The organism is Micromonospora sp. NPDC050695 (assembly GCF_040654415.1).
Lineage (GTDB): Bacteria > Actinomycetota > Actinomycetes > Mycobacteriales > Micromonosporaceae > Micromonospora.
Genome location: NZ_JBFAHZ010000009.1, coordinates 112,742 through 158,997, shown reverse-complemented (window position 1 = coordinate 158,997; position 46,256 = coordinate 112,742). Strand labels below are relative to the sequence as shown.

Annotated in this window: 44 protein-coding genes, 4 tRNA genes and 1 pseudogene (1 of these 49 cut by a window edge); 22 read left to right on the top strand and 27 right to left on the bottom strand. The window is 71.6% G+C overall.

Features of this window, described 5'->3' with window-relative positions; translation table 11 throughout:
• Positions 1-2 precede the first annotated feature (2 nt).
• From AB0H52_RS09840 to AB0H52_RS09825, 4 genes are all read left to right on the top strand, one after another.
• A tRNA-Asp gene (locus AB0H52_RS09840) sits at positions 3-77 on the top strand.
• 41 nt (positions 78-118) lie between these two features.
• Positions 119-193, top strand: a tRNA-Asp gene (locus AB0H52_RS09835).
• A gap of 41 nt (positions 194-234) precedes the next feature.
• Positions 235-308, top strand: a tRNA-Asp gene (locus AB0H52_RS09830).
• A 99-nt stretch (positions 309-407) separates the two neighbouring features.
• Positions 408-481: transfer RNA gene (locus AB0H52_RS09825), tRNA-Phe, on the top strand.
• A gap of 111 nt (positions 482-592) precedes the next feature.
• Here the strand turns inward: AB0H52_RS09825 and AB0H52_RS09820 are convergent.
• From AB0H52_RS09820 to AB0H52_RS09800, 5 genes are all read right to left on the bottom strand, one after another.
• The gene (locus AB0H52_RS09820) at positions 593-1,894 is read right to left on the bottom strand and encodes a tyrosine-type recombinase/integrase (RefSeq protein WP_357946391.1); all 1,302 of its coding nucleotides are present in this window, start codon (positions 1,892-1,894) and stop codon (positions 593-595) included.
• 452 nt (positions 1,895-2,346) lie between these two features.
• Complete coding sequence (locus tag AB0H52_RS09815) at positions 2,347-2,685, bottom strand: helix-turn-helix domain-containing protein (RefSeq protein ID WP_357946387.1); 339 nt, start codon at positions 2,683-2,685, stop codon at positions 2,347-2,349.
• A 1,100-nt stretch (positions 2,686-3,785) separates the two neighbouring features.
• Positions 3,786-4,946, bottom strand: a complete 1,161-nt coding sequence (locus AB0H52_RS09810; protein WP_357946384.1) for an AAA family ATPase — start codon at positions 4,944-4,946, stop codon at positions 3,786-3,788.
• A gap of 291 nt (positions 4,947-5,237) precedes the next feature.
• Positions 5,238-5,576 (bottom strand): HNH endonuclease, encoded by a 339-nt coding sequence (locus AB0H52_RS09805; protein ID WP_357946381.1) that lies wholly within the window; start codon positions 5,574-5,576, stop codon positions 5,238-5,240.
• 23 nt (positions 5,577-5,599) lie between these two features.
• Positions 5,600-5,926, bottom strand: coding sequence for a hypothetical protein (locus tag AB0H52_RS09800; protein ID WP_357946378.1), 327 nt, complete (start codon positions 5,924-5,926; stop codon positions 5,600-5,602).
• Positions 5,927-6,079: 153 nt separating this feature from the next.
• On the opposite strand from AB0H52_RS09800, the gene AB0H52_RS09795 reads away from it, so the two are divergent.
• Together AB0H52_RS09795 and AB0H52_RS09790 are read left to right on the top strand one after the other, a co-directional pair.
• Entirely contained in the window at positions 6,080-6,277 is a 198-nt protein-coding gene (locus tag AB0H52_RS09795) for a hypothetical protein (RefSeq protein ID WP_203149933.1), read from the top strand.
• Between the two features lie 148 nt (positions 6,278-6,425).
• A complete protein-coding gene (locus AB0H52_RS09790) occupies positions 6,426-7,787 on the top strand; it encodes a hypothetical protein (protein ID WP_357946376.1) in 1,362 nt (453 codons plus the stop codon).
• Positions 7,788-8,220: 433 nt separating this feature from the next.
• Here the strand turns inward: AB0H52_RS09790 and AB0H52_RS09785 are convergent, their stop codons facing one another.
• Positions 8,221-9,174, bottom strand: a complete 954-nt coding sequence (locus tag AB0H52_RS09785; RefSeq protein WP_357946374.1) for a hypothetical protein — start codon at positions 9,172-9,174, stop codon at positions 8,221-8,223.
• 164 nt (positions 9,175-9,338) lie between these two features.
• Here AB0H52_RS09785 and AB0H52_RS09780 point away from each other — a divergent pair, with 164 nt between their 5' ends.
• Positions 9,339-9,866 (top strand): SRPBCC family protein, encoded by a 528-nt coding sequence (locus tag AB0H52_RS09780; RefSeq protein ID WP_151490623.1) that lies wholly within the window; start codon positions 9,339-9,341, stop codon positions 9,864-9,866.
• Positions 9,867-9,882: 16 nt separating this feature from the next.
• Here AB0H52_RS09780 and AB0H52_RS09775 read toward each other — a convergent pair whose 3' ends face one another.
• Both AB0H52_RS09775 and AB0H52_RS09770 read right to left on the bottom strand, forming a co-directional pair.
• Positions 9,883-10,590, bottom strand: a complete 708-nt coding sequence (locus tag AB0H52_RS09775; protein WP_151490624.1) for a DUF2786 domain-containing protein — start codon at positions 10,588-10,590, stop codon at positions 9,883-9,885.
• Between the two features lie 180 nt (positions 10,591-10,770).
• The gene (locus AB0H52_RS09770; protein ID WP_151490625.1) at positions 10,771-11,160 is read right to left on the bottom strand and encodes a hypothetical protein; all 390 of its coding nucleotides are present in this window, start codon (positions 11,158-11,160) and stop codon (positions 10,771-10,773) included.
• A 155-nt stretch (positions 11,161-11,315) separates the two neighbouring features.
• Between AB0H52_RS09770 and AB0H52_RS09765 the strand changes: the two genes are divergently transcribed.
• Positions 11,316-12,659, top strand: a complete 1,344-nt coding sequence (locus tag AB0H52_RS09765; protein ID WP_151490626.1) for an ABC transporter substrate-binding protein — start codon at positions 11,316-11,318, stop codon at positions 12,657-12,659.
• Positions 12,660-12,725: 66 nt separating this feature from the next.
• On the opposite strand, the gene AB0H52_RS09760 is transcribed toward AB0H52_RS09765, so the two are convergent.
• Together AB0H52_RS09760 and AB0H52_RS09755 are read right to left on the bottom strand one after the other, a co-directional pair.
• A complete protein-coding gene (locus AB0H52_RS09760; protein WP_151490627.1) occupies positions 12,726-13,469 on the bottom strand; it encodes an enoyl-CoA hydratase/isomerase family protein in 744 nt (247 codons plus the stop codon).
• The gene (locus AB0H52_RS09755) at positions 13,466-14,323 is read right to left on the bottom strand and encodes a 3-hydroxyacyl-CoA dehydrogenase family protein (protein WP_151490628.1); all 858 of its coding nucleotides are present in this window, start codon (positions 14,321-14,323) and stop codon (positions 13,466-13,468) included. The genes AB0H52_RS09760 and AB0H52_RS09755 overlap by 4 nt, the downstream gene beginning before the upstream one ends.
• 176 nt (positions 14,324-14,499) lie before the next feature.
• Between AB0H52_RS09755 and AB0H52_RS09750 the strand changes: the two genes are divergently transcribed.
• Positions 14,500-14,802 (top strand): hypothetical protein, encoded by a 303-nt coding sequence (locus tag AB0H52_RS09750; protein WP_151490629.1) that lies wholly within the window; start codon positions 14,500-14,502, stop codon positions 14,800-14,802.
• Positions 14,803-14,850: 48 nt separating this feature from the next.
• On the opposite strand, the gene AB0H52_RS09745 is transcribed toward AB0H52_RS09750, so the two are convergent.
• A complete protein-coding gene (locus tag AB0H52_RS09745) occupies positions 14,851-15,630 on the bottom strand; it encodes a class I SAM-dependent methyltransferase (RefSeq protein WP_151490630.1) in 780 nt (259 codons plus the stop codon).
• Positions 15,631-15,683: 53 nt separating this feature from the next.
• On the opposite strand from AB0H52_RS09745, the gene AB0H52_RS09740 reads away from it, so the two are divergent.
• Positions 15,684-16,073, top strand: coding sequence for a PPOX class F420-dependent oxidoreductase (locus AB0H52_RS09740; protein WP_151490631.1), 390 nt, complete (start codon positions 15,684-15,686; stop codon positions 16,071-16,073).
• Positions 16,074-16,138: 65 nt separating this feature from the next.
• Here the strand turns inward: AB0H52_RS09740 and AB0H52_RS09735 are convergent, their stop codons facing one another.
• Positions 16,139-16,348, bottom strand: coding sequence for a BldC family transcriptional regulator (locus tag AB0H52_RS09735; RefSeq protein ID WP_007073996.1), 210 nt, complete (start codon positions 16,346-16,348; stop codon positions 16,139-16,141).
• 250 nt (positions 16,349-16,598) lie between these two features.
• Positions 16,599-17,438 (bottom strand): hypothetical protein, encoded by an 840-nt coding sequence (locus tag AB0H52_RS09730; protein ID WP_151490632.1) that lies wholly within the window; start codon positions 17,436-17,438, stop codon positions 16,599-16,601.
• 193 nt (positions 17,439-17,631) lie between these two features.
• Between AB0H52_RS09730 and AB0H52_RS09725 the strand changes: the two genes are divergently transcribed.
• On the top strand, positions 17,632-18,714 hold the full coding sequence (locus AB0H52_RS09725) for a Glu/Leu/Phe/Val dehydrogenase (RefSeq protein ID WP_151490633.1): 1,083 nt from the start codon (positions 17,632-17,634) through the stop codon (positions 18,712-18,714).
• Between the two features lie 303 nt (positions 18,715-19,017).
• Entirely contained in the window at positions 19,018-19,233 is a 216-nt protein-coding gene (locus AB0H52_RS09720; protein ID WP_007454329.1) for a DUF3073 domain-containing protein, read from the top strand.
• Between the two features lie 143 nt (positions 19,234-19,376).
• On the opposite strand, the gene amcA is transcribed toward AB0H52_RS09720, so the two are convergent.
• From amcA to AB0H52_RS09695, 5 genes are all read right to left on the bottom strand, one after another.
• A complete protein-coding gene (gene amcA / locus AB0H52_RS09715; protein ID WP_357946365.1) occupies positions 19,377-19,613 on the bottom strand; it encodes a multiple cyclophane-containing RiPP AmcA in 237 nt (78 codons plus the stop codon).
• Positions 19,597-20,685 (bottom strand): cyclophane-forming radical SAM peptide maturase AmcB, encoded by a 1,089-nt coding sequence (gene amcB, locus AB0H52_RS09710; RefSeq protein ID WP_357946445.1) that lies wholly within the window; start codon positions 20,683-20,685, stop codon positions 19,597-19,599. The genes amcA and amcB overlap by 17 nt, the downstream gene beginning before the upstream one ends.
• A 130-nt stretch (positions 20,686-20,815) precedes the next feature.
• On the bottom strand, positions 20,816-21,970 hold the full coding sequence (gene purM, locus AB0H52_RS09705) for a phosphoribosylformylglycinamidine cyclo-ligase (protein ID WP_139586136.1): 1,155 nt from the start codon (positions 21,968-21,970) through the stop codon (positions 20,816-20,818).
• A 61-nt stretch (positions 21,971-22,031) separates the two neighbouring features.
• On the bottom strand, positions 22,032-23,570 hold the full coding sequence (gene purF, locus AB0H52_RS09700; RefSeq protein WP_151490636.1) for an amidophosphoribosyltransferase: 1,539 nt from the start codon (positions 23,568-23,570) through the stop codon (positions 22,032-22,034).
• Between the two features lie 169 nt (positions 23,571-23,739).
• Positions 23,740-24,093, bottom strand: coding sequence for a sterol carrier family protein (locus AB0H52_RS09695; RefSeq protein ID WP_225854573.1), 354 nt, complete (start codon positions 24,091-24,093; stop codon positions 23,740-23,742).
• 155 nt (positions 24,094-24,248) lie between these two features.
• Between AB0H52_RS09695 and AB0H52_RS09690 the strand changes: the two genes are divergently transcribed.
• Entirely contained in the window at positions 24,249-26,249 is a 2,001-nt protein-coding gene (locus AB0H52_RS09690) for a carboxypeptidase-like regulatory domain-containing protein (RefSeq protein WP_151490637.1), read from the top strand.
• Between the two features lie 173 nt (positions 26,250-26,422).
• Here the strand turns inward: AB0H52_RS09690 and AB0H52_RS09685 are convergent, their stop codons facing one another.
• The 4 genes from AB0H52_RS09685 to purS all read right to left on the bottom strand — a co-directional run bounded on the left by AB0H52_RS09685 (position 26,423) and on the right by purS (position 30,848).
• Positions 26,423-27,178, bottom strand: coding sequence for a 2-phosphosulfolactate phosphatase (locus tag AB0H52_RS09685; RefSeq protein ID WP_151490643.1), 756 nt, complete (start codon positions 27,176-27,178; stop codon positions 26,423-26,425).
• A 4-nt stretch (positions 27,179-27,182) separates the two neighbouring features.
• Positions 27,183-29,837: a phosphoribosylformylglycinamidine synthase subunit PurL gene (gene purL, locus AB0H52_RS09680; RefSeq protein ID WP_151490638.1), complete on the bottom strand. Its 2,655-nt coding sequence runs from the start codon at positions 29,835-29,837 to the stop codon at positions 27,183-27,185.
• 67 nt (positions 29,838-29,904) lie between these two features.
• Positions 29,905-30,588, bottom strand: a complete 684-nt coding sequence (gene purQ, locus AB0H52_RS09675; RefSeq protein WP_151490639.1) for a phosphoribosylformylglycinamidine synthase subunit PurQ — start codon at positions 30,586-30,588, stop codon at positions 29,905-29,907.
• A complete protein-coding gene (gene purS, locus AB0H52_RS09670; RefSeq protein WP_030332194.1) occupies positions 30,585-30,848 on the bottom strand; it encodes a phosphoribosylformylglycinamidine synthase subunit PurS in 264 nt (87 codons plus the stop codon). The genes purQ and purS overlap by 4 nt, the downstream gene beginning before the upstream one ends.
• A 358-nt stretch (positions 30,849-31,206) precedes the next feature.
• On the opposite strand from purS, the gene AB0H52_RS09665 reads away from it, so the two are divergent.
• Together AB0H52_RS09665 and AB0H52_RS09660 are read left to right on the top strand one after the other, a co-directional pair.
• Positions 31,207-31,890, top strand: a complete 684-nt coding sequence (locus tag AB0H52_RS09665; protein ID WP_151490640.1) for a DUF1986 domain-containing protein — start codon at positions 31,207-31,209, stop codon at positions 31,888-31,890.
• 24 nt (positions 31,891-31,914) lie between these two features.
• The gene (locus tag AB0H52_RS09660; protein WP_151490641.1) at positions 31,915-32,478 is read left to right on the top strand and encodes a YbjQ family protein; all 564 of its coding nucleotides are present in this window, start codon (positions 31,915-31,917) and stop codon (positions 32,476-32,478) included.
• Positions 32,479-32,573: 95 nt separating this feature from the next.
• Here AB0H52_RS09660 and purB read toward each other — a convergent pair whose 3' ends face one another.
• The 4 genes from purB to AB0H52_RS09640 all read right to left on the bottom strand — a co-directional run bounded on the left by purB (position 32,574) and on the right by AB0H52_RS09640 (position 38,916).
• Positions 32,574-33,998 carry an adenylosuccinate lyase gene (gene purB, locus AB0H52_RS09655; RefSeq protein WP_357946357.1) on the bottom strand — a complete coding sequence of 475 codons (1,425 nt, stop codon included), beginning with the start codon at positions 33,996-33,998 and terminating at the stop codon, positions 32,574-32,576.
• Positions 33,999-34,069: 71 nt separating this feature from the next.
• Positions 34,070-36,448 carry a hypothetical protein gene (locus tag AB0H52_RS09650; protein ID WP_357946354.1) on the bottom strand — a complete coding sequence of 793 codons (2,379 nt, stop codon included), beginning with the start codon at positions 36,446-36,448 and terminating at the stop codon, positions 34,070-34,072.
• A complete protein-coding gene (locus AB0H52_RS09645; RefSeq protein WP_151491489.1) occupies positions 36,441-37,478 on the bottom strand; it encodes a glycosyltransferase family 2 protein in 1,038 nt (345 codons plus the stop codon). The genes AB0H52_RS09650 and AB0H52_RS09645 overlap by 8 nt, the downstream gene beginning before the upstream one ends.
• A gap of 145 nt (positions 37,479-37,623) precedes the next feature.
• Positions 37,624-38,916, bottom strand: coding sequence for an acetyl-CoA C-acetyltransferase (locus AB0H52_RS09640; RefSeq protein WP_151491488.1), 1,293 nt, complete (start codon positions 38,914-38,916; stop codon positions 37,624-37,626).
• A gap of 55 nt (positions 38,917-38,971) precedes the next feature.
• Here AB0H52_RS09640 and AB0H52_RS09635 point away from each other — a divergent pair, with 55 nt between their 5' ends.
• From AB0H52_RS09635 to AB0H52_RS09605, 7 genes and pseudogenes are all read left to right on the top strand, one after another.
• Positions 38,972-40,324 carry a 3-oxoacyl-ACP reductase gene (locus AB0H52_RS09635; protein ID WP_151491487.1) on the top strand — a complete coding sequence of 451 codons (1,353 nt, stop codon included), beginning with the start codon at positions 38,972-38,974 and terminating at the stop codon, positions 40,322-40,324.
• A pseudogene (locus AB0H52_RS09630) lies at positions 40,324-41,272 on the top strand (MaoC/PaaZ C-terminal domain-containing protein). Before AB0H52_RS09635 ends, AB0H52_RS09630 begins: the two are co-directional and overlap by 1 nt.
• 74 nt (positions 41,273-41,346) lie before the next feature.
• Complete coding sequence (locus tag AB0H52_RS09625) at positions 41,347-42,099, top strand: NUDIX domain-containing protein (RefSeq protein ID WP_151491485.1); 753 nt, start codon at positions 41,347-41,349, stop codon at positions 42,097-42,099.
• Positions 42,096-43,067, top strand: a complete 972-nt coding sequence (locus tag AB0H52_RS09620; protein ID WP_151491484.1) for a serine/threonine protein kinase — start codon at positions 42,096-42,098, stop codon at positions 43,065-43,067. Before AB0H52_RS09625 ends, AB0H52_RS09620 begins: the two co-directional genes overlap by 4 nt.
• 9 nt (positions 43,068-43,076) lie before the next feature.
• On the top strand, positions 43,077-44,036 hold the full coding sequence (locus AB0H52_RS09615) for a hypothetical protein (RefSeq protein WP_151491483.1): 960 nt from the start codon (positions 43,077-43,079) through the stop codon (positions 44,034-44,036).
• Positions 44,033-45,292, top strand: a complete 1,260-nt coding sequence (locus tag AB0H52_RS09610) for an adenylosuccinate synthetase (protein ID WP_357946348.1) — start codon at positions 44,033-44,035, stop codon at positions 45,290-45,292. The genes AB0H52_RS09615 and AB0H52_RS09610 overlap by 4 nt, the downstream gene beginning before the upstream one ends.
• Positions 45,293-45,445: 153 nt before the next feature.
• Positions 45,446-46,066: a DedA family protein gene (locus tag AB0H52_RS09605; protein ID WP_151491481.1), complete on the top strand. Its 621-nt coding sequence runs from the start codon at positions 45,446-45,448 to the stop codon at positions 46,064-46,066.
• A 12-nt stretch (positions 46,067-46,078) separates the two neighbouring features.
• Here AB0H52_RS09605 and AB0H52_RS09600 read toward each other — a convergent pair whose 3' ends face one another.
• Positions 46,079-46,256: the 3' portion of a LuxR C-terminal-related transcriptional regulator gene (locus AB0H52_RS09600; RefSeq protein WP_225854656.1), read on the bottom strand. 101 nt of this gene lie beyond the right edge of the window; only the last 178 of its 279 coding nucleotides appear in the window; its start codon lies beyond the right edge, outside the window; it ends in the stop codon at positions 46,079-46,081.

The window sequence follows — 46,256 nt, the reverse complement described above, 5'->3', positions numbered from 1 at the left end:
TTGGTTCTGTGGAGCAGTTTGGAGTGCTCGCCGTCCTGTCAAGGCGGAGGTCGTGGGTTCAAGTCCCGCCGGAACCGCGGTACCGAGGCTGCGTGACGCGCAGTTTTTGCATTAGTTTGGTTCTGTGGAGCAGTTTGGAGTGCTCGCCGTCCTGTCAAGGCGGAGGTCGTGGGTTCAAGTCCCGCCGGAACCGCGGTACCGAGGCTGCGTGACACGCAGTTTTTGCATTAGCTAGGTCCTGTGGAGCAGTTGGAGTGCTCGCCGCCCTGTCAAGGCGGAGGTCGCGGGTTCAAGTCCCGTCAGGACCGCAGCGCTAACGCCGCGCCCCGCGCGGCGTTCTGCGTATCGGAGCGTGTGATCCTGTGAGCGGTTCATCCTGCTGATGGGTAGCATGAGCCGAGCGACACGGCCAGGTAGCTCAGTTGGTACGAGCGTCCGACTGAAAATCGGAAGGTCGGCGGTTCGACCCCGCCCCTGGCCACATAGCCTTTCGCCGGGCTACAAGGGCGGTGACCAGCCGAAACGCCGGTCACCGCCCTTCTTTGCGCACTAGGCAGATTGCGCACAGGCCGGGCGATTGCTCACCGATTGCTCACAGGTCCTTGCGATCGGGTCTGTGCTGCGTCAGAAGCTTCGACGCTTCCTTGACCTGCTCGGCGGCGATCTTCCGCATCAGATGGGCGTAGACCCGGCGGGTGATTTCCGGGGACGAGTGGCCAAGAATCATCTGCACGATCTCGATCGGCACGCCGCCGGCTAGCAGCAGCGAGCACGCGCCATGCCGGGTGTCGTGCAGCCGAACGACCGGCAGGCCACACGCGGCTACGTGCGTCTCGAAGGCGACCGTCACCCCGTCTGGACGCAGCGGCACCCCATCCGGCCGGCAAAATACGAGGTCGTGATCGTCGTAGTCCTTGCCGAAAAAGTCCCGCTCGACCTGCTGCGCCTGGCGGTGCCGAGCCAGCGCGCGCCGGGCGGGCGGCGCGAGAGGAACCCAGCGACGACCTTTCCGGGACTTCGGCATCTTGAACAGCCGGCCGACGTGCTCTGCGCCACAAACCGGGCAGGCGGCTTGCTCCGGCGTCACCTGCTTGCGGGTGACCGACACGATCGTCTGCCGCACCGTCAGCCCCGCGCCATCCTCGTCCAGGTCCGCCCACCGCAGGCCGCACAACTCGGCACGGCGCAGTCCGGCGTACGCGGCCAGTTCGTAGAGCGCGGACAGGCGATCGTCGTAGACGTGCTCCAAAAAACGCGCCGTTTCCTCGGGCTGCCACACGATCGGGTCATCGTCGGAGGCGAGCGACGGGATGGAGTCCATCCGCCCTACGGCGGGGTTCATCGCGATCAGCTCTCGGCGCTGGGCGGCGGACAGTGCGGCCCGGATAGTGCGGCGGTAGCCCTCGATCGTGGCCGGTGAGCGCCTCGCGATGCGCCGGCCAATGTTGCCTGCCGCACGCTCGCCGTCCAGCGGAGCCGCCAGGGCGGCAAGCACTCGCTCGATGTGCCGCCGCCGCAGCTCGCGCAGCAACACGCCGCCAAGCTCCGGCTTCCACGCGTCCCGAACGTGGCTGCGGTAGTTCGCGACCGTCTTGACGGCGCGCCCGGCGGCGGTCAGTTCGTCAAGCCACTGGTCGAGCCATGCGCCAAGCGTCGTGCCGCGATCGTCAAGCCAGGTGCCCGCATCCAACGAGGCCAGTTCTTTCGTCAGAGCGGCGTCAGCCGTATCCCGCGTTCGGTAGCCGGACCTCGTGATCTGCTTGCGCTTGCCGGTCGCCGGGTCGCGTCCAGCGTCAACAGTGAACGCCCATGAGCCGTGAGGCTTGCGGCAGCTCTTGGTGCGCTTGCCGTTGGCGTCGCGGCACTGGCAGCGCTTGAAGACGGAGCCTCGCACTGTGGATCTCCTTGTGTCGGTGACGGTGTGTTACCTGTGGCGCGGCCGGTGGTCGGCCGTGCTAGCAGGGGTTGCGGGGGTGGTGATTCGCGTTCTGGCGGGGTTTTCGGGTGTTGGTGCTGGTGGGCTGCTAGTTGCTAGACCGCTGGTGGTGTAGGCGTTCTGCTGCTAGCACATCTGCTAGCCCTAGCAGCGCGGGCTGCTAGCGATAGCAGCTCTGCTAGGTCGGGTTCCGTCGCCAGGTTCGGTGACAAAGCGTGTATCTGGCCGGAGGGTGGGACGGGCTATCTAGCGCTGCTGAACCCACCTCGGCGTGCCGCTGTGGAGGGGTTCAGTCGCTCTGGCCGGTGGTGCCTCTAGGCGATAGGTGGCAGGCCGGGGCGGGGTTGGGCCGCTAGCGGTGCCGCTAGGTCTAGCGGGTGGTGGCGCTAGACCTAGCGGCACGGCGGCGGTTACGCGCCGTTGCGGCGGCGCTGGTCGCGCTGCTCGCGGCGCTCGATCGCGGCTAGTTCCCGCTCGACGTCTTCGACGCTGGCGGTGGGCAGCTCGTCAAGCCAGCGGTGAAGCCGGCCGCGCGGGATGACCCACCGTCCGCCGAGCTTGAGCGCGGGAATCTCGCCGGAGCGAACGAGGGCGTAGGTGGAACCGAGCGAGAGCCGCAGGATCTCGGCGGTTTCGGCGACGGTGTAGACGGCGCTAACGACGGGCGCGGTGCGGCCGGTGGAGATGCCCCCCGCCTCGGTGCCGGTGGTCGGGATCGGTCGCTGTGGGAAGGGGATGACGGTGCTCACGTCGGTGTCCTCCGGGGTAGCGGTAGCGGCTGCTCGGGGTCGGTGAAGGGCTCTACGGCGGGTTTTCGGGGTTGAGGGGCGGGTGCCTCTACCCGCTACCTTTTGCTGTCTGTGCTGCTCAGACCGGTAGAGGCAGAGGTAGCGTTGCCGCTACCTGGTAGAGGCTGGCCGCTACATCGCGGCGGGGTCGCGGCGGGTGGCTAATGGTGGTCGTTGTCGGTCACGGCGGGCGGTAGCGGTTTGGGTAGAGCGCGCTCTACCTCGGCGCGGGTTGCTACCGGTCGCGGTCGCGGCCAGGCCGCGCGGCAGGGTGCCGTTCGTGGCCGGTTTCGGGTTGCGGTGGTGGTGGTCGCGACCCGCGACCTCGGGGTGTTGGTGCTGGCCGGGCCGGTCGCGGGGTGGGTCGCGTCGGCGCGACCGGTCGCGGGCGGTCCGCGACCCGGCGGAGTGACGGTTGCCGCCTGGCCGTGACGCAACGCCCGCGGTCGAGCTGGCGGCGTGGGTGACAACCGGGGTTGTCGCCAGGTGGGTTTCGTCGACGCCGTTTCGTCACGGTCGCGCCGGTCGGGGTGACGAAACCGCGTCGACGAACGGCGCTCGGGTAACGGATGCCTGCCGGCGGGGTTGCGTCACGCCCGCTGTGCGGCCCGGTGCCAGCCGTCTTCGGCCCGTCCGTCCCTAGTGGAGGGCCGGCAAGGAAGTTCGGCAGAAGGGCGTAGGGCGGGCCGCTGAGAGGGCCGTAGGCGCATGATCCGGCCCGGGTCGGGGTTAGGCCATGGGCGGATGCGTCTGTGTGGCTCTGAGCGGGCCGGTTCCCGGCGGCCTGGCCGCGTGGTGCGGCCGGCGCGGGTGGTGGTGGCGCTGACACGTTGACACTCCCTCGTGATCGGTGGTGTTGGTGCTGGTCATGGCCGGTGTCGCGCTGTCAGCGCCGGGTGTTGACAGGCGCTGACAGCGCTGACACCTGGCCACCCCTGGCGGGGTGACGGACTGTGACCGGATCGGCCAGTTGGAGCACCTGTCGGCGCAGTTGGCTCAGTTGGCTCAGCTTCCGTGAGGTGAGCTGACTGAGCCGACTGTGAGCCGACTGGCGCAGCCGGTCACGTTGCGTGAGCGGGGTTGAGTTGCCAGGTGGAGCTAGCGGGAAAGCCGGCGCGGCTGGTGGTGACCTTGGCGCGGCTACGGGCGCGTTTGAGGGTCGCCTCGGCGAAACCGGCGGCGCGGGCGGCCTTGAGCACGTCCTCCCGGGCCGCTTCGCCGCCCTGGCTGGTGAGGTATGCCTTCAGCCAGTCGGCGCAGTCGTCGCGCTCGGTGCGGTCCTCCACGGTGCCGCCCGCGCTGTCGCCGAGAATGTCGCCCACGGACCGGTCGGACTCCCCGGTGATGGTCAGCTTCCCGACGTAGGCGGGGCCTTCGTCGGTGGGAATCTCGACGGACTCCACGACGTACCGCAGTGACGGCAGGTCCAGGGGACCAAGGTTGTTCTTCGCCTGCGACATGACGCACGAGCCGTCTCCGGCGTCGTCGTCGCGAGCGATGGCGATCACGGCGCGAGCGACGGCGGAGAATGCCCGGGAGCCGGTAATCAGGTTGAGGGCGTCGGGGCTGGCGGACTTGTTGAAGTGCGCCAGGCCGACGACCGCGCACCCGGTGCGGTCGGCCATGTTCACCAGCGGTTCCAGGGCGGTGCGGAGGTCGCGGTCGCGGTGGGTGTCGATGCCGGCGTGGATGAGCGACAGCAGCGGGTCAGCGGCCAGCAAAGCGACGCCGAGACGGCTGATCTCCCGACCGAGCGCCGTGCAGTCACGGGGCAGGGTGAGCGAGTCGAAGCCGCCATCGTGCTGCACGTCGACCCGGTACACCATGTCCATGTCCGCGCCGGCCGCGAACAGACGCGGGCCGATGGTCTGCGACCACGAATCCTCCGTCGCGGCGTAGATAACCGGGCGCGGCGTGCCGTGGTGCCGGCCCGGCAGGATGCCTCGGGTGATCTGCGCGGTCAGCCACGCCAGCGTGAGGGACTTCCCAATGCCCTCACGGCCGGGAATGACGGTCAGCGCGCCGGAGGGAATGCGGTTGGTCCACGTCCAGGCGACGGGCCGCATGCGGATCTGTGAGGCCGGGGTCAGCAGGATCGTGCGGCCGTGCTCGGCGTTCCCGCCGGGCTCAACCTGACCCGTGCTGGCCGGTTCGTGCACCGGTTTACCATCCGCGCCGTGACCGGCGGTGATGCCGTCCAGACCCGCTGAGGCGGGGGGCATCTCCGGCTCAACCCGGCTGAAACACTTGGCAGCGGGATCAGGTCCGCCCGTGACAGCGCTGCGGGGTGTTTCAGCCGGTTGTGGTGGTCGTAGACCCGGGTCCGAAGATCGGCCCGGCCGGGTTGGTGGTGGTGGAGAGTCCGGCGTCAGCCGGTCCATTGGGCGCTTGTTCGTGGCGGTCACAGGGTGACTCCGTTCCGATGAAGTCTGAGGTGGGTTGGTGCTGGTCGGATCCGGCGCGGTCTGCTTGCCGGTTTGATCTGCGTGACGGAACCCGCCTGGCGGCATTCGTTACCGGCCAGTGGCGGCAACCGTGGTTGTCGTCGGGCGGCGCAGCTCGACGCGCGTCAGCCGGCCCGCGAGAGCGGCGATGGTGGTGACGAGGCGGCCCGCCGGTCGCAGCGGCGGCACCTGGCCGGCGTGGCGTAGGAACACCTGTGGGAGTTGGCCGGACTTGCGCTGGTTGCACGGCCGGCAGGCAAGGACGAGGTTCATCAGCGCCCACCCCGGCAGAAGGCTCTGTGGGATCAGGTGGTCGACCGTCGCGGTGATCAGGGCCGGGAACGGGTGCCCGCAGTAGAAGCACCCCGCGCCGTCCCGGTCGGCAAGCGCTCGCTTGATTGCCCGCATGCGGGTCGAGTTCGGCCGGGCCATCACGCGGCCACCGCGAACGCCGTCGACTGCTCCGGAGTGGCCGGCAGCACCCGATCCGCCAGCTCGATCAGCCCGGCCCGGTCGACCTCCACCACACCGTTGAGGCAGTTTTCGCACCGCCCGAAGCTGAACCCGTCGCACTGCGGGCACGGAGCCCACAACGACTTGGCGTGCACCGCGACGCACCGCGAGTTCTGGCACCACCGCGTCTCGCAGTACAGGCACACACCCGCACCGTTCAACCGCGACGGCCGGAACTGCACCGCCAGAGCCGTGAACGCACGGCTGTCCATCGTCCGGGCCGCCGGGATACCCTTGACCTGCATCTTCGTACTCCTTCGCTGGGAGAGCGGTTGATGTACTGGCCTCGGCGGGGTTGCCTCCCCGTCGGGGCCGCTTGCATGGGTCATACGGTAACCGGCTAGCCGGTAGCTGTCTAGCCGTATCTTCGGTAGCCGTCTAGCCGCTACACTCCCCGCATGACGGCACTTGAGGATCTTCAGAAGCTCGCTGACCGCGTTCGCAAAGCCACTCAAGCGCTCGACGCCTTGCGGCAAGAGCGAGACCAGCTCATCCGCGACGTGCGCCGCTCCACTGACCACACCGTTCCCGAGATCGCCGACGCGGCCGGCGTGTCGCAGGCGACCGTGAAGACGGTCATTCGCGGTGTTCGTTGATCTCGCTGCCATGTAACGAGGAAACCTCGCTTTGGCAGTGGTCAGCACCATGTGAAGACCCGTGTGAAGTGCGCTGACCCATGTGGGCGTATCCCGGTGTACCGCTCGGCCGGTACCGTCCGAGGTAGGCCCATGGGGAGGCGGACACGTGAACGAACCGAATGACGCTCTCGCGGCGCTCGTTGTCGAGGCAGGCTTTTCGTGGGCCGGACTGGCGAGGCGAGTTAACGATCTCGGCGCAATCGAGGGGCTGGCTCTGCGGTACGACTACACCGCCGTCAACCGCTGGGTAAAGCGCGGAGAGACGCCACGCTCGCCGGTTCCAACGCTGCTCGCACGGGCACTAGCGGAGCGCGTGGGTCGGCAGATTAGCCCATCTGACTTCGGCATGACTGAGGAAGAAACCCTGGCCGCGCGAGGGTTGGAGTACGGAGACGATCCACACGCAACAGTGGATACGATCATCGATCTCGGGAGAGCTGACGTGAAGCGCCGAAGCATCGTGAAAGCGCCGTTTGTGCTGGCCGCGCTGGGTGCACCTAGCCGAGACTGGCTCCTGGCCACGCTTGACGAGACGACAACCGAGCGCGGGCCGCGCCAGGTGGGCATGCGCCAGGTGGCCGGCATCCGGGAGATGTTCGCGCTCTTTCAGGACATGGACGTGATGCGCGGTGGTGGGCACGCCCGGTCCGCGCTGGTCGAGTACATGCAGAGCTACGTTCTGCCCTTGATCAAGCGGGAACACGAACCGGCCGTTCAGCGCGCGCTCTATGAAGCCGCAGCGGAGCAGTCGTACCTGGTGGGCTGGATGGCGTACGACGATGGCGAGCACGGGCTAGCCCAGCGGTACCTGATCCAGGCGCTACGCCTGGCGCAGGCGGCCGGCAGCGCTGCTCTTGGCGCGCACGTACTTGCCGGCATGTCCGATCAGGCAAACCTGCTCGGCCACCCGCGTGAGGCGTTGATGTTGGCTCGGGCCGGCCGCCGTGGACTTTCCGAGGGCGACTCGCCTGCCTGCCTCGCTGATCTTCACATCTTGGAGGGTCGCGCGCTTGCGGCCCTCGGCGAGGCCACCGCGACCGCTGCGTCAGTCGTAAGGGCAGAGCAGGTGTTCGGTCGCGTGAGCCACGATCAGGAGCCGGCGTGGGCGAAGTTCATCGACGCGCCGTACATCTTCGGCGAAGCAGCGCACTGCTTTCGCGACCTGGGTCAGCCCGACGAGCTTGAGCGCTTCGCCAACGAGTCCGCCGCTGGCGCTCGGCGGCAGGGGCGCGCTCGTCGAGGGGCGCTTAGCGAGGCGGCGCTTTCGGTCGCTGACCTTGACCGGGCCAACGTCGAGGCTGCCGCGTCGCGGGCGGCGCGGGTCGTGGACCTGGCCGCATCCGTCAACTCGTCGCGGGCCATCGAGACGGTGCGCGACCTGCAACGCCGCCTGAAGCCGTTTGGCAACCTGCACGAAGTGCAGCAGTTCAACTCGCGAGCCGGTGCGCTGCTTGGCCTGGCCGCGTAGAGCCAGCTCATTCTCTCCGATCGAGCGAGACGGGGAACGTCATGGGTTGGGGTGCGCTCACTGCACACCGATTGCTCACACAGGCGTTGACAACAGATGGTGGCCAGGGACAACAGGCGGCAAACACGAACGTCGCTGACCTGGACCGCGAGGCGTGCTCAGGCATTGAGCGATGTTGAACGGCAATCTTGCTCGCGCCCTGAAAATCGGAAGGTCGGCGGTTCGACCCCGCCCCTGGCCACATAGCCTTTCGCCGGGCTACAGGAACGCCGATCAGCGGAAACGCTGGTCGGCGTTCTGCTTTGTCCCTCCCGCACCTTTGTCCCTCCCGCACCGCAAGATCCACTCTGTTTCGGCGATAACGGGGCATCCGGGCACCGGGATACCGCGACACCACCGAAACCGAGTCGATCAGGGTGCCGGTGTCCGGGGGTCAGTGATCCCGGCGGCCCTGCTGGCGGTGCTGCGCCACGCCGCCCTGGATCGCCTCCCACACGCTGCGTCCGGCCTGCCACAGGGTCTCCCCCGCCTGCTCGGCGAGCTGCGCCGCCGCCTGCGCCCCACCGGGCACCCCGCTGCCCTGACCACCGCCGCCCTGACCACCGCCACCGCTGCCGGACCGACCCGTACCGGGCGCCGGTGTCCCGCCGGGCCGGTCGCGGGGTTCCCCGGTCGGCTGCCCCGCCGAACCCTCGCCACCACCACCCGCTCCGCCCGGCCGCCGGTCGGCACCCGGGCCCTCGGGTCGCCGTCCCTCGGGGCGCTGCTCCTCCGGACCACGACCCTCCGTGCGACCGGACCCTGGACCACGACCCTCCGTGCCACCGGACCCTGGTCGCGCCTGCTCGGCTGGGCCGGGGCCGCCGGCGCGTGGGCCGGGGCCACCGGCGGCCGGCGGCCCCGGTCGCCCGGGCGCCGGGCGGTCGGCGGGCGGACCCACCTGGTGGCCCAGTTCGTCGAGTACGGGGCGGGGGTGCCGCGCCGACGCGACGACCTCGGCGGTGCCGGCCAGCTGTTGCGCGCTGCGGTTCACGTCGTCGATGGCCGTGCCGGCCGACCGGGCGAGCGCTTCGATGATCTGCGGGTTGTTGTCGATCGTGTCGAGCGCCCGGCCGAGGACCGCGACCAACTGTTCCAACCGCACCCGCAGTTGCGCCTCGGCGTGCACCCCGCTGATGTCCAGCTCGACGCCGCTCAGATGCACCCGTACGCCGGCGTCGAGTTGGAGGAGGTTGGCCAACCGGGCCCGCAGGGACAGGTCGGCGTCCAGGCCGTCCACCGCCAGCCGGATGGAGTCGACCGAGACCCTTGGAATGTCGAGCAGGACGTCCGGGTCCGCCTCGCCGGCGTCCCGGTCCGGCTTCCGCTGCTGCGCGTTCTCGCTCATGCTCTCCCGCCCCGCCGGACACCCACCCGGTCGTCCGGGTCGTCCGGCGCGGTTACCCGCTTTCCGGCGGGCCATCCCGTCCGTAACGGTCCGGCGACCCACTGTCCGGAACCGGGCAGCTGGAAAGCTGCACACCGGGGCATCAGCCGGTATGGTCCGGGCCTATGGGACAGGGGATGACTGATCCGGCCGACATCCGGCAGGATACGGAGCGGTTCTCCTTACGGTGCAGCCTCCTCGTCCCGGGCACCGCCGAGCACGCGTTCGCCGTCTTCACCGACGAGCTGACCGACTGGTGGGTCACCGAGTACACCTGGTCCGGCCCGGAGGCGCTCGCCGAGTTGGGCATGGAGCCTCGGGCCGGCGGCATGCTCTACGAGGTCGGCCCGTACGGCTTCCGCGTCGACTGGGGCCGGGTGCTCACCTGGGATCCGCCTCGCCGGCTGGTCTTCGCCTGGCAGATCGGCCCGGACCGGGTGCCGATGCCGGATCCGGCCAGGGCGAGCGAGGTCGAGGTGCTGTTTCTTCCCGAGGGGTCCGAGCACACCAGGGTCGAGTTGGAGCACCGGCACTTCGACCGGCACGGTGAGGCCGCCGAGGGGTACCGCAAGGCGCTCACCGCTGGCTGGCACGAGCTGCTCAGCCGCTACCTCGCCACGGTGTCGCGCCGCCATCCCGGCACCGCCGCCTGACCGTTCCGTCCGGAGGTCAGCGGCCGAGCTGCCGGCCGGCAGCGGAGCCGCCGCCGAGGTTGTGACCACCCAGGTCGGCGCGGCTCCCGGCCTCCGCCCCGGAGCCGAACCCGGTGCCGGCCAGCCTGCGCGGCGGTGCCGTGCGCAGGCGCGGGTACTGCTCGGCGAGGCGCCGTTGCACCCGATCCGAGCGGTCGGCGAGCACCAGCGCCACCGACGGGGTGCCCGATTCGTTGACCGCGGCCGTCTCCGCCGCCCAGAGCCGGCCGCCGATGACCTCCGCGAAGCCGGCCAGCCAGGAGCGGCGGAAGGCGGCGGGATGGTCGTCGGCGGGCACCGGGGTGGCGGCCAGGCCGTGCGCCGCCTGCACGAGCAGCGAGGTGAAGAGCAGGTCGACGCGTTCCAGGTCGCTGGCGAAACCGAACAGGTGCAGCGTGAACCCGTTGCCCTGCCGGCGGCGTATGCAGCGGCAGCGCAGCGGCTCGGCGACCGCGGCGAGCAGCCCGACCTTGTCCCGGGCGTACGGGGCGACGACGTCCAGCACCCGGTCGCCGACCGGGTCGGTGGCCGGGTCGCGGGCGGCGAGCAGCGCCCGGTCCACCCCGTAGCGCGCGATCAGCTCGGCGGCCTTGGCGGTGAACGCGGCCGACTCGGCGGGTGTGCAGGCTGGATCCTCCGCCTGGGCGAGCAGCTTGCGCACCTTGCTGAGCATGGCTTCGGACATGCTTCAGAGCTATCACATGGGCCGGACGGGAAGGGTCCACGGCGCCATCAATCGGTCAATCTGATCATCACGATCAGCTCGTCCGTCCAATACGGACGGTCAACTGACCGTTTCCGGCGGCACGCATGTCATCCCCGGGCGCGGCGTCCGCCCCCAACGGACGCCGCGCCCGACGGCACGTCACCCCGCGCGGCTGCGCAGGGTCGCGATCGTCGAGCCGGCGAGCATGAGCAGACAGTCGGGCAGCAGCCCGTCGGCGACGGCCGCGCCGAACAGCGCCTCCCCGGTCGGTACGTCCCGGTTGGCGTACGCGCTGACGAAGCGGGCCACCCAGCGGGTGTCGTACTCCGCCTGGTCTATCCCCGGGAAGTCCAGCGCCGCCCCGGTGGTCGGCGGTGGGTCACCGACCATCGTCGCGGCCAGGCACCAGGCGACGCCGTACGCGCCGCTCAGGCCGGCGCGGTCGACGACCGCGTCGAACGCCCCCACCACCGCGTCCTGATCCCCGTTGAGCGCCGAGCGGAGCACGGCGGCCGCGTCGTCGAACGTCTGCTGTGGTAGGTCGGTCACGCAGCGCACAGTAGGAGGGCCGGTCAAGGCCATCGTCAATCGTCACTCTCCGTGCTCAACGCGAGCGACCTGCGCATCAGGCCACCTCCACGGTCCCGCAATCGGCCTCGGCACGCTAATGTGCGCAGCGGACCTTCGCCGGAGGAAGGACGACCATGCTCATATCACGCCGCTCGCGGATGGCCTCACTGGCCGCCTGCGCGACGATCCTGCTCGCCACAAGCGCTTGCGGGGATGACAAGGCCGAGGAGGGAAGCGCCCATCAGGTGCGCCTCTACGGCACGGACGGCAACATGCTCAACTCCTATCCAGCGGAGTTGAAGGAACGTGCCAACCTCGTCGACGGGATGAAGGGAACCACGCCCCTCACCCCTCTGCCGGAGGACTTCAAGAGCCGGCTACGGTCCATCAATCCGGCACTGACGGACTACCTGTACTCCGCCGAGACGTACGACGCGGTGGTGATCGGGGTGCTCGCCGCCCAGTTGGCCGGGAGCACCGACCCGGCGGCCATCGCCAAGCAGATCGTCGGCGTGACCAACAACGGTCAGCGCTGCGAGGACCCGGCGAGGTGCCTGGTGTTGGCCCGCAACGGGCAGGACATCGAGTACCGCAGCGTGTCGATGACCCGGGCGGGTTTCACCGAGAAGGGTGAGCCGGCCACCGCCAGCTACGCCACGCTGACCTTCGACGGGCAGCAGATCAACGACGGCAAGACCGAGTTCGTCGGGGCCGGCAACGAGTCGGCGGCGAGCACCAAGACGCCGCCAAAGCCGAAGAAGGCGCGTCCGGGCGGTGACCCGGACCAGAAGCCGCTGATCCTGGGTGGCCTGCTGCCGAAGACCGGTGACCTGGCGCTCGCCTACCCGGCGATGGCCGCCGCCGCGGCGCTGGCGATCAAGGAGATCAACGCCGCGGGCGGCGCGCTCGGCAAACCGGTGACCTGGTTGGACGGCGACGACGGCACCAGCCCGGCGGTGGCCAAGGCGACCGTTGCCAAGCACGTGACGGACGGGGTCAGCGTGATCATCGGCGCGGGCGCCTCGGGTATCTCCCGGGCCGTGCTGCCGGACGTGGTGCAGGCCGGGAAGATCCTGTTCTCGCCGTCCAACACCGATGCCGGCCTCACCGACGTCGAGGACAAGGGCCTCTACTTCCGCACCGCCCCGCCGGACAGCCTCCAGGGCCGGGCGCTGGCCGACGTGATCCTCCGCGACGGATCGCAGAAGATCGTCATCGTCGCCCGCAAGGACTCCTACGGCGAGGGCCTGCAGGCCACTGTCCGCGACGAGCTGGAGAAGGCCGGCATCGCCGACGACCGGCTCAAGCTCATGACGTACGAGCCGCCGGCCGACGCGAAGGCCGCACCGGTCGACTTCAGCGGCGGCGCGAAGGAGATCAAGGAGTTCGGCGCGGACGCCGTGCTGGTCATCGGCTTCGGTGAGTCCGCACAGGTGATCCGGGCGCTCGCCGACAGCGGGGTGCCGATCCGGCACTGAGCGCGTCCACACGGACCACGGACGGCCGCACCGGCAGCTTGCCGGTGCGGCCGTTTTCGTTGCGGGTCACCGGTTGCGGCGACGCTCCAGGAACTCGGTCATCCGGCGGTGCTTCTCGTCGTCCTCGAAGAGCACCGCCTGGCTGACCAGGTCGAGGTGCGGGTGCGCGGCGGCCGGTGCGTCCACCGCCAGTTTGGTCAGCCGCAGCGCCAGCGGCGAGCCCAGGGCCATCTCGTCCAGCAGCCCGTGCGCCACCTCCAGCAGCTCACCAGGCTCGTCCACCACCCGGTTCACCAGACCGATCCGCAGCGCCTCGTCGGCGTCCACCCGCCGGCCGGTGAAGAGCAGTTCCTTGGCCCGGCCCTCGCCGACGAGGGCGGGCAGCCGGTGGGTCGCGCCGGCGCCGGCCAGGATCCCCAACCGCACCTCCGGCTGACCGAAGACCGCCCGCGCCGTGCACACCCGCAGATCGCAGGCGTACGCCAGTTCCGCGCCACCGCCCAACGCCGGGCCGTCCACCGCGGCCACGGTCGGCATCGGCAGTGCCCGGATCCGGGCGAACGCGGCCGAGTTGATCGCGGCGAGGGCGTCGGTGCGGCCCCGCTCCCGGAGCTGGCCGATGTCCGCGCCGCCGGCGAAGATGCCCGCCGCCCCACCGGTGAGCAGCAGCAGCCGGGGGCGGGCTTCCAACTCGGCGCAGACCTGGTGCAGTTCGGCGATCAGGTCGGCGTCGATCGCGTTGCGCTTCTCCGGCCGGTCCAGGGTGACCACGAGCCGGTCCGACCGCTCCTCGATCCGCAGACCGCTCATTGTTTCGCCCCGCCTTTCCAGCGGTAGAAGCCGTGCCCGGACTTCTTGCCCAGGCGCCCGGCGGCCACCATCTCCTCCAGCAGGGGCGGCGGCGCGAAGCGGTCCCCGTACGCGGCCTGGAGGGTGCGGGCGATGTCCAGCCGCACGTCCAGGCCGACCAGGTCGGTGAGTTCCAGCGGGCCGATCGGGTGCCGGTAACCCAGCACCATGGCCTTGTCGATGTCGGCCGGGCTGGCCACCTCGTCGGCGACCATCCGGATCGCCTCCAGACCGAGGGTGACGCCGAGCCGGGAGGTGGCGAAGCCGGGCAGGTCGCGTACCACGACGGGGTCCTTGCCCAGCCGGCCGGCGAGCGCGACGGCCGCCGCGGTGGTCTCCTCGGCGGTGGCCGGGCCGACCACGATCTCCAGCAGGGCCATCGCCCAGACCGGGTTGAAGAAGTGCAGGCCGAGGAAGCGCTCGGGCGCGTCCAGCCCGGCGGCCAGGTCGCCGATGGCGATGCTGGATGTGTTGCTGCCCAGCAGCGCCGGGTCCAGCGCGGCGGCCTCGCGCAGCACGGCGCGCTTCAGGTCGAGCCGTTCCGGCACCGCCTCGACGATCACCTCCGGTGCGGGGGCGACGTCGGCGAGGGTGGGGCGCAGCGTGACGCGCTGCCGGTTCGCGGCGGCCTCGTCGGCGCTCAGCTTCCCGCGCTGCACGGCCCGCTCCCACAGGTCGGCGAGCCGGGTCAGTGCGGTCGCACCCCGGCCGGGGTCCACCTCGACCAGTTCCACGGCGTGACCCGCACCGGCCGCCACGTACGCGATGCCCAGCCCCATCGTGCCGGCACCGACGACCACGAAACGATCGCTCATCACGCCTCCCTGTCCCGCCCGGCGGCGCGCGGGGTCCCCGCCGCGCCGGCCCGGATGCTCCGCCCGGTCCGCTCGCTCATGGTGCGACCCTATGCAGCACGGAATCCGGTCCATGCGTGGGGGAGCGCGGGATCGGGTACTGACGGCCCGTCAACCGAGGGAAGGACCGCATCGACATGAGCCAGGCACCGGAGAGCGTCACCGAGCAGGGCAGCACCGACTCCGAGACCGTGGAGACCCGAGGCGACGAGCGGGTGGAGTTGCTGCGCGCCGACACCAACAACGACGGCAAGACCGACGTGTGGGTGGTGGACACCGACGGCGACGGCAAGGCCGACCTGTTCCAGTTCGACACCGACGGCGACGGCAAGGTGGACATCACCATGGTCGACATCGACGAGGACGGCCAACCGGACGAGGTGGTCGACGGCGACGGTGGCCTTCCGCCGGAGCAGCTCCCACCGACCGTCCAGGTCTGAGACGTACGACGGCCCCTGCTTCCGCCCGGCGGACGCGGGGGCCGTCGCTCAGTCGGCGAGGCGCAGGGTGGCCAGGTAGTAGGGGGCGTCGCGGTCGTCCACATCGGTCAACTGCCAGCCGCTGCCGTGCACCAGGCCGGCGAACTCGTCGGCCGAGCAGACCAGGTAGTCGAACCACTCGGTGCCCAGCTCGCGATAGCGCAGCCGCAGCCGTAGCTGGCCGCCGAGCCGGCCACGCCGTCGGTTGCGCTCGTGGTAGCCGGTGTGCAGCGGGTCGCGGGTGCCGTACGGGTCGGTGCCGTGCGCGATGATCTGTGCCCCCGGCCGGGCCAGGGCGGCGAGCGCGGCCAGGAACCGTGGGGCGCGCTCCCGGCCCTCGAAGAGCCCGAGATTGTTGCCGAGCAGCAGGAACGTGTCGTACCGCCGGCCGTCGGCGACGTGGGTGTCCACCGTCCCGTGCACCAGCCGCCGTACGCCGCGACGGCGGCTCACCGCGAGCGCGCCGGCCGAGGTGTCCAGCCCGGTGACCGGTACGCCGCGCTCCTGGAGCAGCAGGGCGATCCGCCCGGCGCCGGTGCCGACGTCCAACGTCTCGCCGCGGACCCGGTCCACGGCCCGGTGGTCGTACGGCTGCCAGTCCGCCGGCCCGTCCAGGTAGTGCGCCGCGGGCGCACCGTTGATCAACCCGTCGTCGCGTTCGATGATCTCGATGACCGGTCGGGGCAGTCGGCCGCCGACCAGGGGTCGGGGGCCGACCCCGGTGGCCACGGCGAGCGTGTCCCGCAGCAGTTCACCGACCACGTCACCGATTTGAGGCTCACCCGTCACGGCGTTCACGCTAACCGCCCACCGGAGGACCGCAGCGGTCGTATCCTGGCGGCGTGACCACGCTGGACCGGCTGTCGGCCGAGAAGTACATCCTGCTCACGACCTTCCGCAAGGACGGTCGGGCGGTGCCGACGCCGGTCTGGGCGGTACGCGACGGCGAGGCGTTGGCGGTCTGGACCCGGGCCGACTCGGGCAAGGTCAAGCGGATCCGGCACAACGGCGACGTGACGGTGGCGCCGTGCGACGTGCGGGGCCGGCCGCACGGGGCGGAGGTGCCGGCCCACGCGACGATCTCCGGTGCCGGCGAGACGGGCCGCATCCGCGATCTGCTCAAACACAAGTACCGGGTGATCGGTCGGTTGAGCCTGCTCGGCAGCCGGCTGCGTCGCGGCGAGGGCGGCACGGTCGGCATCCGGGTCACGTTGACCGAGGGGAAAGGCTGACGGCGGGCACGGAAAGGGGCGGCGGATCGAGATCCACCGCCCCTGACCAGAAAGCCCCTGCCGGGTCAGTCGCCCTGCCGCTGCTGCGGGATCTGGCCCTGCAACAGCGCCCTGACCTCCGACTCGCGGTACCGACGGTGGCCACCCAGGGTGCGGATGGCGCTGAGCTTGCCGGCCTTCGCCCACCGGGTCACCGTCTTCGGGTCGACACGGAACATCGACGCCACCTCGGCCGGCGTGAGTAGCGGCTCTGGTTCGTGCGTTCGCGATGCCATCGGTCACTCCTCCACATGTATAGACATCGGCCGGGGTCCCGCCGGCCGACGCGTCTCCCATGGTCCGGCTAGTCCCCGATGTCCGACATGGGCCGAACGGATGAAGGTCCCTAGACGGACGGATGAACCATGCCCGATTTTTACGACTTTTACACGGCAGAAACCACCTTATTCGGACTCATGATCACGGTTCGTGATGCGTTAACTACGAGCAAACCTCGCCTTGGGAGCGCTCCTGAGGCGATTTGCGTTAGTTGCACCGCTCCAGCAGCTGCACCGCACGCCACCGAGCCACCAACGTGTCGTACGCGGCGGACGCCTCCTCGGCCTCCCCGCGCGACAGCCCGGCCAGGCCGCTGGCCACCAGTTCCGGCGAGTCGTCGGCGGTGAGGGTCTCGTCGGAGAGCAGGTCGACCAGGCCGCCGTAGTCAAGCTCCACCACCGACCGCGGGTGGAACTCCTCCAGCCAGCGGGCCGCCTCCTCCACCGCGTCGGTGATCGGAGCCTCGCCCACCGACTTGCGCAGCACCGACAGCGCCCGCGACGAGCGCCGCCGAGCCTTGGAGATCTCGGTGCGGTAGCGCAACGCCCGCCGGCCCGGCTCGGTCACCAGGTCCCGCTCCGCCGCGTCGAAGAGCACGAACCACCGCAGCGGTACGCCCCAGGTCGCGATCTGCTCGTGCACCCGCGGCACCCCGTGCTCCAGCACCCGGGCACCACTGCGCCAGTCGTCCACCACCGCCCTGGCCTGCCCGGCGAGCACCGGCGGCACGAACGCGTCGGCGAGCACCGAGGGCACCCCGTCCCGGGCGCTGAGCGCCGCCTCAGCGACCCGGATCCGCAGGTTCCACGGGCAGACCAGCAGGCTGTCGTCCGTCTCCAGGACGTACGCCTCCTCCGGCAGGTCGGGCAGCCGGGTCCAGCCCGCGCCCAGCGCCTCGATCACCGCCGTCCGCTGACGGCCGGGACCCTCCACGGGGGCCACCGCCCGCCCCTCGGAGACGTAGCGGCGCCAGTAACTCTGGCGGTCCCGGTCGAAGGCGGTCAGCGGTTCGTACACGCGCAGGTAAGAAGCGAAGAGCGACGGCACGGCGCGATCCTCCCACGAACCGCACACGGGCGCGGTCAGCGGCCGGACCACGCGCGCCGCACCATCGGACGGCGGCGGCGCGTCGAGCACCCGCGGGGCCGCCGATACTAGGCTCGATCGCATCGGCAGCATCCCCGCCGGGGTTCACCAGGTCCGCGTCCCACAAGGACGCACACCACTCCAGGAGCCAGTCATGGGCGTATTCGCGAGCACCGACGACCCGATATCGACCGGTCACGAACAGGTCGTGTTCTGCCAGGACAAGCAGAGCGGCCTGAAGGCGATCATCGGGATCTACTCCACCGCACTGGGGCCCGCGCTGGGCGGCACCCGCTTCTACCCGTACGCCAGCGAGGACGACGCGCTCGCCGACGTGCTCGACCTGTCCCGCGGGATGGCGTACAAGAACGCGCTCGCCGGGCTGGACCTGGGCGGTGGCAAGGCGGTGATCTGGGGCGACCCGGAGCAGATCAAGAGCGAGGCGCTGCTGCGCGCGTACGGCCGCTTCGTCGAGTCGCTGGGCGGCCGGTACTACACGGCGTGCGACGTCGGCACGTACGTGGCGGACATGGACGTGGTGGCCCGCGAGACCCGCTACGTGACCGGCCGCAGCGTCGAGCACGGCGGTGCCGGTGACTCGTCGATTCTGACCGCCTGGGGCGTCTTCCAGGGGATGCGGGCCGCCGCCGAGCACGTCTGGGGCACCCCGAGCCTGCGCGGCCGGCGGGTCGGCGTGGCCGGCCTGGGCAAGGTCGGCAAGTACCTGACCGGGCACCTGCTGGAGGACGGCGCCGAGGTGGTCGCCACCGACGTCAACCCGAAGGCGCTGGCGTGGGTGCGCACCAACCACCCGCAGGTCACCCTGGTCGACGACGCCACCGCGCTGGTCGCCGCGGACATCGACGTGTACGCCCCGTGCGCGCTGGGCGGCGCGCTGAACGACGACACCGTGCCGGCCCTGCGGGCCAAGGTGGTGACCGGCGCGGCGAACAACCAGCTCGCCCACCCGGGCATCGAGAAGCTGCTGGCCGACCGGGGCATCCTGTACACCCCGGACTACGTGGTCAACGCCGGCGGCGTGATCCAGGTGGCGGACGAGATCGAGGGCTTCAACTTCGAACGGGCCAAGCTGCGGGCGACCCGGATCTTCGACACCACCCGGGAGATCCTGCACCTGGCCGACGCCGAGGGCGTACCTCCGGCGGTGGCCGCGGACCGGCTGGCGGAGCGGCGGATGGCCGACGTCGGCCGGCTGCGCTCCATTCACCTGCGCTGAGCCTTTCCCGGAGGCGGATCGACCGGGATCCGTCTCCGGGGCACCTTCACCGGGCCCATCTGGGTAAGCTGAGGCCGGGTCAAGTTTGGCGTGGTTTGTCCCGTGTCACGGGTGCTCTCCGTTCCGCTCCTTACCGGGTACACTGGGTGACGGTCGGATCGACGCGACGCGCAGAGCCGGCCGACGGTAACCCGAGGTGCCGAACGGTGGCATCCCCATGTACCGTAAGAGCCACGAGAGATGCCTGACGTCATCGGGGCCCGCCTTCGGGCTGCCCCGCATTCTGTGCGAGGGGGTCGAGCCATGGGGCGCGGCCGTGCTAAGGCCAAGCAGACGAAGGTGGCCCGGGAGTTGAAGTACCACTCCCCGAACACCGACCTCACCGCCTTGCAGCGCGAACTGGCGGGTGCTGGTAAGTCTGAGCACCACTTCGACGACGACTCAAAAGAGTTCGTCGACGACGATGATGAGAATCACGCGGACGACGACCCGGATCCCTGGGTCCGTCCGACCCGCTGACCTCTCGACGCAGCTGAGCACGCGGTGACCCCCGCGTGCTCACGCATGTGCCCGTCGGGAGGGGCACCGGTGCCGACGATCAGGGGCCTGCCCTGGCCGGGAACTCATCCGGCCGGCCGACAGGCCCCTGACCGCGGTCGCCCTCAGCGCGGTCGGTTGTTCCAGTTGTAGAAGGTCGGGATGTTCTCGAAGTGGTTCCAGGCGCAGACCGCGCTGGCGTCGTCGGAGCCCGACACCTCCGCCCGGAGCCGACGCGCGTCCTCGGCCTCCTGAAGGAGCGCGACGAGCCCTGGGGCCGCCTCCCGCACCCGTTCGGTGACTCCGTCCGTAGCCCCGTCCGCTTCGCGCTCAGGCCGCCGGTGACTAGTGGTCTCGGGCATGTTCCAACACTCCCTCCAATAGGCGGATCTTGCTGTTGCGGCAGTGCTCGGTCTCCGTACCGTCAAAACGCCCCAGCTCGAAGTAACGGTTGGCGGCATGGCCGCCGCCGCAGAAGCCGAAATAGGGGCAGGACGCCCGGCACGCCTCCACGCCGGCCAGGAACTCGCCCACCCACGGCGTGCCCGCCGCGCCGGCGAGGATCTCGCCCAGCGGGGTGATGAGCACGTTGCCGCTGCTGAAATCGCCGTAGCGGGGGTCCGTGAAGCCGGCCAGCTCCGGAGAGAGCACCGTCACCGAACCGTCGTGCCCGATCGTCGGGATCGGATCCAGGCGGCGGGGCAGCACCCCGTCCGCCGAGCCGTCGAGCACCGCTGCCACGTACCGCAGCGACCACTCCACCTCGCGCAGGTGGATCCGGGGCTCCCGGCGCCACGCCGCCACCAGCTCCGCCCAGAACCCGGTCACCGCCGCCGGATCGTGGCGGTTGTCGCGGGTGTTGACGCCCTCGGTCTCCTCGATGTTGATGCCCAGGACGTCGCAGCCCAGCTCGAGGAAATAGTCGTACAGCTCGGTGGCGAGCCCCGGCTCCGGACGGGACACCACGGCCAACGCGGAGAAGGGCAGCCCGTGCCGGCGCAACGCGGCCACACCGCGCAGGATCCGGTCGTACGCCGGCTGGCCGCCCCGGTTGACCCGGTCGCCGTTACGCTCCCGCGGCCCGTCCACGCTCACGCTCACCCGCACCTCGTGCCGGGTGAAGAAGTCACACCACTCGTCGTCGATCAGCGTCGCATTGGTCTGCACATGATGCTCGACCCGCGGCCCGAACGGCGCGATCAGGGCCGCCAGATGCTCCTGGCCGGCCGCCAACGGCTCCCCGCCGTGCCACACCACCGAGAACCGACCCGCGGTCGCCCACGGCTCGACCGCCGACGCCACCGCGTCGGCGACCGCCACCGGCATCCGCCGGTCGGCGGCACGGAACGGCAGATAGCAGTACGCGCAGTCCAGGTTGCAGAGGGTGGTCGGCTGCATGACGACGTACGACGGAACCGCGGCGAGGCCGCGCATCCCGCTGAACGACTGTCCCCGAGCAGCCATCGCCCTCCTCCGCCTAGCCTGAGGGTGCCCTTCAGGCTAGGCGGCGTTGGCCACTCGGGTGAAGCCCTGATCAGGTGCCCGTACGATCACCAGAGCGTGATCATCCGCGGGTGTGCTGACCAACCATCTGCACGTTGCCGGTGCCCTCGATGATCTCGCCGGCCTGCCACGCCTCGACCCCACGGCCGGTCAGCGTGGCCAGCGCACGGTCGGCGTCCTCGGCCGAGACGATCGCGAACATGCCGACGCCCATGTTGAACGTCGACTCCATGTCGTGGTCGTCGATCCGGCCCTTCGACTGGATCAGGTCGAAGACCGGCTGCGGCTTCCAGGTGGACCGGTTGACCACGGCGTCGACGTGCTCCGGCAGCACCCGGACCAGGTTGCCCGGGATACCACCGCCGGTGATGTGGGACAGCGCCCGCACGTCGGCCTCGGCGATCAGCTTGAGGCAGTCCTTGGCGTAGATCTTGGTGGGGGTGAGCAGCTCCTCACCGAGGGTCCGCTGCCGACCGAAGTCGTCGATCACGATGTCCAGTCGCATCCGCGCGGCACCGAGCAGCACGTGCCGGACCAGCGAGTACCCGTTCGAGTGCAGACCGGATGAGCGCATGGCGATCACCGCGTCGCCCACCTCGACCCGGTCGGGGCTGAGGATGTCGGCCTCCTCGACCACGCCGACACCCGTCGCGGAGATGTCGTACTCGTCGGGGCGCAGGACACCGGGGTGCTCGGCGGTCTCCCCGCCCAGCAGCGCGCAGCCCGCGTACCGGCAGCCGTCGGCGATGCCCGCGCCGATCTCGGCGACCTTGTCCGGAACGACCTCGCCGGTGGCGATGTAGTCGAGCAGGAACAGCGGCTCGGCGCCGCAGGCCACCAGGTCGTCGACGACCATCGCGACCAGGTCGATGCCGACCGTGTCGTGGATGTCCATCTGCTGGGCGATCACCAGCTTGGTGCCCACCCCGTCGGTGGAGGACGCCAGGATCGGGTTCTTGTACTTCGTCGTGTCCAACCGGAACAGGCCGGCGAAGCCACCGAGGTCACCGAGCACCTCGGGCCGGCGGGTCTGGCGCACCTTCGACTTGAGCAGCTCCACCGCGCGGTCGCCCGCGTCGATGGAGACACCCGCGTCGGCGTACGAGACCGAGCGTTTGCGCGCCTGGCGGCCGGCGCCGCCCGTCCAGGGCTGGCGGTCGCCGCCGGCGCCGGTCGGGCTGCTTCCTGCGCCGCTGCGCTCGGACACGTGCGTCACGGTTCTCCCCTTTGTGGTTCTCGGTGCCGCGCCGGCGGTGGCCGGGCCGCGCCGGTTGGTGCTACGGGCGGTTGGCGGTCACGCCACCCGGAGTGGCGACGAGCGAGCCGTTGGTGTGCGGAGCCTCCGGCGCCGAGTTGGCGACCCGTCGACCCACCCCTTCAAGCACGTGCTTGCCGATCAGGTTGCCGGCCGGCAGCTCGATCGGGTACTCCCCATCGAAACACGCCCGGCACAGCCGGGTCTTCGGCTGCTCGGTCGCGGCGATCAGGCCAGGAAGTGAGACGTAACCCAGCGTGTCGGCGCCGATCGAGCGCCGGATGCCGTCGTTGTCCAACCCGTTGGCCAGCAGCTCCGCCCGGGTGGCGAAGTCGATGCCGTAGAAACAGGGCCAACTGACCGGCGGCGAGGAGATCCGGACGTGCACCTCCAGCGCACCCGCCTCGCGCAGCATCCGCACGATGGCCCGCTGGGTGTTGCCGCGGACGATCGAGTCGTCCACCACCACCAGCCGCTTGCCGCGGACGTTTTCCCGCAGCGGGTTGAGCTTGAGCCGGATGCCGAGCTGACGCAGGGTCTGCGACGGCTGGATGAAGGTGCGCCCGACGTACGGGTTCTTCATGAGGCCGGCGCCGTAGGTGATGCCGGACGCCTCCGCGTAGCCGATGGCGGCCGGGGTGCCCGACTCGGGCACCGGGATCACCAGGTCGGCCTCGACCGGGTGCTCCTTGGCCAGTTGCCGGCCGATCTGCACCCGCGCGGCGTGCACGTTACGCCCGGCGATCGTGGCGTCCGGACGGGCGATGTACACGTACTCGAAGAGGCAGCCCTTCGGCTCCGGCGCGGCGAACCGGGTGGAACGCAGCCCGTCCTCGTCGATCGCGATCAACTCGCCCGGCTCGACCTCGCGCACCACGCTCGCGCCGACGATGTCCAGCGCGGCGGTCTCGCTGGCCACCACCCAGCCGCGTTCGAGCCGGCCGAGCACCAGCGGGCGTACGCCGTGCGGGTCACGCGCCGCGTAGAGCGTCGACTCGTCCATGAAGACGAAGCTGAACGCGCCCCGCAGCTGCGGCAGCACCTCCAGTGCGGCCGCCTCGACCGAGACGTCCGGTCGACCGGCCAGCAGCATCGTCACCAGCGAGGTGTCGTTGGTCGAGCCGTCCGCGACGAGGCCGCGCTCGGCCACCTCTTTCTCCAGCTCGGCGGTGTTGACCAGGTTGCCGTTGTGTGCCAGCGCGATGGTCGTGCCGGAGCTGGTCGACCGGATGGTCGGCTGGGCGTTCTCCCAGTTCGAGGCGCCGGTGGTGGAGTAGCGGGCGTGCCCGATCGCCAGGTGGCCGCGCAGGCTGGCCAGGGTGGGCTCGTCGAAGACCTGGGCCACCAGGCCGAGATCCTTGTAGACCACCACGCCGGAGCCGTCGCTCACCGCGATGCCCGCCGCCTCCTGGCCACGGTGCTGGAGGGCGTAGAGGCCGAAGTAGGTCAGATTGGCGACCTCTTCGCCGGGGGCCCAGACGCCGAAGACGCCGCAGGCGTCCTGTGGGCCGGGTCGTTGGGGGTCAAGGTCGTGGCTCAGCCGGCCGTCGCCTCGGGGCACCTACCGCTCCCTCACGCTGGTCTGGACCGGCCTTGCGGGGATCACGGGGCGGATCCACACTCCTTGGCCGGGACCACTGTCGTCGCCTGACAGTGTACGCGAACAGCTGTCGATACAGATAGTCACGATTTCCCTGCTGAGAGTCACCGGCACTTGGACATCGGAGCAGCTAGAGGGGCAGAAACGCCGAGAGGTCCGCCCGGACGCCACTCACCTGGACGCGACCGTCGGTAACCGCCTCGGCCCAGCCGATCCGGCCGAGGGCCAGCGCGAGCCAGATGTCTGGTGCCATCTCGACCACGTTTGGTGGGTTTCCCCTGGTGTGTCGAGGACCGGGGACGCACTGGATCGCCCCGTATGGTGGGACGCGCACCTCCACCGATCGGCCGGGGGCGCGCTCCGCGAGGACGGCCAACAACGTCCGGACCGCCTCCCGGAACACCGACCGTTCGGGCGTACGACCCTCGTCGAGCGCCGACAACGCCGCCGCAACGGCGGCCGACTTACTGTACGGAGAGGACACGACGGGACGATACGACCCGCAGGTGGCGCACTCGACGCTGGCCCTGGGTCGCGCCGATCCAGTCAGACAAGGCATAGTTGCCGACGGCGTATTCGTACCGTGATGATCCCCGGCCCGGCGCCCCGCCGGTCAGAGGGAAGTCAGCCCGGAAGGCGGTGGACGTGTCAACACACCGACGTGCCTGGAACCAGCGGGCCGGTGTGGTCGTAGCGCTGGTAGCTGGCGCTCAGCTCGCCGTCCCCGCCACACCAGCATCGGCCGCTCCTAAGGTCACAAACGTCTCAGCCTCCCCAGGCACCGTCCAAGCGGGCGGCGAGACGACAGTGAGCTACACACTCAGCTTTGACGACCCGGCAGTTCCCACCGATGTGACTGTGAGCTCCGACAACCCCAAGCTCCAGTGCATCGAGGGCTGCTCGCAGGGGAACGTGACCGAGGCCCGGACCTACACGGCCAAGTTCAAGGCGGCGGACGATGCTTCGAACGGGTCCGCCCGCATCACCGTGAGGGCCAGTGCTGGGCTCGGGAACCCGCAGGGCTCGACCACGGTCAACCTCACGGCCAAGGCCGCGCCCCCGCCGCAGAACCAGACCGTGAAGTCGGTCTCCGGCAAGGTGGTCACGCAGGCTGACGGCAAGGCCGTGCCGAACGCGTTTGTGATCCTCCAGGACACCGCCGGTCACCGCTACGACTCCATGAGCGACGGTAGCGGCAACTTCCGGTTCAGCGGCTCCACGCAGAACCCGATCACGCCCGGACGGATCGACCTGGGTGCCTCGTTCGACAGCATCCAGGCCTTCAAGTCCTTGAACGCCAACGCGGGGCAGTCCATCACCGGCCAGAAAATCATCCTCGCGATCAAGGCCGAGACGACGCCCAGCGCCACCCCGTCCGCCACCGCCGAGGCCCTTCCCAGCGATGAGGCGACCGAGGAGGGCACCGAGGAGGAGCCGTCCACGGCGGCCAGTTCGGCTGCTCCGGCGAACGCCTCGAACGAGGACGACGGTGGCGGCTTCGGCTCGTACCTGATCATCCTGCTCGGCGGCCTGCTGGTGGCCGCGGGTGTCGGCACGATCGTGCTGCTCTGGATGAAGCGCAGGGAGAGCGGCGACGACGAGGACGTCCCGGAGGGTGCCGGCGCGGCCGGCGCGGTGCCGGCGGCCCGTGGTGCGTTCCGTGGCGGCGAGGACCAGACCCGGGTGGTCAACCGGGCGGGCGGTGGACCGGACCCGACCATGGTGGGCGGTGCGGCGCTGAGCGAGGCGCCGACGATGATGCACCGCCCCGTGGTCGACGACGTCCCGCCGGACCCGTACGGCGCGCCCGCGCAGCCGTACGGCGCGGCAGGCTCGCAGGGCTGGGGCGGTACGGGCTACGGCGACGAGCCGGCGCCCGGCGGCTACGGCGCGGGTGGCTACGGCAACGCTCCCGCCTCGGGCGGCGGCTACGGCACGGCGGCGGCCCCCGAGGGCGGCTACGGCGCCGGGGCGGCCGGTGACGGCTACGGCGCCGCACCCGGCTCGGGCGCGGGCTACGGCGGCGCACCCTCCTCAGGCGGCGGCTACGGCAGCCGCGACTACACGGCCCCGGCCGGCGCGGCCGGTTACCCGCCGGCTCCCGCTGGCGGTGGGGCGTACGGCGAGCGCTTCGACGAGCCGACCGGCCGGTACACCGGCGACAGCACGCAGTACCCGGCTCCGGCCGACCCGTACGCCACCGGCGTCTACCAGCCGGAGCAGGGCCAGGGCTACGGCCAGCCGGACCCGACGGCCCCGTACAGCGGTCGGCCGGCCGAACCGACCGGCGGCTACGGCCAGCAGGCGGGCGGCGGGTACGACCAGGGTGGCTACGGCCAGCAGGCCGGTGGCGGCTACGACCAGGGCGGCTACGGCCAGGAGCCCCCGCAGCAGCGCGGCGGCTACGACGGCAGGGGCTACGACCAGGGTGGCTACGGCCAGCAGGCGGGCGGCGGCCAGCAGGCGGGCGGCGGCTACGACCAGGGTGGTTACGGGCAGGAGCCCTCGCAGCAGCGCGGCGGCTACGACGACCAGGGCTACGACCAGGGCGGCTACGGTCAGCAGGCCGGTCGGGCCCGGCCGGACGGCCCGCCGCCGACCGAGCGCAGCGGCCGACGCCTCGACTGGCTGGACGACTGACCCACGCAGCGCACGGAAACGGCCACCCGGATCACCGGGTGGCCGTTTCGTTGCTCGATCCACTCGCGTTCCATGAAAGCGGGGTGTCCGGCGGACCCGGACCGGCCGCTTTGACCGAACGCGCAGGCGCGGGCCGGGGCGGCGGGCGGGCGACCCGACGCCGGCGACCGTGCTCAGGCGGCGGAGAAGACGCCCTGCCGCAGCACCGGCACGACGGTCGACACGCCCACGCGGACGGCGATGTCCACGTCCTCGGCGAAGCCACCCTCGGTCAACTCCCGGCCGGAGATGCTGCCGCGAACCGCGGCGGGCACGTCGGGGGTGCTGGCCAGCGCGGCGAGCGCCATGGCCGCCTCCACGGAGAGCCCACCGGGTACGCCGGACAGGGCGTCCAGCACGCTGGCCGCGCCGAGCTGGTCCTCCACCGACGGGCGCAGCGACCCGTCCGGCCACCGCTCCCCCGAGGCGATCACGCCGATCGGGGCGTCCGTCGTGCCGTACCCCTGGCGGCGCAGCCAACGCCCGACGGCGCGGGCGTTGCGCAGGCACGCCGCGACCACCGGCAGCCCGGTGGCGCTGGCGGCGGCGCTGATCGCGGAGCCGTTCGGCGACGGCAGCACCAGGTCCGCCACCACCGGCGCGGTGCTCAGGGCGGCGGGCGAGAGCGACCACGGGTGGTCGGCCGTCGTCCGCCGCCGGCCCACCGCAGCCACCGCGCCGACCCGCACCGCGTAGTCGGCGGCCTGCTCACCCCAGGGGAACGGATGCACCCGCATGCCCCGGGCCACCGCCACCTCGACGGCGGTGGTGAACGACAGCACGTCCACCACCACCAGCGCCGCGCAGACCCGGCCGAGCTCGGCCGCCCCGGTCAGGCCCCAGTCGAACCGGGCACCCGATCCGGGTTGGCCGTAGACGGCAGCGGCCAACGCCTCAGCGCTCGTCAGGCGACGGCTCGGTGACACCGGTGTCAGACTCGGGCTGCTCCGGGCCGATCGGCTCGACAGCGCCGGTCTCCGGGGAGGGCCCCGACGACGCGATCGGCTCGGAGACCACCTCGGCCGGGTCGAGCTCGGCCTGCGCCACCGGCAGCGGCACGGCCTCGACCGCACCCGCCACACCGGCGGCCGGTGCGGGCACCTCGACGGCCGCCGAACCCCCGAAGAGGCGCGGCAACGTCTCGGTGTGCGCGGCACGCAGCTCGTCCAGGCCGATCCGGAACTGGCCGTGCACCTCCAGCGCACCGCCGGTCGGGTCGGTGACGCCGATCAGCTCGAACGGCACGCCCCGCTCGGCGCAGAGCGCCGCGAACGCCTTGTCGTGGCCGCGCGGCACCGACACCAGCGCCCGCGTGGCGGACTCGCTGAACAGGTACACGAAGGGCATCGAGCCGCCGGCGAACTGCTCCGGCACCGCGACCCGGGCGCCGACGCCGCGACGCAGGCAGGACTCGACGAGGCTCTGGGCGAGGCCACCGTCGGAGAGGTCGTGCGCCGAGCTGAGGTGCCCGACCCGGGCGGCCTCGGCCAGCAGATCGGCCAGCGCCTTCTCCCGCAGGAGGTCGACCTGCGGCGGGATGCCGCCGAGGTGCTCGTGCGTCACCCAGGCCCACTCCGAACCGGACAGCTCCACGTTCGTCTCGCCGAGCAGGTAGAGCTGGTCGTGGTCGCCACCGGCGCGCGGCACGAAGCCCATCGGCACCCGGTCGGCGACGTTGTCCAGCACACCCAGCACGCCGACCACCGGGGTCGGGTGGATGGCCGCCGCGCCGGTCTGGTTGTAGAAGCTGACGTTGCCGCCGGTCACCGGGATGCCCAGCTCCAGGCAGCCGTCCGCCAGGCCGCGGACGGCCTCGGCGAACTGCCACATGACGCCCGGGTCCTCCGGGGAGCCGAAGTTGAGGCAGTTGGTCACGGCGATCGGCTTCGCGCCGGTCACCGCCACGTTCCGGTACGCCTCGGCCAGGGCAAGCTTGGTGCCGTTGTACGGGTCCAGTCGGGCGTACCGGCCGTTGCCGTCCACGGACAGCGCCACGCCGAGCCCAGTCCGCTCGTCGATCCGGATCACACCGCCGTCCTCCGGCTGGGCGAGCACGGTGTTGCCCAGCACGTAGCGGTCGTACTGCTCGGTGACCCAGGTCTTGTCGGCGAGGTTCGGCGACGCGATCATGCGCAGCACGGTCTCCCGCAGCGCCTCCGGGTCGGCCGGGCGGGGCAGCGTCTCGGCCCGGTCGGCCTGGAGCAGGATCAGGTCGGCCGGCTCCCGCATCGGTCGGGCGTAGACCGGGCCGTCGTCCACCAGCGAACCCGGCGGCACGTCGACGACCAGGTGGTCCTGCCAGGTGATCAGCAGTCGACCCGGGCGGCCGTCCGGCTCGGGAGCGGTGACCTCGCCGATCGCGGTGGCCAGCACGCCCCACTTCTCGCAGGTCTTGAGCACCGCGTCGAGCTTGTCCGGCTCGACGACCAGCAGCATCCGTTCCTGGGACTCGCTGGCCAGGATCTCGTGCGGGTCCATCGAGGGCTCCCGCAGCGGCACCCGCTCCAGCCAGACCCGCATGCCGGTGCCGGCCGCGGCGGCGGTCTCGGTGAGCGCGCAGGTGAGGCCGGCTCCGCCGAGGTCCTGGATGCCGACGACCAGCTGGCCGTCGTACAGCTCGAGGCACGCCTCGATCAGCAGCTTCTCGGTGAACGGGTCGCCGACCTGCACGGCGGGGCGGCGTTCCTCGCTGCCCTCGTCGAAGGTCGCGCTGGCCAGCACCGACACGCCGCCGATGCCGTCCCGGCCGGTCTTGGCACCCATCAGCACCACGACGTTGCCGGGGCCGGCGGCAGCCTTGTTCTGCAGCCGGTCGACGGGCAGGACACCGAGGCAGAGCGCGTTGAGCAGCGGGTTGCCCTGGTAGGAGGGGTCGAAGACCAGCTCACCACCGATGTTGGGCAGGCCGAGGCAGTTGCCGTAGCCGCCGACGCCGGCGACGACGCCGGTGAGCACCCGGGCGGTGTCCGGGTGGTCCGCGGCACCGAAGCGCAGCGGGTCCATGACCGCGACCGGGCGGGCGCCCATGGCGAGGATGTCCCGGACGATGCCGCCGACGCCGGTCGCCGCGCCCTGGTACGGCTCGACGAAGCTCGGGTGGTTGTGCGACTCGACCTTGAAGGTCACCGCCAGCTCGTCGGACACCTGCACCACGCCGGCGTTCTCGCCGATGCCGGCGAGCAGCCGGTCGCTCTGCGGGGCCTTCTCGCCGAACTGGCGCAGGTGCACCTTGCTCGACTTGTAGGAGCAGTGCTCGCTCCACATGATCGAGTACATCGCGAGCTCGGACTGGGTGGGCCGGCGGTCGAGGATCTGCCGGATCCGGTCGTACTCGTCGTCGCGGAGCCCCAGCTCGGTGTACGGCTGCAGCTCGCCCGGGGTGCCGTTCGCGCGCGGCACGGTGTCCACGCCGTCGGTCCAGTCGGCGGTCGCCGGAGCGACGGGAGCGGCCGCCGGGGCGGCGGGCTGCGCCGGGAGCGGCTCGGCCGGCTGCGCCGGGGCGGAGTACGCCTCCGGTGTGTCGCGTACCGGGTCCGGATGGGTGGTCATGACCTCTCCTCGCTGCGCTCGTGCCCGCCAGGCCGGCGGTTGAGCTGACCGATGATCGTGCCGGCGGTCATGCCGGCGTCCCCACCAGGTGCTTGAGGACCGAGGTGAAGAAGCCGAGGCCGTCCAGCGAGGGGCCGGTGAGCGCCTCCACCGCGTGCTCGGGGTGCGGCATGATGCCGACAACGTTGCCGGCGGGGTTGGTAATCGCTGCGATGTCCCGCAGCGACCCGTTGGGGTTACCGCCGACGTAGCGGGCGACCACCCGGCCCTCGGCTTCGAGCTGGTCCAGCGTCGCGGTGTCGGCGACGTAGCAGCCTTCGCCGTTCTTCACCGGGATGAGCACCTCCTGGCCGGGCTGGAACGTGTTGGTCCACGCCGTGCCGGCCGACTCGATGCGCAGGATCTGGTCCCGGTTGCGGAAGTGCAGGTGCTGGTTGCGGGTGAGCGCGCCGGGCAGCAGGTGCGCCTCGCACAGGATCTGGAAGCCGTTGCAGATGCCGAGCACCGGCAGGCCACCCTGGGCGGCGTCCACGATCGTCTCCATCACCGGGGCGAACCGGGCGATGGCGCCGCAGCGCAGGTAGTCACCGTAGGAGAAGCCGCCGGGCAGGACGACGGCGTCCACGCCGTGCAGATCCGGGTCACCGTGCCAGAGCCGGACCGGCTCGGCGCCGGCGATCCGGACGGCCCGGGCCGCGTCCCCGTCGTCGAGCGAGCCAGGGAAGGTGACCACACCGACCCGGGCGGTCACGAGCGGGCGTCCGCGGTCTCGTCGGCCTCGACCAGGCGGACGGTGAAGTCCTCGATGACCGGGTTGGCGAGCAGCTTGTCGGCGATCTCCCGGGCCCGGTCCAGGTCCGGTTCACCGGTGAATTCGATCTCGATCCGCCTGCCGATCCGAACGGAGGCGACATCGCTGACGCCGAGCCGGGGCAGCGCGTTTGCGACGGCCTGGCCCTGCGGATCGAGGATCTCGGGCTTGAGCATGACGTCGACGACGACGCGAGGCACTGGGCACTCCTGACTGTGTACGCAGTTGGGTGCCGACCCACAACGGGCGAGCGCAGCCAGCGTACCTGGCAGATTCCGTCGCGGACGCACCGGCCGGGTGCAGTTCAGACGGTGATCAACATAACCGGCGTCCGGGGCGGGCCGTCACCCGGGACACGCGCTCCCACCAGGGCATATACGGCGCGCAGGGTGGCTGAATCGTTACATTGGTTAACCTCGATCGAATTCTTGAAAACGGCGGCCGTCGGCCCTACTGTACATCGACGGAAGTCGATGCTTAGCGGTGCCGGGGACCTCCCGCCGCCGCCGTCCGGCACCCGGCGACCCCGGGCCCGCCCCGTTTCAAGGAGTCCACCCGATGCGCATCCGCCCCCTGCTCGCCGTACTCGGCACCGCCCTGGTCGGCGTCCTCGGCGCCACCTCCGGCGCGGTCGCCGCTCCGGCCGGCCCGCAACCCATCATCGGCGGCAGCACCGTCTCGTCCGCGCCCTGGGCCGCCGCGGTGTTCAGCAACGGCTCGTTCACCTGCTCCGGCAGCGTGATCGCCGCCCAGTGGGTGCTCACCGCACGGCACTGCATCAGCGGCACCATGTCGGTGCGGGTCGGCAGCGTCTACCGCGCCTCGGGCGGGGTCACCCGCACCGTCAGCGCCACCTACACCCGTAACGACCTGGCCCTCATGCGGCTCTCCAGCACCGTCAGCACCTCCACGGTGTCCCTGGCCAGCAGCAACCCGCCGATCAACTCGACCAACTCGATCTACGGCTGGGGCATGACCTGCTACAGCGGCTGCTCGGCGTCCAGCCAGCTCAAAACCGCCACCGTCCGGGTGACCAGCAACAGCGTCACCGACGCGTACGGCGGGCAGGCGATCCGCAGCACCGAGATCAGCGGCAACGCGTGGCGCGGCGACTCGGGCGGCCCCCAGTTCTACAACGGCCAGCAGGTCGGCGTCGCCTCCACGGCCGACGGATCCAGCATCCAGAACTACGGCAGCGTTGCGTACAACCGGGCCTGGATCACCTCGGTGGCCGGTGTCTGACGGTTAGCGCCCGGCGCGGCATGGATGGTCGACCGAGTGCCGGCCGTCCGCGCCGCGCTGTTTTGCAGCATCCGATCAGGTGAACAATGCACACGATCGGGTCGCGCTGCTCCTGACAGCATCGGAAACGTGCTGGTCGTGACGACAGAGCAACTGCCCGGCTACGAGATCCGCCAGATTCTCGGTGAGGTGGTGTCATCGATGGCCAGGACGCGCAACCCGTACCGCGAGGGGGTCAAGAACCTGCGCGGTGGCGCGTACGACCCGATGGCGCCGGACAACCTGACCCGGTGGCGCACCGACTCGGTGACCCGCCTCGGCGAGGAGGCCCTGCGGCTCGGCGCGAACGCGGTGATCGGTATGCGGTTCGACAGCCGGGACTGCGGCGAGATGTGGATGGAGATCTGCGCCTACGGCACGGCGGTTATCGCGGTGCCCACGATGCCCCAGGTCATGCCGGCCGACCAGCCGGCCGTGGCGGCGGAAACCGCCACCGACCCGGCCTTCGCCGAGTCTCTCGGCGGCATCGCCGAACCCGCGAGCGCCCCCAACCTGAGAACAGCCGCAGAAACCCCGACCGGCGAGTAGCGCCCACCCACCTCGCCCCGTTGATCAAGAGGTTTGCGTCATCCAGGAGATCGAAAATGACGCAAGCCTCTTGATCAACAGTGCGACGAGGGGGGTTACAGGATGGGGGGTGGGGAGTAGGTTGCGGCCTCGGGGTGGGTTTCCACCACCTTGGTGATGCGGCGGGTCACCAACTCCACCTGGGTCTTTGCCGCTCCTACGAAGGCGGTGCGGTCGGCCACCAGGAGGTCGATGTCGGCTCGGGACAGGCCGAGACGGCCATCTGCCGCCAGGCGGTCGAACAGGTCGTTCTCCGGGGCGCCCTTCTCGCGCATGGCCAACGCCACGGCGACCGCGTGCTCCTTGATCACCTCGTGGGCGACCTCCCGGCCGACGCCGCGCCGGACCGCCGCCACCAGGATCTTCGTGGTGGCCAGGAACGGCAGGAAGCGCTCCAGCTCCCGGTTGATCACCGCCGGGTACGCGCCGAACTCGTCGAGCACGGTGAGGAACGTCTGGAACAGCCCGTCGGCGGCGAAGAACGCGTCCGGCAGGGCCACCCGCCGGACCACCGAGCAGGACACGTCCCCCTCGTTCCACTGGTCACCGGCCAGCTCGCCGACCATCGACAGGTAACCCCGGATGATCACGGCGAAGCCGTTCACGCGCTCCGACGAGCGGGTGTTCATCTTGTGCGGCATGGCGCTGGAGCCGACCTGGCCCGGCTTGAAGCCCTCGGTCACCAACTCCTGGCCGACCATCAGCCGGATCGTGGTGGCCAGCGACGACGGCGCGGCGGCGACCTGCGCCAACGCGGCCAGCACGTCGAAGTCCAACGAGCGCGGGTAGACCTGCCCGACGCTGTCCAGCACCCGCGAGAAGCCCAGGTGCTCGGCGACCCGGCGCTCCAGCTCGGCCACCTTGTCGGCGTCGCCGTCGAAGAGGTCAAGCTGGTCGGCGGACGTGCCGACCGGCCCCTTGATGCCCCGCAGCGGGTAGCGGCCGATCAGATCCTCCAGCCGCTCGTACGCGATCAGCAGCTCCTCCGCCGCCGACGCGAAGCGCTTGCCGAGCGTGGTGGCCTGCGCCGCCACATTGTGCGAACGACCGGTCATGACCAGCTCGGAGTGCTCGTGGGCCAGCCAGGCCAACCGCGCGAGGGTGGCCACCACCCGGTCCCGGATCAGCTCCAGCGAGGCGCGCACCTGGAGCTGCTCGACGTTCTCGGTGAGGTCGCGCGAGGTCATTCCCTTGTGCACGTGCTCGAACCCGGCGAGCGCGCTGAACTCCTCGATGCGGGCCTTCACGTCGTGCCGGGTGACCCGCTCCCGCTCCGCGATCGAGGCGAGGTCGACCTGGTCGAGCACCCGCTCGTACGCCTCGACCACACCGTCCGGCACCGGTACGCCCAGATCCCGCTGGGCGCGGAGCACGGCGAGCCAGAGCCGCCGCTCCATCCGGACCTTCTCCTCGGGCGACCAGAGGGCGACCAACTCGGGCGAGGCGTACCGGTTGGCGAGCACGTTGGGGATCGTCGTCACGTACCTCATTGTCCCGCACCCGCTGACCAGCACCCGGACCGGGCCGGGGCCGGCCACCCGGACCGGGCCGGTCAGGGGCGGTTGAGCTCGTAGATGGTGACCGGGCCGGCGACCAGCCGGACCTGGGCCAGCCGGGCCAACTCCGCCGACACGGCACCGGCCCGGGTGTCGGCGAACAGCCACCGGACCCCGTGCGCCGTCCGGAGCCGGTCCAGGTCGGCCGGGGTCGGGGCGCTGAACACCCCGTCGTTGAGCGCGAGCAGCGCCTGGTCGGGGAAGTTCTGCCGGGCGTACCCGAGGTTCTGCACGCCGTGCGCGGCCACGACCGCGTCGGTGTAGCCCCAGCTCTCCACCACGGTGCGGTGCCCGCCCAGGCCGGTCACCCAGAACGCACGGGCGTCGCAGTGCGGGGTGGTCCGCACCGGCCGGCAGTGCACGTTGGTGGCGACCACGTCGTCGTCGGCGGCGTTGTCGTCCAGCCACAGCGCGGCGCGCATCTCGTCGGCGGTCAGCGCGTACGGCTGCGGCCCGGTGGCCGGCGGGCCCGGCTCGGTCAGCACCGAGCGGACGGTCCCGCCCACCACGACGGCGGCGCTGGCACCGAGCATCGCGGCGGTGATCCCGGCCAGGGCGATCGTCGCCGCCCGCCGGGGACTGCCCGGCGAGGGGACACGACGCCGCCACAGGGCCGCCACTCCGACGGCGAGCGCGGCGGCCACCGCCACGAACAGCACGTACCGGGCCGCCGAGAGACCCAGCACCCGGAGCCACCCCTCGATCGTCGAGGTGGTGGGGGTGCCGGGACGGTTGATCCTCGGCACGGCGAGACCCACCACCGTGCCGGCCGTGGCGAGCCCCGCCAACGCGCCGGCCACGGCGGGGACCACCAGCGCCGGCCAGGGTGCCCGAGCCTCGGCGAGGGACCAGGTGGTCAGCACGACGCCGATCGGGATGACACCCATCCAGAAGTAGATCTGACTGATCGACGGGTGCTGGAACACCCAGGTGGTGGCAGCCCCGGCCAGGACCGTGCCGGCGAGCAGCCAGACGGCCGGGTCGGCCCGGTGCCCCCGGTCGACGAGCAGGCTCATGCCCACCCACCGTGGCGCCTGACCCAACACCCACCAGGCGACCACGGAGAACGCCAGCAGCCACCCGAGGGCGCCACCGTCGTTGATGCCGGGCGGCAGCGGCGCACTCGGCCAGATGCCGTCACCCGGGCCGAGAGTTTCGGCGTACGGGGCGATGAAGTGCAGCAACGCCAACCCCTGCACGCGCAGCGTGGAGGCCCCGCCACCGGCGAACAGCCGGAAGCCGAGCGCCATCGCCGCCACGAGGCAGGCCAGCGCGGCCAGCGCGGGTCGTGGGATCTGCCGCTTCCGCCACCAGAAGACCACCGCGGTGAGACCCAGGCCGGCGACCAGTGGCGGCAGGGCGCTGGATTTCGCCCCCGCACACACCAGCCCGAGCGCCGGGACCAGCGGCCACGCCGGGCCGAGGGAACGCCCCCGGGCCACGTCGACACAGAGGCCGGCGAGCAGCAGCAACGGCACCAGCACGTACGTTTGCGACGGGCTGGCGTACGACAGCGGCATCTCGCCGGACGCGCCCACGGGTGAGCCGAGCGTGACCGCGCTCCCGGTGAGGGCGGCGAGGGCGACCACCGGGCCGGCCCAGACCGCCCGACTCAGATCACGGACGAGCCCGGCCGCGAGCAGCACCGCCGTACCGACAACCGGCACCAGCCAGAGTCGCAGCAGCACCATCTCCGGCGAGATGCCGGTGACCATGCTGCCGCTCGCGATGTGCGCGTCGGAGAGGTAGTGGTAGCGCAGGGCCTCTCCCGCGACGTGCGGCAACTCGAACGGCATCGCCCGGGTCAGCTCCTGCACCAGCCCCAGGTGGTAGAGCACGTCCGGGTAGTAGCCGCCGTACACCGGAGGCAGCGCGACCATCCGCCACTGGGTGTACGACCAGGCCAGCACCACCAGCAGCGCCGCGCCCATCCCCCAGTGCCAGGCGACCGGCAGGGGTCGGTGCTCGCCGACCCGCCAGTGCCGACGCAGCCCGGGAACGGCGGCGAAGGCGATGAGTACGGGCAGCGGCCACCACCGCAGCAGGGACTGCTGGCCGGTCGCCGCGGCCAACGCCCAGGCGGCGAGCTCCAGCAACAGGCCGGTGGCCGCGCCGAAGCCGAGGTCCTCCGGAAGGTTGCCCCGGCTGCCGCGTAGCGCGCGGTGCACCAGGGTCCCGGGGAGGATGAGCGCGAGGACCCAGTACGCGGAGAACCGGGCGAGATCCGGGGCCGGCACGCTGCCGCGCGACCAGACCAGGAGCAGCGCGGCGATCACGAGCACCCAGGGCAGCGTGGTGAGGACCGGTAGGAGGGCGTTTCGCCGTGTCGCCGGGGCCGGGGTGTCGATCCGATCGGCCAGCAGGGTGTCAGCCACGGACGCCGACCGCCGGTCCGACGGTCGGCGTACGTGAGCCGTCGTCGCCCCGGCTCCGCGGGACCGTCCCGGTGCCCGGCAGCTCGTCGTGAGAGTCGAACCCGATGTGGAAGGCCGGCCGGTTCTGCACGGTGGCGTAGATCCGGCCGACGTACTCGCCGAGCAGGCCGAGGCAGACCAGCTGCACCCCGCTGAGCAGCAGCACCGCGACGAACATCGAGGTCCAGCCGGGGATGGTGGCGCCGGAGACGTGAACGACCATGCCGAACACGATCAGCGCGAGGCAGAGCAGGAAGCTCGACATCCCCAGCCAGGTGGCCAGACGCAGTGGCGCGGCGGAGAAGTTCGCCGTGCTCTCCCAGGCCAGGGCCACCATTCGGCGCAGCGGGTACTTCGTCTCCCCGGCGGCGCGGGCCGCACGGTCGTAGCGCACCTCGGCGCTCGGGAAGCCGAGCGACGGCACCAGCAGCCGGTAGACCGGGGCACGTTCCGGCAGCTGGCGCAGGACCTCGATCACGTCCCGGCTGAGCAACCGAAAGTCGCCGGCCTGCGCGGGCAGGTCGACGCCGACGAGCCGACGCATCGCCCAGTAGTAGCCACGGGCGGTGTTGCGCTTGAAGACCGTGTCGGTGCTGCGGTCGGCGCGAACGCCGTAGACGACATCCACTCCGTCCTCGCGGGCCACGCGGAGCATCTCGGCGATGGTCTCCGGCGGATCCTGGAGATCGGCGTCCAGGCTGACCACCCACCGGCCGACGGCCCGGTGCAGCCCGGCGGTCAGCGCCGCCTGGTGGCCGCTGTTACGCCGCAGCCGCAGCACCCGCAGCTGCGGCCAGTCCCGGCCGTGGTCGAAGAGCACCGACACGGTGTCGTCCCGGCTGCCGTCGTCGACGGCGACCACCTCGTAGTCGACGCCGAGCGCGTCGAGCACCGGCCGCAGCCTGGCGACCAGGGCCGGGATGACCGCGGTCTCGTTGAACATCGGGATGACCACCGAGAGGGTGGTTGTCCGTGGAACGACGGACTCCATGGTGTTACGGCCCCGTTCCGCACGCAGGAGTGATCGGTTCAGCAGCGATCACCATCGCGTGGTAAACCCTCCACCAGCGGGCCGACTCCTGAACGGTCCGTTAACGCCGGTTGGCTGGTGCCCCGGGAAGGGACGATCGAGGCGCTCAGCGCTCCAGGATCGCCGTGACGCCCTGACCGCCGGCGGCGCAGATCGAGATCAGTCCGCGCCCGCTGCCTCGCTCGGCCAGCAGCTTGGCGAGCGTGGCGACGATCCGCCCGCCGGTGGCGGCGAACGGGTGCCCGGCGGCCAGCGACGAGCCGTTCACGTTGAGCCGGTCGGTGTCGATCCCGCCCAGCGGCGCGTCCAACCCGAGGCGGTCCTTGCAGAACTCCGGCGACTCCCAGGCGGCGAGGGTGGCCAGCACCTGCGACGCGAACGCCTCGTGGATCTCGTAGTAGTCGAAGTCCTGCAACGTCAGCCCGGCGCGGGCCAGCATCCGGGGCACCGCGTACGCGGGTGCCATCAGCAGCCCCTCGTCGCCGTGCACGAAGTCCACCGCCGCGGTCTCCGACCAGCTGAACCAGGCCAGGACGGGCAGGTTGTGCGCCGCCGCCCACTCCTCGCTGGCCAGCAGGACGGTGGACGCGCCGTCGGTGAGCGGCGACGAGTTGCCGGCGGTCATGGTGGCCTGCTCGGCGTCCGGGCCGCGGGTGCCGAAGACCGGCTTCAGCGCGCCGAGCTTCTCCAGGGTGGTGTCCGGGCGGAGGTTCGCATCGCGGGTGAGCCCCAGGTACGGCGTCATCAGGTCGTCGAAGAAGCCCCGGTCGTACGCGGCGGCCAGCCGCTGGTGCGAGCGCAGCGCCAACTCGTCCTGGGAGCGCCGGTCGATCTGCCACTGCACCGCGGTGCGGGCCGCGTGGTCCCCCATGGACAGGCCGGTACGCGGTTCGGCGTTGCGCGGGATCTCCGGCTTGAAGGGCTGGAGCGGGCGCAGCTTCGCCGCGATCTTCAGCCGCGCGCCGAGCGTCCGGGCCGAGTTGAGCTTGAGCAGCGTGCGCCGCATCTCCTCGTTGACCGCGAGGGGCGCGTCGGAGGTGGTGTCGACCCCGCCGGCGATGCCCACGTCGAGCTGCCCGAGGGCGATCTTGTTGGCGACGAGGATCGCCGCCTCCAGGCCGGTGCCGCAGGCCTGCTGGATGTCGTACGCCGGAGTGTGCGGGTCGAGTCGGGATCCGAGGACGACCTCGCGGGTGAGGTTGAAGTCGCGGGAGTGCTTGAGCACCGCCCCGGTCACCACCTCGCCGACCCGCTGCCCGGCCAGCCCGTACCGGGCGATCAGACCGTCCAGTGCCGCGCCGAGCAGGTCCGCGTTGGACGCGTCCGCGTAGCGGGAGTTGGAACGGGCGAAGGGGATGCGGTTGCCCCCGATGACCGCGACCCGCCGGGTGCTCTGCACGATCCGCCTCCTCGACATGTGTTGCTCGAACCCTACTCGCCAGTAGGCTACGCCCATGACCGACAGGTACGCGAGCTTCGTCCAATCGGCCGCCGGCCGAGCGCTGGTCAAGCGCCTCGGGCTGCCCGACCCGCCCCGGCTGCGCCGGTACCACCCCGGCGATCCGCTGCTGCCCGGGCCGGCCCTGCTCGGCGCGGCCACCGGCGGCCGGCTCGCCGACCCGGTTGCCAAGATCCTGACCGCCGCCGGGGTCGAGCTGCGCGACACCGGCACGACCGGACCGCAGGATCGCTTCGGAGCCCTGGTGTACGACGCCAGCGGCATCACCGACTCCACCCAGCTGCGTCAGCTCTACGACTTCTTCCACCCGCAGGCCCGGTCCGTGCTGCCCAGCGGCCGGGTGATCGTGCTCGGCACCCCGCCGCGGGAGTGCGCGACGCCCCGCGAGGCGACCGCCCAACGCGCCCTGGAGGGGCTGGTGCGCAGCATCGGCAAGGAGTTCGGCCGGGGCAGCACCGCGCAGCTCGTCTACGTGACGCGCGCCGAGGGCGGCACCGGGACGAGCCTCGAGTCGACGCTCCGGTTCCTGCTGTCCGGCCGGTCCGCGTACGTCTCGGGCCAGGTCATCCGGGTCGGTGCCGGCGCGGCGAGCGCCCCGGCCGACTGGGACCGCCCGCTGGACGGGCAGGTCGTGCTGGTCACCGGCGCCGCGCGGGGCATCGGCGCGGCGCTGGCGACGGTGCTCGCCCGCGACGGCGCGAAGGTCGTCGCGCTCGACATCCCGGCGGCCGGGGACGCGCTCGCCGCCGTGGCGAACGGCATCGGCGGTACGGCCCTCCAGCTCGACCTGACCGCCCCGGACGCGCCGACCCGACTCGCCGACCACCTGGCGGGCCGGCACGGCCGCGTCGACGTGGTGGTGCACAACGCCGGCATCACCCGGGACAAGACGCTCGGCCGGATGGACGCCGACCGGTGGGACCAGGTCGTCGACGTCAACCTGTCCAGCCAGGAGCGGATCAACGACGTGCTGCTGGAGCGGGAGCTGATCCCAGCCGGCGGCCGGATCATCGGGGTCTCGTCGATCGCCGGGATCGCCGGCAACCGGGGGCAGACCAACTACGCCACCAGCAAGGCCGGCGTGATCGGGCTGGTCGACGCGCTCGCCCCGGCTCTGCGCGACCGGGACATCAGCGTCAACGCGGTGGCCCCCGGCTTCATCGAGACCCGGCTCACCGCGCGCATCCCGCTGGTGGTCCGGGAGGCGGGCCGACGGATGAACAGCCTGGCCCAGGGCGGGCTGCCGGTGGACGTGGCCGAGACGATCGGCTGGCTGGCCTGGCCAGCCAGCGGCGCGGTCAGCGGCAACGTGGTCCGGGTCTGCGGCCAGAGCCTGCTGGGGGCGTGATGGGCGGCGCGGACGACGAACTCTCCCTGCACGAGCTGATCGACGGCCCGACGGAGACCCTGTCGGCGCAGACCCAGGCCGCGGCTCGCCGGCCGGAGTCGGGCGGCCGCACGCTCGTGGAGCTGCCCCGGCTGCCGGCGGCCGGCGCGTTGTACCGCAGGGCCGTGCTCGGTGCGGTGCCGGGCCTCGGCGGCGGGCGGCGTGGACCCGACCTGCCGGCGGTCGAGCTGGGCGTCGGCGGGATCACCGTCGACCGGGCGCACCTGGCCGACTACGACCGGGTCTGCGGATTCCGGCTCACCGACCGGCTGCCGGGCACGTTCCCGCACGTCCTGGGCTTTCCGCTGGCCCTGCGGCTGATGACCGCGCCGGAGTTTCCCCTCCCGCTGATCGGCCTGGTGCATGTCGAGAACCGGATCACCGTGCGCCGCCCGATCACCGCCGACGAGACCCTCGACTTCACGACGTACGCGGAGAACCTGCGCCCGCACGACCGGGGGCGGCAGGTGGACGTGGTGCTGGTCGGCTCGGTCGACGGGGAGGAGGTCTGGCGCGGCGTCTCGACGTACCTGGGTCGGGAGCGCAGGCCCGCCGGGCGGGACCGAGGCGAGCGTCCCGCGCGCTCCGGTGGCCACCGCGCGCTGGCGGGTGGAATCCCGCGTCGGTACGGAGTACGCCCGGGTCTCCGGTGACCACAACCCGATCCACACCAGCCTGCTCGGGGCACGGCTGTTCGGCTTCCGCCGGCCGATCGCGCACGGCATGTGGAGCAAGGCGCGCTGCCTGGCCGCGCTGGAGGCCCGGCTGCCCGACGCCTACACCGTCGAGGTCGCCTTCAAGGTGCCCGTACCGCTGCCGAGCACCGTCAACTTCGTCCTCTTGCCGGACGGCGGTTTCGCCCTGCACGACTCCCGCGGACGGCCGCACCTGGCGGGTCTCGTGCGCTGAGCCCTCTTGGCAGGGTTGCATCCGTGCGCTAGGTTGTTCTCACAACGAGATGTTCTCAGAATGAGAGTGACACGGTGAACGAGCAGGATTTCCTGGCGACGTACGACCCGCGGGACTACCCGTCGGTCGCCGTGACCGTCGACGTGGTGGCACTGACCATCCGCGACGGCGCACTGCACCTCCTGCTGATCCGGCGCGGACAGGCGCCGTTCGAGGGGCACTGGGCGCTGCCCGGCGGCTTCGTCCGACCCGACGAAGACCTGACCGCGGGTGCCCGACGGGAGCTGGCCGAGGAGACCGGGCTCGGCGGTGAAGGGCTGAGCCGCGTACACCTGGAGCAGTTGGGCAGTTACGGCACGCCCGACCGCGACCCGCGGATGCGAGTCGTCTCGATCGCTCACCTCGCGTTCGCCCCCGACCTGCCGGACCCGGCCGCCGGCACCGACGCCGACGAGGCGATCTGGCTGCCGGTGACCGCGTTGACCAGCCGGCAGCTGGCCTTCGACCACGGCCGGATCATCGACGACGCGCTGGAGCGGGCCCGGTCCAAGCTGGAGTACACGCCGCTCGCCACGCGTTTCCTCGCCGCCGAGTTCACCATCAGTGAGCTGCGCGCCGTCTACGAGACGGTCTGGGGTCACCCGCTGCACGCCGGCAACTTCCACCGCAAGGTGCTCTCCGTGCCGGGCTTCGTGGACAGCACGGGCGCCAGCACCGAACGCGGCGGCGCCCGGGGCGGCCCCCGCGCCCGGCTCTACCGGGCCGGTGACGCCCGGCTGCTGCACCCGGCGCTGCTGCGTCCCGCCCGCGAGGAGACGGTGCGATGAGGACGGCGGCGGCCATCGGCCTGGTCGCGGCCGCCCGCACCGATGCCGACCTGTTCGGCGCCGACCAGCCGGCCCGGCGGTACCGCGAGCTGGTCGCGGCCCTGCACCCCGACCGCCTGCCGGCCGACCCGGCGGTACGCGCCGAAGCCCTCGACGCGTTCATCCACGTCACCAGCCGGTGGCAGGCCCGGCAGGTCACCGTCCTCGGTGACTACCGACTCGGCGCGCCGGTCCACTCGGGCGACCTGGCCGACCTCTACGACGTCGGCGACGACCGGCTGCTCAAGCTTCCCCGACGACCCACCGACAACGACCTGATGGCCCGCGAGGCGCACGCCCTGTGCACCATCGCCGAGCGGGGCGACCCGCGCTACCTGCCGTACGTGCCCCGGCTCGTCGACGAGTTCCTGCACCGCGACGCCGCGACCGGCGCGCAACGGCGGATCAACGTGCTCGCCACCGCGCCCGGCCTGCACGACCTCGACGAGGTCCGGCGCGCGTACCCCGACGGGCTGGACGCCCGGGACGTGGCCTGGATGTGGCGGCGGCTGCTGGTGGTGCTCGGCCTGGCCCACCGGGCGGGCGTGGTGCACGGCGCGGTCCTGCCGCGACACGTCCTCATCGAGCCGGACGCCCACGGCGTGGTGCTCGTCGACTGGTGCTTCTCCGCCCCGGTCGGCAGCACGATTCCCGCCCTGGTGCCCGGCCACGACGGGTGGTATCCGGAGGAGGTCCCCCGCAAGCGGCCCTGCGGGCCGGGCACCGACATCGCGATGGTCAGCCGCTGCATGAGCTGGCTGATGGGGGCGCGTGCGCCCCGCGAGCTGCACGCCTTCGCGCAGGGCTGCCGGCAGCGGTCGCTGGACTCCCGACCGGACGACGCGTGGCGTCTGCTGCGCGAACTCGACCAGGTGCTGGACCGGCTCTACGGGCCACGCACCTTCCGACCCTTCACCCTCAACCCGTAAGGAGCTGTCATGGGCAGTGGAATCTGGTCCACCGACGTGTACGACGCCGCCGACCGCTACCGGCGCTCCACCGGCCGCAGCGCGTTCTCCTACAGCGACAGCGGGGCACGCACCGTGCACGCCGCACTCGACCCCCGCGACGCCACCCGTGAGAGCCGCGACTCCGACGAGCACCCCCGGTCGACGCCCATCGCGGTGCTCTTCGACGTGACCGGCTCGATGCGTACGGTCCCGCGCGTCCTGCAGACCAAGCTGCCGCAGCTGCTCGGGCTGCTGCAACGGCAGGGCTACGCCAGCGACCCGCAGATCATGTTCGGCGCGATCGGCGACGCCACCTGCGACCGGGTGCCGTTGCAGGTGGGCCAGTTCGAGTCGGACAACCGGATGGACGACGACCTCGGCCGGATCGTCCTCGAAGGCGGTGGCGGCGGGCAGATGAGCGAGTCGTACGAGCTGGCCATGTACTTCATGGCCCGACACACCGTCACCGACAGTTGGGAGAAGCGCGGCCGGCGCGGCTACCTGTTCATCATCGGCGACGAACTGGCGTACCCGAAGGCGAAGGCCCGGGAGGTGGCCGGCCTGATCGGTGACGACCTGGCCGAGGACGTGCCACTGCGGCAGGTCGTCGACGAGGTGACCCGCCGCTGGGACACCTACTATCTGCTCCCCGCCGGCAGTCACTACGCCGGCAACGCCAAGGTCCTCGACTTCTGGCGGGACCTGCTCGGGCAGAACGCCGTCGTGCTCGACGACCTCGACGCGGTCTGCGAGACCATCGCGCTCACCATCGGCCTCGGCGAACAGGCCATCGACCTGGACGAGGGCCTTCGCCACCTGCACCGCACCGGCTCGGCCGCCGCCGGCACCGTGTCCAAGGCGCTGGCCCGCCTCGGCCGGGGGCGGCGGGCCGAGGTGTCCACGCTGCCGGCGTTCCGCGACACCAGCGGTGCGGTGACCCGGCTGTGAGGCACGTGGCGGTGGTCGACCTCGGCTACGGCGACGCGGGCAAGGGCACGGTGGTGGACTGGCTCTGCGCCACCCGACCCGTGCACACCGTGGTCCGCTTCAACGGGGGCGCGCAGGCGGCGCACAACGTCGTGCTGCGCGACGGGCGGCATCACACGTTCGCGCAGTTCGGCGCTGGCACGTTCCATTCCGGTGTCCGTACGCACCTGTCGCGGCACGTGGTGGTGGACCCACTGGCACTGGCCGCCGAGGCCGACCATCTCGCCACGGTCGGGGTACCCGACGCGCTCGACCGGCTGACCGTCGACGCCGACGCGCTGCTCGCCACCCCGTACCACCGGGCAGCCAACCGGGCCCGGGAGATCGCCCGGGGAGCCGACCGGCACGGCTCCTGCGGGCTGGGGGTGGGCGAGGCCGTCGCGTACGGGCTCGCCCACCCCGACGAGGCACCCCGGGTCGCCGACTGCCATCGTCCGGCGGTGCTGCGTCGCAGGTTGACCGCCCTGCGGGACCGGCTGACCGCCGAACTGGGCCCGCTGGACGCCCCGCCGGTCGAGGACTGCCTGCCCGCCTTCACCGGGTTCGCCGGGCGGGTCGAGATCGTCGACGGGAGCTGGCTCGCCGGGGCGCTGCGCGCCGGCACCTGCGTCTTCGAGGGCGCGCAGGGCATCCTGCTCGACGAGTGGCACGGCTTCCACCCGTACACGACGTGGAGCACCACCACGTTCGCCAACGCCGACAACCTGCTCGCCGAGGCGGGCCAGGCCGGCGACGCGACCCGGCTCGGCGTGCTGCGGATCGTCACCACCCGGCACGGAGCCGGCCCGCTGGTGACCGAGGACCCGGCCCTGCCTCTGGCCGATCCGCACAACCCGACGAACCCGTGGCAGGGCCGGTTCCGGTTCGGCCACTTCGACGCGGTCGCCCACCGGTACGCCCTCGCCGCGGCCGGCGGGGTCGACGGCCTGGCGCTGACCCACCTCGACCTCGCCGGCCCCGACCTGCGGATCTGCCGGCGCTACGACACCACCGACCGGCTCACCCCGGGCCGGCCCGGCGACCTGGATCGGCAGGCGGCCCTCACCGCCCGCCTGCTGCGCTCCCGACCGGTGTACGACGACCCGCCGCCGGACTGGGCCGAGGCGGTGAGCGCGGAGCTGGACACACCGGTGGTGCTGACCTCGCACGGCCCCACCGCCGACGACAAGACCCCGCACGGCCCGCTGCTAGCCCCACCGGCCCTGGTCCACGGCTGACCCCGGGGCCGCTCTCCCCCCGTCGATCTCGCACTTTCGGTCGTTGCTCTGCGGCTTTTGTAGGCTTTGGTTCGGACAGGAAGTGCACAGATCGGCGCGGGGAGGAGTGGAGGTTATGCCACCGGGCGGGTCGCGCCCGGCCAGCATGGGGGAATGGAAGCCCTGCTCGACCTCCTCCGTGGGACGGTCACATCACCATGGGTGTACCTGGTGATCTTCGGGCTCACCGCGGTCGACGCGTTCTTCCCCGCGGTGCCGGGCGAAGCGGCGGTGATCACGGCGGCGGTGCTCTCCGGGAGCGCCGGTCATCCCAGCCTCACCCTGGTGATCATCAGTGCCGCCACCGGTGCGCTGGTCGGGGACCACATCTCGTACGCGATCGGTCGGGGTGGCGGGGCGCACCGGCTGGCCCAGCTGCCCGACGGCAGCCGCCGACAGGCCAGCTCCAACTGGGCCCGCCGCGCCGTGGACCGGCGCGGCGGAATCATCCTGACCACCAGCCGGTACGTGCCGGGCGGCCGGACCGCCGTCACCCTCACCATGGGCGCGGTGCGCTATCCCCGACGGTCGTTCCTGCTGTACGACAGCATCGCGGCGGTCACCTGGGCCCTGTACTGCGGGCTGCTCGGCTACTTCGGCGGGTTGGCCTTCGAACGTGACCCGGTGAAGGGCGTCCTGGTCGGCGTGGGGCTCTCACTGGTCGTCACGTTCGGCCTGGAGGGTTTCCGGTGGCTGCGCCGCAGGGCACACCGCCGCGCCGCCGCCCGACGTTGACCGGCGCGCACGTCACAGCAGATCGGCGTCGTACACCAGGATCGCCACCTGGACCCGGTTGGCCACCCGGAGTTTCGCCAACGCGCGGCTGACGTGTGCCTTCACGGTGGCCTCGCTCATCGTCAGACGCCGAGCGATCTCCGCGTTCCCATGCCCGCGCGCCACCTCCCGGACGATGTCCAACTCCCGC

Coding starts and splice junctions, on each gene's coding strand:
- AB0H52_RS09615 (WP_151491483.1), top strand. CDS start 43,077: ATGGGCAGTGGAATCTGGTCCACCGACGTGTACGACGCCGCCGACCGC.
- AB0H52_RS09605 (WP_151491481.1), top strand. CDS start 45,446: ATGGAAGCCCTGCTCGACCTCCTCCGTGGGACGGTCACATCACCATGG.
- AB0H52_RS09765 (WP_151490626.1), top strand. CDS start 11,316: ATGCTCATATCACGCCGCTCGCGGATGGCCTCACTGGCCGCCTGCGCG.
- AB0H52_RS09720 (WP_007454329.1), top strand. CDS start 19,018: ATGGGGCGCGGCCGTGCTAAGGCCAAGCAGACGAAGGTGGCCCGGGAG.
- AB0H52_RS09785 (WP_357946374.1), bottom strand. CDS start 9,174: ATGAGCGAGAACGCGCAGCAGCGGAAGCCGGACCGGGACGCCGGCGAG.
- amcA (WP_357946365.1), bottom strand. CDS start 19,613: ATGCCCGAGACCACTAGTCACCGGCGGCCTGAGCGCGAAGCGGACGGG.
- AB0H52_RS09665 (WP_151490640.1), top strand. CDS start 31,207: ATGCGCATCCGCCCCCTGCTCGCCGTACTCGGCACCGCCCTGGTCGGC.
- purL (WP_151490638.1), bottom strand. CDS start 29,837: ATGACCACCCATCCGGACCCGGTACGCGACACACCGGAGGCGTACTCC.
- AB0H52_RS09780 (WP_151490623.1), top strand. CDS start 9,339: ATGGGACAGGGGATGACTGATCCGGCCGACATCCGGCAGGATACGGAG.
- amcB (WP_357946445.1), bottom strand. CDS start 20,685: ATGCGCGGCCTCGCCGCGGTTCCGTCGTACGTCGTCATGCAGCCGACC.
- AB0H52_RS09795 (WP_203149933.1), top strand. CDS start 6,080: ATGACGGCACTTGAGGATCTTCAGAAGCTCGCTGACCGCGTTCGCAAA.
- AB0H52_RS09660 (WP_151490641.1), top strand. CDS start 31,915: ATGGTCGACCGAGTGCCGGCCGTCCGCGCCGCGCTGTTTTGCAGCATC.
- AB0H52_RS09755 (WP_151490628.1), bottom strand. CDS start 14,323: ATGAGCGATCGTTTCGTGGTCGTCGGTGCCGGCACGATGGGGCTGGGC.
- AB0H52_RS09620 (WP_151491484.1), top strand. CDS start 42,096: ATGAGGACGGCGGCGGCCATCGGCCTGGTCGCGGCCGCCCGCACCGAT.
- AB0H52_RS09750 (WP_151490629.1), top strand. CDS start 14,500: ATGAGCCAGGCACCGGAGAGCGTCACCGAGCAGGGCAGCACCGACTCC.
- AB0H52_RS09800 (WP_357946378.1), bottom strand. CDS start 5,926: ATGCAGGTCAAGGGTATCCCGGCGGCCCGGACGATGGACAGCCGTGCG.
- AB0H52_RS09645 (WP_151491489.1), bottom strand. CDS start 37,478: ATGGAGTCCGTCGTTCCACGGACAACCACCCTCTCGGTGGTCATCCCG.
- AB0H52_RS09760 (WP_151490627.1), bottom strand. CDS start 13,469: ATGAGCGGTCTGCGGATCGAGGAGCGGTCGGACCGGCTCGTGGTCACC.
- AB0H52_RS09735 (WP_007073996.1), bottom strand. CDS start 16,348: ATGGCATCGCGAACGCACGAACCAGAGCCGCTACTCACGCCGGCCGAG.
- AB0H52_RS09775 (WP_151490624.1), bottom strand. CDS start 10,590: ATGTCCGAAGCCATGCTCAGCAAGGTGCGCAAGCTGCTCGCCCAGGCG.
- AB0H52_RS09725 (WP_151490633.1), top strand. CDS start 17,632: ATGGGCGTATTCGCGAGCACCGACGACCCGATATCGACCGGTCACGAA.
- AB0H52_RS09805 (WP_357946381.1), bottom strand. CDS start 5,576: ATGCGGGCAATCAAGCGAGCGCTTGCCGACCGGGACGGCGCGGGGTGC.
- AB0H52_RS09810 (WP_357946384.1), bottom strand. CDS start 4,946: ATGCCCCCCGCCTCAGCGGGTCTGGACGGCATCACCGCCGGTCACGGC.
- AB0H52_RS09635 (WP_151491487.1), top strand. CDS start 38,972: ATGACCGACAGGTACGCGAGCTTCGTCCAATCGGCCGCCGGCCGAGCG.